This window comes from Snodgrassella sp. W8124, from assembly GCF_016100875.1.
GTDB lineage: Bacteria > Pseudomonadota > Gammaproteobacteria > Burkholderiales > Neisseriaceae > Snodgrassella > Snodgrassella alvi.
In genome coordinates, this window is sequence record NZ_JACFRP010000001.1 from 784,640 (window position 1) to 842,310 (window position 57,671).

Genomic DNA, 57,671 nt, shown 5'->3' on the forward strand with positions numbered 1-57,671 from the left:
AATCCTAAAACAGGTGAAAAGGTGTCAGTACCGGAAAAATATGTACCGCACTTTAAACCTGGTAAGGAATTACGTGAACGTGTTGACAAAGCTCTCGTATCTAAAGATAAATAATTCTGTTTTATTTTAGATAGACGTTAACGCCGCAGTTTCTGCGGCGTATTTTTATTTTATGGTGGTCGGATGTTAAGTAGGTGTGCTAAGGTTACGTCTTTTAACTTTTGCTAAATACAATTCTGACATCCAGAAGAAATCAATCATATGACCACATCAGTCTTTGTTGCTCCCGAATTTAATAATCAAAGCCCTCTTACTTGGTATCAGGCTGCAGAACAGCAACCCGGATTCATACATGATGCAGCTCAGTTACGTGCAATTAAACAACTGGACAGACTCTGGACAGAGTTGATGATGTTCAAACGTAAACGAAACCGCTTTCTCGGGCGCAGTCTGCGTTCGCCGCGCGCACCGAAAGGCTTGTATATGTATGGTGGAGTCGGGCGTGGCAAAAGTTTTTTAATGGATATTTTTTTTGGATGTTTACCATATCGGCGTAAACGCAGAGTCCATTTTCATGCTTTTATGGCAGAAGTGCAGGAACGATTAAAAGATCATCATAGTCAGACTAATCCATTAAGTGCAGTCGCACAGGATATTGCTCGTGAAGTAAGAGTGTTGTGTTTTGATGAATTTCATGTCAGTGATATCGCTGATGCCATGATTCTGGGAAGATTACTTGAGGGCTTATTTGAGCAGGGTGTGGTTATGGTGGCTACGTCCAATTATGCTCCGTCTGAGCTTTATCCGCAAGGTCAGAATCGTTCCAGTTTTTTGCCTACTATTGCACTAATTGAAAAAGAGCTGACTATTTTAAATGTAGATGGCGGTGAAGATTATCGAATGCGTACATTAAAGCCGGCAGATATATTCTATATACCAGCAGATGCAAGCAGTGAACAAAAATTAACAGAGTTATTTCACAAAATTAATGGTGAACAGGAAATTACTGGCGGAGAAATTGAAATACTTGGGCGTAAATTACCATACAAAGCAATTTCTGATACAACAATTTGGTTCGACTTCAATACATTATGCTGTGGTCCGCGCTCACAAAATGATTATCTGAAACTGGCAAAAAAATTTCGCGTATTAATTTTGTCAGACATACCCAAAATGGGATCTAGTCAGATGGCTGAAGCTCGACGGCTTACCTGGTTAATTGATGTTTTGTATGATTATCGTATCAAGCTATGTGCCAGTTGCGAGGTCGCTATAGATGATATCTATACAGACGGCGATTTCGCCAACGAGTTTACTCGTACAGCCAGCCGTCTTACAGAAATGCGTTCAGAAGAATATTTAACTTTGCCTCATTTAACACTTGATAGTGAAAATGCAAGTATAGGAAAAGATATTAAATAAGACTGAATTTTGTTAAAATGACAAGATATGTTTTTTGAAGCAATTTTGCGGCAAAAAATTAGTATATTCAATATTTATGGAAACAAATATGACTATCGAGCGCACATTATCTATTGTTAAACCTGATGCAGTTGCTAAAAACGTTATCGGACAGATTTACAGCCGTTTTGAAAATAACGGGCTGAAAATTATTGCTGCTAAAATGAAACATTTGTCTCAAGCTGAGGCTGAAGGTTTTTATGCTGTTCATAAGGAACGTCCGTTTTTTGCAGATCTGGTAAATTTTATGATTAGCGGACCAGTGATGATTCAGGTGCTGGAAGGTGAAAATGCAGTCGCCAAGAATCGAGAATTAATGGGTGCAACTAACCCTAAAGAAGCCGCTGCAGGCACAATTCGTGCTGATTTCGCTGATTCAATTGATGCCAATGCTGTTCATGGCTCAGATAGCCTTGAAAATGCAGCTATTGAAATTGCATATTTTTTTGCAGCCGATGAGCTATGCGCTCGTTAATACTGTAAATAAATTTGCTGAACTTAGTCCACCTGTACAGGTGGACTAATTTGTATAAATACAAGTAGGAGAAATAAAATGTCTGATTTTTTTAATTTATCTGTTTTGAAATCGCTTCCGGTTCAGAAATTTAATGAAACCAAACCATTTCCAAATCATTTGTTTAAAGAAATATTATTACCCGAAGCATTTAATGAATTGTATAACAATTTTCCCAGTCTGGATCTATTTGAAAAGCATGTGAACAGACCGCGCGGAAAAAGCGGGCAGCGGCCTCATAATCGATACTATCTGGCATTTGAAAAATCTATCTATCATAAAAATGATCAGGCCGGACTTGGTGTAACCAAAATTGAGCAGTTGCCGAATGTATGGCAGGAATTTGTACGTGAGGTACAAACATCGGAGCCTTATCTAGAATTTTTAAATCGTTATTTGAATCTTAATGAATATACTATTCGTTACGCATGGCATGTAGGTGAAACTGGTTCTGAAGTTTCACCTCACTGTGATAGTCTTGATAAAATCGGTACACACATTTTTTATTTCAATACTTCAGCCGACTGGGAAATTGAGTGGGGCGGTTCTATTTTAGCTCTTGGCGGTAAAAAAACAGATAAAACGAATCCTGATATCAGTGATTTTGAAACGGTGGAAGGTTTTGATATCCGCGATAACAGCAGTTTTTTATTTAAAAATACTTCCGACGGATGGCATGCTACTGAAGTTTTGACTTGTCCTCCAAACCACTATCGTCGTTTATTTAATGTCATTGTTCAGAAAAAGAAAACGGAAACACCACTGAAAAAAATATGGCATTATCTGTCTGGTAAAAATTAAAGAATTGTATAGATTGTTGAATAAAGTTGTATTATCAGCATAATAGAATGACTGAAAACCAGTTATTACTATTTATTGCTTACTTAATGTATTACCCTGATGAAAACCAATTTGCTAAATTTTGACTTACCCGGTTTAACTGCCCATTTTGCTCAGATGGGAGAGAAGCCTTTTCGTGCCAGACAAGTGATGCGCTGGATGCACTTAGGCGGGATAGCCGATTTTACAGATATGACTGATCTGGCTAAATCTTTGCGTCATAAATTACTGGATAATGCTGAAGTGAAAGTACCGGATTTACTGATTGAGCAAAAGTCAGCTGATGGTACATGCAAATGGTTGCTTGATGTTGGTACTGGTAATGGTGTGGAAACGGTTTTTATACCGGAAGATACCAGAGGTACGTTATGTATTTCTTCGCAAATAGGCTGTGCATTGGAATGCATGTTTTGCTCTACCGGCAGACAGGGTTTTAACCGCAATCTGACCACAGCAGAGATTATCGGGCAGTTATGGTGGGCTAACAAAGCCCTTGGTGTTACGCCTAAGGATGAAAGAGTAATTTCCAATGTGGTTATGATGGGAATGGGCGAGCCATTAGCCAATTTTGATAATGTGGTGACTGCATTAAGTATCATGCTGGATGACCATGGCTATGGTTTATCACGTCGTCGTGTAACTGTATCTACTTCGGGTATGGTACCCCAGATGGATCGCCTGAAAGAAGTTATGCCTGTAGCATTAGCTATTTCACTGCATGCTTCTAACGATCAGGTGCGTGATAAACTCATTCCATTGAATAAGAAATATCCGCTTAACCAGTTAATGGCTGCATGTCAGCGTTACTTGGTAAAAGCACCGCGTGATTTTATTACCTTTGAGTATATTATGCTGAAAGGCATTAATGATGCTCCCGAACATGCGCGTGAATTAATCGCTCTGGTTAAAGATGTGCCGTGTAAATTTAATCTGATACCGTTTAATCCGTTTGCCAATTCGGGGTTTGAACGTTCAACAAATGAACGTATCCGTGTATTTCGTGAAATTTTGCAGGAAGCAGATTTTGTAGTAACAGTCAGAAAAACCCGTGGTGATGATATTGATGCAGCATGTGGTCAGCTTGCGGGAAAAGTAAAAGATAAAACGCAGCGACAACAAAAGTGGCAACTTGTACAGGGATGATTCGATGAAAAAATTGGGGTTAACTCTATTATGTGCACTGGTATTATCAGCCTGTGCTACTCAGACTATGAACAAAAAACCGACAGCGGCACAGCGAGCCAGAGAGGTTGCACAGATTAAAACTCAGCTGGCGGTAGAGTATTTGAAAAATCAGAATTACCGTCAGGCTGTTGAAGCAATTGATGAAGCGATAAAAAATAATAGTAGTTCACTTGATGCATGGTTGATACGAGCTCAGATATGGCAGTATTTAAAAGAACCGGCAAAAGCAGAAGAGAGTTTTCAGCGTGCTTTGTCATTAGCATCAGATAGTGCAGAAGTAAATAATAACTATGGCTGGTTTGTGTGTGATGTTTTGAAAAAGCCGAATGCATCATTAGCTTATTTTGATAAAGCTTTGGCTGATCCGACTTATCCTACACCGGAAATTGCTCAGTTCAATAAAGGTATTTGCAGTAGCCGAATGGGGCAGTATCAGCTGGCTAACAGCTATTTTGAACGATCTTTGGCAGCTAATCCGAATTTTATTGCTGCAAAGAAAGAAATGGCTCGTAATAATTTGTTGGCAGGTAATGCTTCGGATGCCAATTATCTGTTTAAGCAGTATCAGAGTCAGATAAATAACTTATCTGCCGATGATTTATTATTGGGGTGGAGAATTGCAAGATCTTTGGGTAATATGCAGGCCGCTTACGAATATGAAGCACAACTGCGTAATAATTTCCCTTATTCTGCTGAGTTAGAGCAGGTTTCTACAGGAAAATTCTGATGAATGAGCAAACCAAAAATCCCGAGTCCGGCCCAAATGCAGCAGTTACTCTGGGAACATTACTTTCACAGGCACGAAAACAGAAAGGACTGTCTGTAGGTGAAGTTGCCGAACGTCTAAAACTGCCGGCGCGGCAAATTGAGGCAATGGAAAGCGGTAGCTATAAAGGTTTGCCAGAAGCTGTATTCATCAAAGGCTTTTTAAGCTCATATGCCCGTTTGCTCGAAGTAGATGAAAAAGAACTGAAGCAATATTTTCAGCAGATTTTTCCTGCTGCCAGTCATTTGTCAACTTCAGACAATAATAAAGTCGTTTCTGCGGATCTTGATTTTAAAGGTAAGCCGCAGCGTCGTCATTTTCCACGCTGGCTGATTGTTGTATTGGTAGTAATTTTAATTAGTGCAGTGGTATATGCATGGCAGACTAAATCTACATCTGAAAATGCCAGACAAACTGCTACGGCGGGTCAGGAAGTATCTGTGCAAACAGCTTCTATTAGTGATATCGCTGCCAGTAATATTCGTGTTGTACCAATGACGGACAATGAACACACCGGTTCCCAGACTGTTACCGAAGTTACTGCCGCCAGTCAGTCTGCTAGTACAAGCACTACTACAGATACACAAGTTTCTCAGCCTGCTGTATCAACTTCAGATACATTGGTAATAAAACTTGAAAACAGAGGCTGGTTACAGGTAAGTGATAAAAATGGCAAGCTGCTTATCAGTCAGGTGGTAGATCCCGGTAGTACACATCAGTTTAGCGGAGCTGCTCCATATAAAGTAATACTTGGTTATACCCCTGGTGCCAGTATCCGGTTTGCCGGCAAAGATATCGCTATTGAACAAAACAAGAAAAGAACCGCAGCAATGACGGTAGGTGGAAATTGAAATGACCTTGGCTGGAGTACGAAGGAAAACCCATCAAGTAAAAATTGATCATGTAGTTATCGGATCTGAAGCACCCGTCAGAGTACAGTCTATGACTAACACTGATACTGCTGATGCTGAACAAACAGCCATTCAGGTAAAAGCACTGGCAGATGCCGGTTCTGAACTGGTTCGAATTACAGTTAACTCACCTCAGGCGGCGGTCAGAGTATCTGAAATTCGCCAGCGTCTGAATGACATGGGCTGTAATGTCCCCTTAGTTGGCGATTTTCATTTTAATGGCGATCGCCTGCTTAAAGATTATCCGGATTGTGCGACAGCACTTTCAAAATACCGGATTAACCCGGGTAATGTGGGTAAAGGTGTGAAGGGCGATGAAAAATTTGCTTTCATGATTCATACAGCAGCAGAGCACGATAAAGCTGTTCGCATCGGAGTAAACTGGGGTTCGCTGGATCAGGCTCTTGCAAAGCGCATGATGGACAATAATCTGGCTTTAGCAACTCCTCAGCCTGCAGAAACAGTTATGAAAGAAGCATTGATTGTTTCTGCACTGGAATCTGCGCAAAAGGCAGAAAGTCTTGGTTTACCGGCTGACCGGATTATATTGTCTTGTAAAGTATCTAATGTACAGGATTTAATAGAGGTTTATCATAATCTTGCTTCCCGTTGTATGTATCCGCTGCATCTTGGTTTAACCGAAGCAGGAATGGGGAGTAAAGGTATCGTAGCGTCTACTGCGGCTTTGGCTATTTTATTGCAACAGGGTATAGGTGATACCATTAGAGTATCGCTTACTCCTGAGCCGGGAAGTGCACGGACGCAGGAAGTAGTGGTTGCTCAGGAAATCCTGCAAACCATGGGATTGCGTTCTTTTACGCCGCTGGTAACAGCATGTCCCGGATGCGGACGTACAACCAGTACCGTGTTTCAGGAACTGGCGCGGGATATTCAGCAGTATTTGCGTGAAAAAATGCCAGTATGGCGGCTGCAATACCCGGGCGTTGAAAATCTCAATGTAGCGGTTATGGGGTGTGTTGTTAACGGGCCTGGTGAAAGTAAACTCGCCGACATTGGCATATCTTTGCCTGGTACGGGTGAAACACCTGTTGCTCCTGTATATGTGGATGGCGAGCGCAAAACTACCTTAAAAGGCGAGCATATGGCTGAAGAGTTTCTGGCCTTGGTGGAAGAATATATTCAGACCAATTATGGTGAGCAGGGTAAAAAGCGGGAAACAGCGAAAGTGATTCCGATTACGGCTTTATAAGATAAATATACTGTTATAGCTGTCAGCAGCTAATATAGTTTAACAGGGATAAACAAATTAATTAATATGGGTCAGAAAATCCAGGCCGTTAAGGGCATGAATGATTTACTGCCAGTAGAGCAGAAAGATTTTAAACTGACATCTGCACTCTGGCAGGCGTTTGAAGACGTAGTGGTCGCATGGACACGCAGTTTTGGTTACAACCAGATTCGGACACCGGTTGTTGAGCAAACTGGTTTGTTTGTACGTTCAATCGGAGAAGAAACCGACGTTGTGGGCAAAGAAATGTATACATTTGCCGATTCCAACGACAAGCTGAGCCTGAGCCTGCGGCCGGAAGGTACAGCCTCCTGTCTGCGTGCAGTTGTGGAGCACAACTTACTTTATAATAGTCCGCAAAAATTATGGTATATGGGGCCGATGTTCAGACGGGAGCGCCCACAAAAAGGGCGGTATCGTCAGTTCCATCAGGTTGGTGTTGAGGCATTAGGATTTAACGGCCCTGATGCAGATACCGAGCTGATTGCCATGACTGCTAATCTCTGGGAACGGCTTGGTATTCGGGAATACCTCACACTTGAATTAAATACTCTGGGTAATCAGCAGGAACGTACTGCTCACCGTACTGCACTAATTGCTTATTTACAACAGCATGAAGCCATTCTGGATGAGGATAGCCGGCGTCGTATGCATACTAATCCGTTACGTGTGCTGGATACTAAAAATCCCGATTTACAGGCAATGGCAAATGCTGCGCCACGTCTTATAGATTATCTGGGTGCAGAATCACTTGCACACTATAATACTTTAAAGAATATGCTGGACGGGCTGGGTATCACATATGTAGAAAACCCGCGTCTGGTTCGTGGTCTGGACTACTATAATCTGACCGTATTTGAATGGACGACAACTAAACTTGGCGCACAGGCAACTGTATGCGGTGGTGGTCGTTACAACGGGCTGATTGAGGAGCTTGGCGGTAAACCAGCGCCGGCTATTGGCTTTGCATTGGGTATTGAACGTCTATTACTGCTTGTACAGGAATTTGGCAAACTGCATTTTAACAATGCGCCTGATGTATATATCATGCATCAGGGAGAAGGAAGCAGTCTGATTGCCATGCAGCATGCCGCATTATTACGTGCAGCAGGTTTGAATGTTTATTTACACTGTGGTGATCAGAGTCTGAAAGCCCAGTTGAAAAAAGCTGATGCCAGTGGTGCTGCAATAGCAGTAATCGTTGCTCAGGAAGAGCAATTAAACAATACACTAACGCTTAAGAATTTGAGTACTCATGAACAACAGACTGTTGCTGCCAAAGCAGCTTTACAGTTAATCCAACAATGGAAGAAAGCATAATGGTTGTACATATTCAGGATGAACAGGAAGTTGCAAATTTCAAATATTTCTGGCAACGCTGGGGACGCTGGATTTTTGCTATACTGGTTATATTGTCATTGGCATATCTGGGTTATGTGTTGTATCAAAGTCATTTACGCAGTAATAATGAAAAAGCAGCAGAAGTATTTGATACATTTATTTCTCAGGCTAGTGCCAATAATTTGACTGAGAGTAAAAAGGCACTTGTACAATTACAGGAAAAATATCCTGATACCATGAATGCAACTCAGGCTACACTGATGATGGCCGGTTCAGCATTTGATGATGGTAAATATGATGAAGCCATCCGCCATTTGCAATGGGTTAAAGCCAGACAGCATGATGACTTATTGCAAACAATCGTTGCGCAGCGGCTGGCTACCGTATATTTACAGCAAGGTAAATACAATGAAGCATTACAGGCGCTGGATGTAAAAGTAACCAATGAATTAAAGCCGGTTCTGCTTGAAACCAAAGGTGATGTTTTACAGGCGCAAAAGAAAAATACCGAAGCCGTTGCTGCCTACCAGCAAGCTTTGAATTTATTATCAAAAGATTCAGTACAACGTGAAGTCATCCAAATGAAAATAAGCAGTTTGAGTTAATCAATGCTTAATAAAACCTGAAATTCCTGCCAGTTTTTCCGGCCGGAATTTCAGGTTTATCAGTTGTACTGAAAAGCTTGCCGCTGGCAGGCTATTGCTGTTTTAAAGCAATAGAAATTATCTGAAAGAATGAATATGAAACCAACGATTGTTCTGGTTGGTCGCCCGAATGTAGGCAAATCAACATTATTTAACCGCCTGACTCGTACACGTGATGCACTGGTTGCCGATTTACCCGGCCTAACCCGCGACCGGCATTACGGGCATGGCAGAGTGGGAAGTAAACCTTATCTGGTTGTTGATACCGGTGGTTTTGAGCCGGTAGTAGATAGCGGTATCTTATATGAAATGGCTCGCCATACTCTGCAAGCCGTAGATGAGGCGGATGCAGTTATCTTTCTGGTAGACGGACGTACTGGTCTGACACCACAGGATCAGATTATCGCCAACCATTTGCGCCAGAGTTCCCGGCCTGTATATCTGGCAGTGAATAAAGGTGAGGGCGCTAACAGACCGATTCTGGCAGCAGAGTTTTATGAATTAAGTCTGGGAGAGCCTGTCGTTATCTCAGGAGCGCATGGCGACGGCGTGTACGGACTGATAGAAACTGTACTGGAAGACTTTCCCGAAGAAGAGGAACCGGTAAACAGTCATCATCCGGTTTTTGCAGTTATTGGTCGGCCGAATGTCGGCAAATCAACTTTGGTTAACGCAATCTTGGGTGAGGAGCGGGTTATTGCTTTTGACATGGCCGGTACCACACGTGACTCAATTCACATAGATTTCGAGCGTAACGACAAACCTTTTACCATTATCGATACTGCCGGAGTACGTCGTCGTGGCAAAGTAGATGACGCTATTGAGAAGTTTTCCGTTATTAAAGCAATGCAGGCTATCGAAGCGGCTAACGTAGCTGTACTGGTACTCGATGCACAACAGGATATAGCCGATCAGGATGCAACTATTGCCGGCTTTGCATTAGAAGCTGGGCGTGCTTTAGTTGTTGCAGTAAATAAATGGGACGGAATAACCGAAGAGCGCAAGCAACAGGTTAAACGTGATATAGCACGTAAACTGTATTTTCTTGATTTTGCCAAATTTCATTATATTTCGGCATTGAAAGAAAAAGGAATTGACGGGCTCTTCAGTTCAATTCAGGCAGCCTATGATGCTGCAATGATTAAACTGCCTACCCCGAAAATTACCCGCGTATTACAAAGTGCGCTGGAACGACAGCAACCTCCGCGCGCCGGCTTAATTCGCCCTAAAATGCGTTATGCCCATCAGGGCGGCATGAATCCGCCAGTTATAGTCATACATGGTAATGCCTTACAGCATATCAGTGATGCTTATACCCGATATCTGACACAAACATTTCGCAAAGCATTTCATTTACAGGGTACACCTTTACGTATTCAATATAATGTAAGCGAGAATCCATATCAGGAAAATGACAGCAAACCAGCGCAGCCATTGCGTCGTGTCAAACTAAGTAACCGGATTGCCAAGCGTGAACAGATAAAACAATCGAAAAAGCAGGTAAAGCGTAAAAATAAAGTCAGTTCAAAGAAAACAAATGCCCATTAATGTGATAGCATTGACACTGCTTTCTAAATCGCTGTACGCAGGTGCAGCTAAGCGATAACATAATCAAAAAAACAGGAGTAGCCAAATGAGCGCCAAAGGACAAATGTTACAAGATCCTTTCTTGAATGCACTGCGAAAAGAGTATGTGCCAGTTTCAATTTATCTGGTAAACGGTATTAAACTACAGGGTCAGGTGGAATCATTTGACCAGTATGTTGTACTTTTACGTAATACTTCAGTAACACAAATGGTATACAAACATGCGATTTCCACAATTGTGCCTGCTCGTGCAGTAAGCTTGCAGCATGAACCGAAACCTGCATCAGCAGAATAATACAGTCATACTGCATTAGCAAAAAACCGTGGATTTCCACGGTTTTTTGCTAATGAGTCATCGATTTGGAAAACAGATTAATCACAATAACACCCATCAGTATCAGACCGATGCCAATAATTGCCGGCATATCCAGCTTTTGTCCGAATTTGATCCAGGCTATGATTGACACACAAACAATGCCCACACCGGACCACACTGCATAAGCAATGCCTACAGGCATAGTTTTCAGAGTTTGTGCAAGCGAATAAAACGAAATAATATAGCCCAGAACAGAGCAAATACTGGGCATCAGCCGGGTAAAACCATTACTCAGCTTAAGCATACTGGTTGCAAATATTTCAGCTAGTATAGCGATGGAAAGAAAAATCCATTGATTCATGTTTATCCTTCTCGTTACTGCATTAGTTTCCTTGTGCAGCTATATTACGTATGGTTGGTATAAACTGAGTACAAATTTATCGAGTTTTACATAATGTTCAACCCAAAATTTCAATATCAGCTTGAATGAAAATGAAGCCATTCCTGAAAATTTAACCTGAACACTTTCCCATATAAAAACGGATTCAAGTCTGAATCCGCTTTTAGAGAGTAATACTGATGAAGTGACTCAGAATACAACCAATGATTAGCAAAAATACTTAGGCCTTTTCTTCAGTACCATAAAATTTCGTACCAATTTTAATGCTTTCTCTGCCATGCTCACGCCGCCAGGCATTGCTGTCACGTAAAGAATAAGCACAGCCACAGTATTCCTGCTGATAAAACTGCTCACGCTTACTAATCTCAATCATACGCTGGCTGCCGCCGCCTTTACGCCAGTTATAATCCCAGTAAACAAGATTAGGATATTTTTCTGCTGCACGTTTGCCGCAATCGTTTATTTGCTGCATATTTTTCCAGCGGGAAATTCCTAAAGAACTGGTAATAACCGAAAAACCATTTTCATACGCGTACAATGCTGTGCGTTCAAAGCGCATATCAAAACACATAGTGCAGCGAATACCGCGTTCCGGTTCAAACTCCATCCCTTTCGCGCGTTCAAACCAGTTGTCCATATCATAATCAGCATCAATAAAAGGAATATTGAATTTTTCCGCAAATGCCTTGTTTTCATCCTTGCGGATTTCATATTCTTTTTTCGGGTGAATATTAGGATTATAGAAATAAATCGTATAATCAATACCAGAGGCCAGCATTGCTTCCATAACCTCACCAGAGCAAGGCGCACAGCAAGAATGAAGCAATACTTTATTTTCCCCGTTGGGAGGAGTTAATTTCGGGCGTTGTATATCGGTAGTCAGTTTTTGTGGGTTCATTGATGTGATTTCCTGTTATTCTAGTTAAATATCTTTATCAGTAGATTTTAACAAAGCTGCCAGCGCAACGACATAGCCCGAAAGAAAAAAAGCGTTCAGATATCTGAACGCTTGTATGAAAAAGCCATTTTAAAGAGCGGCTAATGCCTGCTCATAATCCGGCTCTGTCGTAATTTCAGCCACTAACTGACTGTATAAAACCTGATTATTTTCATCCAGCACAATAACTGCACGGGCACATAAGCCGGCTAAAGCACCGCTGTTCAGTTTAACCCCGTAGTTTTCCTTAAATTCAGGATGACGGAATGTTGACAGAGTTTTTACCTGATCCAACCCCTCTGCACCACAAAAGCGAGCCTGTGCAAATGGCAAATCGGCAGAAATACACAACACAACAGTATTAGAAAGATTGGCCGCAGCTGCATTAAAATGGCGTACAGATGCAGCACAAACACCCGTATCTACACTAGGGAAAATATTCAGTACTTTACGTTTACCGGCAAAATCGGTAAGCGATAATTCATTTAAACCGGCATCAGTCAGCGTAAAAGCTGGTGCTGTACTGCCTGTTTTTGGAAACTGACCACTGACTTCAACAGCGGTACCTTGCAGAGTTACTGTACTCATGACTGCATCCTTCTGATGTTTAATTTGATTAACAATGTGCAGACTTATTGTGGGGGATTGGCAGGGAACTGTCAAAGATTATCTATGCTGATTATATGCAGTAAATAGCAGACAAATATAGCGCCTGCATAAACGCAGAAAACCAACATTTTCCCGACAATTTAAAGAAAAAGTAAATCTTAGAAAATACTACTGAGAAAATTTACATCATCATCAATCAGCCAGTCTGCATTGCAGTCTCTGATTTCAGAGCAATCGGACTGAATACAAACGGGCTTGCGCAATAAAACTTACTCAACACCAGACTGGCGTACATAATGCTGTAAATCATAAGCAATATTATTTTTACTGCTTACATGACTGCTGCTTTCAGTTTGCTGCCAGATATCCGTGTCAATTGCCGGAAAAAAAGTATCTCCGGCAACATCAACATGAATTCTGGTTAACCGCAAATCGGTAGCCAGAGGCATCGCCTGAGTATAAATTTGTGCTCCGCCCATAATAATAATTTCAGGGCAACCGGCTAATTGCCTGAGCGCATCTTCAACACTATGACACAAAATTGCTCCGCTGAATGTCTGCGCATCCTGCCGGCTGATAACATAATTGGCGCGGCCTGGAAGCGGTTTTCTGGGCAGCGACTCCCAGGTTTTACGTCCCATAACAACCGGCTTGCCCATAGTGTAACTTTTAAAAAATTCAAAGTCTTCGGGTACATGCCAGGGAATACGGTTATTTTCGCCAATACAGTTATTATCTGAAAGAGCGGCAATCAGTGTAATTTTATTCTGAGTATTCATACAGCTACAGGTGCTTTAATGTGGGCATCCGGATGATAATCAGTAAGCGTAAAATCTTCAAACTGAAAAGAAAACAGATCTTTTACATCAGGATTCAGATGCATTTGCGGCAATTTTTTCGGTGTGCGGCTTAACTGCAGTTTAGCCTGTTCAAAATGATTACTATATAAATGAGCATCACCCAGCGTATGAATAAATTCCCCCGGCTCTAAATCACATACCTGAGCAATCATCATCGTAAGCAGAGCATAGCTGGCAATATTAAAAGGCACACCCAGAAAAATATCAGCACTGCGCTGATAAAGCTGACAGGAAAGCCTGCCTTCAACCACATAAAACTGAAACAGAGCATGGCAGGGCGGTAAAGCCATCTCATCTACCAGTGCCGGATTCCATGCAGAAACAATCAGGCGGCGGCTGTCGGGATTGTGTTTAATCTGTTGCAGCAGATTACTGATCTGGTCGATATGGCGGCCATCCGGTGCCGGCCAGCTGCGCCACTGATAGCCGTATACCGGCCCCAGATTACCATCAGCATCTGCCCATTCATCCCAGATAGAAACATTATGATCATGCAAATAGCCGATATTAGTATCGCCGCGCAGAAACCAGAGTAACTCATAAATAATTGAGCGTAAATGCAGCTTTTTAGTAGTCAGCACAGGAAAGCCATCAGCCAGATTAAAACGCATCTGATAGCCAAAAACCGAGCGCGTACCCGTACCGGTACGGTCTGCTTTATCTGTGCCACGGTCTAAAACATGTTGCATTAAGTCAAGATACTGTTGCATGCGGATTTATCCAAATAAAAACGACCTAATTGTAACTTAAATCAACTCAGACTGGCTTGCTGCACCGTCTTTTACCGCCTGCCATGCTTCCGCAATCAGGCTGACATCGTTATTTTTTAATAACGAAGCATCAGACAGCATTCTCCGCCATTGGCGCGCACCGGGTAAACCATGCATCAGCCCCAGATAGTGCCGAGCCATATGGCGCAATGAAATATTCGGATTAGCCAGTTGCCGGCGAGCGTAGTCAAACAACTGATTAACCAGATATTCATATTCAACAGCCGGCTGGCGACTGGCGTAAAATTCAGCATCCCAGCAGCGCATCAGCATCGGATTATGATAAGCCTCACGTCCGACCATTACCCCGTCAACATACTGTAAATGCCGGTGAATTTGTGCATTATCAGTAACCCCGCCATTAAGAATAATTTCCAGATCTGGAAATTCCTGTTTCAGACGATAAACATAATCATAACGTAAAGGCGGGATATCACGGTTATCTTTCGGCGATAACCCTTCCAGCCATGCATTGCGTGCATGAACAACAAAAATACGGCAGGCAGTTTTTTCACGTAGCGTACCGACAAAATCAGCCAGAGGCTGATAAGCTGTTTCCTTATCCAGACCGATGCGATGCTTAATCGTAACCGGAATATTAACCGCTTCCTGCATAGCATTTAAGCATCGTGCTACCAGTTCAACTTCACGCATCAGGCAGGCACCAAAAGCACCTTGCTGTACCCGCGGGCTGGGGCAGCCGCAGTTCAGATTAATTTCATCATAGTCATAACCGGCAGCAATTTTAGCAGCCTGTGCCAGAACTGCCGGCTCACTGCCACCCAGCTGCAAAGCAACTGGTTGCTCCTGCGGATGATAGGCCAGTAATCTGTCACTGTTGCCATGGATAATTGCATTAGCATTAATCATTTCCGTATACAGCCACGCATTTCTGCTAATCAGTCTGGCCATATAGCGGTAATGCCTGTCTGTCCAGTCCAGCATTGGCGCTACGGATAAAGTTCTTTTCGGTTTGGCATTTTGCCGGAGCTGGTGTGCATCACTCCCGGCTGAATATTCTGCGGTAATTAACTGTTTATGTTCCTGCATAATCCGGCACTCTTTTAACACTGCCAAAGAAATACCGAACGGATATTTCCGGCCGGTATTTAGTCGGTTAAATTTCTGATACAGGCAGATTATACATGGGATAACCAAACTGCCAGTTTAACAATAGCAGTAAAGCTAAAATTTTAATTAATCCTGCTGTTTTAGCCTGAATCAGCGCAACGGCATTTCAGATTTAATCAGCTTAATTTCTCTTTCACGCCGTTTCTTTTTAAAATGATTTTGCAGCCATATTTTATGCTGCATCTTACATTGCGGCCCCAGATAAATATTATCAATATATTCTTCTACATGCGTATATTCGACATACAAACTGTTAGCAGACTGGTAATCTTGCGGTTCAACAATATTATCATCTGCGATATGGGTAATATAAATCATCCGGCACTCATCTTCATCTTCAAAAGCAGCATGTTTTATCAGGCAGGAAATAGGTAAAACCGCCAGACTGAGTAGTTCGTCCAGATTGGAGATTTTTTTTAACTCAAGATTATTCGAAAGTTCTTCAATTAACTCTTTTATTTTTTCTAAATTGTCACGAATACAACTGATTTTTTCAGTTTCATGTAATGATTTAATATATTTATCCCATTCGCTATCAATAATTTCTGGTGTTTTTTCATTTTTGTTTTCCAGATAAAAAGATTGCTTATTGCGTTTGGCTAATGCCATATATCCTGTTTTCGGATCAAAATACAAGCAACGGTATAAAGGCAAAGGATGAAGATTATTATTACTTTCAAATTTAATTTGTTTATTTTCGAACGGGTTAATTGATTTAATGCTATGTGATGAGATTATTTCGTTATTGATACTACGTTCAGTATCCAGACCAAAAAAATCTTTATTAAAAGCAATACTGACACCGGAACCAACTATGTTATCTTCGTTACCGTATAAACGAAATTGATTCAGACAATTATGATTAAACGAAAAACTGGCTAAAAAGCTTTTGATTTCATTATCAGGATGATTGCTGATATTCAGCCAGCTGGTTAATACCTGATTTTCACTGGGATCATTCATAAAATCTACGATATTAAGCCGGAATTTACTGGGATTTTCCCCTTTAAGCAGATTAAATAATACAGCTGGTTTGGTATAATGAGCGACACGACGTTCTTGCTCATTATTTTCAAATTGATTATAAACTAATAAATTATTTTTAATATCATTAGTTAAAAAACATATATCTTTAATTTTATCGAATAATGTTTCATTAAGCTTTTCAAACTCTTCTTCATTAGATATAAGACTTGAATTATTTTTCATTAATTCAAAAATAAACTGTGTACAAATATAATAACTTGAACTACTACTTGAGTAAGTAGCAACTTTAAAAGCATTGTAAAAACAAGTTTTCGCTTTTGTGTAATTTTTTAGATTTTTGCTATAGATTCGACCTAAATGAAATTGAGCTCGAAAATAACTTTCAGAATCGTCTTTTCTTGTGATTTTTAAATAAAAGAGTTCAGCTTTATTATATTGTTTCCAGTGATGATAATGTAAGCCCATATTAAATTGGGCTTGAGCATAAAGTTTAGAGTTGTTTTTTCTAGTAATATTTAAATAATAAAATTCAGATTTATCAAATTCGAAATCTTCACTATATAAATATCCCAAATTAAATTGAGCTTGGGCATAAAGTTCATAATAGTCTTTTTTATTGATATTTAAAAGAGAGGTTTTGGCTTTATCATAATCTTGTTTTATTTCACTATAAATATATGCTAATTTATACTGAGCTTGAGCATAAAGTTTAGGGTTATCTTTTCTAGTAATATGCAAAAGAAAAGTTTTGGCTTTATCATAATCTTGTTTTATTTCACTATAAATATATGCTAATTTATACTGAGCTTGAGCATAAAGTTCAGGGTTATCTTTTCTAGTGATATGCAAAAGAAAAGTTTTGGCTTTATCATAATCTTGTTTTATTTCAGTATAAATGTATGCTAATTTATACTGAGCTTGAGCATAAAGTTCAGGATCGTCTTTTCTGGCAATATTCAAATAAAAAGCTTTAGCATTATCATAATCATGTTTTATTCGATATATATTTCCTAACATAATTTGAGCATCTGCGTATTTCCTTTCTCCATCCTCACGTGTAATTTTACTTAATTCGTCAATTTGATTATTAATATTATTATCTTTCATTTTATATCCTTACTAAATAACTAATTAAATTTTTTAAATCTCCCAAATACAAGAAATATCAATAGAGACACTATCACTTTATGTTAGAAATTATTAATTAAAATTTTCTATACAATATAAATAGATGATATTTCAGATTATGCTGATTGTAATTATTTTAAGTTAATTAATTGCATGATTTACCTTTTTTTTTATGTATTTTGTAATTAGCTGCAAATATTAGCATTTTCCATTGCTTACCGCTAATTGTCTCTCTAAGATAAACTATTGAAGGATAAGAATTTACTTGTGTTTAATTGAATACTGTTGCATGCAGTAGACATACAGAATGGAGATGGTTATGAGCGATAATGGATTTGTAGATAAAGCCAAAGGCGAAGTAAAACAGAATGTGGGTAAAGTAGTGGGTGATACTAAAACCCAGTCTGAAGGAATGGTTGATAAGGCCGTTGGCGGCGTGAAAGAAGCTGTGCATGATGTGGCTAATGCCATAGATGGTGCAGTAGATTCAATCAAGAAAAAATTTCAGGATTAATTCTGAAAAATGTGCACAAGGCCGCTTATTTCAGCGGCCTTTGATTTGAGTTTATATTTCTTTTAAATCAGACAAATTGGCTACAGCTTAAATTCTTCTGAATTGGTGGTATTAGATATAAAAATGTATAAGTGAAATATATTGGTTTTACTGCACCGGTTTATGCATCGTTTTGCTGATTAGTAACTGCAACAAACTGAATAAAGTGATCAAAGAGGCAATTAAATAAAGCATTTTTATATTGCCGAAATCAATAATTCCCGCTCCAATAATGGCCCCAATGCCTACGGCTCCATTAAAAATAGCAGCATAAATAGCAGAGGCGGGTAAAGCGTTATCGTTTCCTGCCAACCGGATTACCCATGCCTGAATACCAACAAATAATATGGCTACACCCAAACCCCACGCAAACACCAATACCATCAGCATGATTGGATTATGTGACAAGACTGCGCTCAGCAGAATCAGACTGCCACAAATCAGCACTAAGCCTGCACCAAGTATATTTTTCAGATACCTGTCTATAAACAGACCACATAACAGATTACCAGCTACACCGGCTATACCGAATACAAACAGACAAACAGCAATCCAGTTGGCAGAAATAGTCATTTCTTCGGCCATAAATACCTCAATATAGGTAAAAGCGGCAAAATGGGCGATGATGGCAGCAGTAGCAATCAGATAAACTTGGCGTAACTGCTTAATCTGAAGAACTGCTGAAAATTGTTTTCTCCCCATTCGGGAAGTACCGGATACAGCCGGCAGGGTAAATGCTAAAATAATTGCGGTAATTATGGCTAATACGCCCAGTAATAAAAATGATAAACGCCAGCCAATAGTGCTGCTAATCCAGTTAATAAAGGGAACACCAAGTATACTGGCTATTGAAACACCGCTGAATATAATTGCTGTGGCTCTGCCGGTATATTTGTCTGATACCAGTTGCGCCCCCATAGTGCCCACCATCGCCCAGAATGCACCATGTGCAACTGCACCGGCCAGACGAGCGATTAAAAGTACAGAAAAATGCTCACTAATAGCCGCAATACCATTCGATGCAGCCATCAGCAACATTAATACAATCACTACTGGTTTACGAGGCAGATGGCTGAATGTGGTAACTGAAACAAGAGCAGAAACAGCCCCCAGCCATGCATACAGAGTAACAACCAAACCAGTAGTACCGCTGTTTTGTCCCATAGACAAGGCTATAGCGGATAACATACCAATCGGTGCCAGCTCGGTAGCCACCACAATAAATGACGCTATTGCAAGCATGCAAACAGCCATCCAGTTACGCCTTTGTGTCTTATTTTCTGAATTATTCACTAAATTATTTCCTCTTTTGCAATCAATTTTTCAAACAGATAGAGTTTGACCTGATATACGAACCTAAAAGGTCGGCATTTGTTCACAGCCGGATGAAAACAGAAGGTATTGAGTTGTTATAAATCTGCTTTTAAACATAGTTTTCAGCTTGGTGAAATCAGCGTTAATTCAGTATACTTTGCGAAAATAGACAGATATATAGCTAAATCTGGTAACTGGTTTTCCAGAATCGGAAATTAAATATGAACAAAAAACTATACTGGGATGATACTAAAGTATTTCTGGCAATCATACGTGAAGGCACATTGAGTGGTGCTGCAAAGATATTAAAACTTGGCATTGCTACAACTTACCGCCGTCTGGAACGTATGGAAGAGGTACTGGGATATCGGTTATTTATCCGCGATCAGCAAGGGTATAAGCTAACAGATGAAGGCAGAATACTGGTTTCGCAGGCAGAAATACTGGAACAGGCCGGACACGCGTTTGATGCCATGGCTACCGGTGTCAATGCCGGTGTCAGCGGGCATGTGCGTTTGGCTACGGCTCAGGGGCTGGCTGATCATCTTATTATTCCGGCTTTACCCAAGCTATACTCAGCACACCCTGATTTAACCCTGGAACTGGTTACCGGAGTATCAACAATCAATCTGCAAAGAAGTGACGCTGATATGGCCTTGCGTCTGGTTCGCCCGGAGCAGGGTAAAGTAACCATCCGCCGTTTAGGCGAGCTTGGTTTTGGTTTGTATGCCTCTGAAAGCTATTTACAGCGCAAACCGCTAAACAAAGAAGAAACAATGTTAAAAAACGCTGATTTTATCGGCTGGCCGGAAACACACCAGAACTTGCCGGCTGCAAAGTGGATAGAAAAAAACAGCCGTGGCAAATGTTGTCTGAGAGCCGGCAGCATGTCTGCACACATCAGTGCAGTTGAAGCAGGTATCGGAATGGGTATCTTACCGAATTTTATTGCTTTAACCAAAGATCTGATTTGTGTTCGCAACAATGTTGACTGTAATCAACCCATTTGGCTAGTCATCCACTCCGACCTTACTAACTCCGGAAGGATAAGAGTAGTAGCTGATTTTCTGAGTAATTTAGTGCAAGAAAATAAAACTCGGCTAGGTTGAGCAGCTTATCCAGACGATAGATTTATTTCTTCACAACTCATTAAATTAATCAATTAATATTCAAGAATACAAACAATATATCATTGGTTTAGCAAATGCTGTTTACTTATAATAATTAGTAAACTATGTTATATTTTAGGTTAATGCTCTTAACTATAAACGATGTATGGATATTAAACTTGGCAAAAACGATAAGCATTATATAGAAGGTTCAGATGATGTATTCAGCATCATGCAACGCGTACTTCTTCGTGAAAATAAGATAGACAAAGAAAAAGAGCATTTCTGGATTATCGGCATGAACGAAGCAGGATATATCCTCTATATCGAATTAATTGCTTTAGGTTCAGTAAAGGCCGTTAATATAGAGCCTATGAATGTATATCGTGTTGCGGTTATGAAAAATGCGACACGTGTTATTGCTATTCACAACCATCCCTCAGGGCGTCTTGTCCCTTCCAAAGCAGACTTAGATATCACTGACCGTCTTATCCAGGTAGGCCGTATACTTAATATTGCACTAGTTGACCATCTTATAATCAGTACAGAAGGCTATGAAAGTTTCAGAAGCATGGGCATTATGGATGATTTAGAGAAAAGTCTTACCTATGTCCCGACTTATCAGGTGGTTGAGCAGATTAGGAAAGAAGAGAAGAAGATTGCTAGAGAAAAACTAGCTTTGGAGAGAGATAAAACAAAATCTGCCCAAGAAAAAGCTAAATTAGCTAAGGAAGCTGAGAAACTGGCTCAAATACAAGCAAAGGCCCTTGCCAATGCACTGCTTGATAAGGGTGTCGATTTAAAAACAATTGCTAAGATTATGGAAATTACACCTAAAGCAGTTGAAAAAATGATTAACAATACACAATAACTATGTGTATTGTCTCATACTTGATCTAACATCTTTGTTATTCAAGATGTAATCAGATCAGAAAGTCGGCTCTACGCCATAAATGGGCATTGCTAACGCTATAGGTATAATTATCCATGGTAGTAGTCACTCTTGACCTGCCCAAGTATCGATACAACGCGGCCAGTCAATTAAGTAAAACTCAATAATGCTCCTCTATATACCCGTAAGCCTTTTGGAATAGTTCCTTATCTTTACCCAATCCAAATTGGGCCAGAGTCAGCAATAACGCCTTTTGGATTTCACGCGGGCCGCTATTGGAGTTCTGCCAGCCATCAAAGCGGGTGGCTTTGACGATTTTGTCGATTTGTTCAACCACATCTCCGATTAACTTAGGCGTAGACTCTGGACGGGTTTCCAGAAAAAGCTTGGTTAGAGCTTGCTTGTTATCTGCTTCTGTCACTGGGTGTTCACCAGTTTCGCGCTCTGCTTGCACTGTGTCCTTCGCAGCATCCAACAAGCCCTTTAACCACTCAATGGCTTTAATAACACCGGCCTCATAGTCCTGGCGAAGTTTTTCCAGTCGCTCGCCTAACTCCACAAATTTAGGCTCATGACTGCCCCGCAAGCGGCCCATAAGATCAATTTCCAATCTTTTAGCACGTTGCTCTTGCTCTTTTTCTGTCAGGGTAAAAATGGCGTGTTCATCCATGATCAACTCGTCGATATCATCGCGAATTCGATTAATATCAGTATGCTCATGGATCATCTTGATAGTTTCGGGGCCTAAAGCAGCCCAAACAAGCGCCCCCGTCTGGCCTACTGGACGCACTGACTCGTAAATTTGCGCTAACCACTTATAGTTTTGACGATACGGGCTTAAAAAAGGATCGGGGCTAATAGCCGACCATAACTTAGATAACACCCCAAAACAAGCGGCGAATTCATCGCGTTTTTTGTTAGTCGGTAAGCACTCTTGCGCGGCCATAATGCCTTCGAAACCCTCTAAGGTGCGGTCCACATTGGGGAAGAAGGACAAACATTTATCCAGTTGTGCCGGTAATAATTTTTTAAAGGCCTCGATACCCTCTACGACTCCATCAATTTCTTCCGGCTTATAAGCCAATGCGGTACGCAGATTTTCAAATACGCCGAGGTAGTCGATAATTAACCCCATATCTTTGCGAGTATCATCGGTTTCGTACAATCGGTTAGTCCGACACATGGCCTGTAAAAGAGTGTGATCGCGTAAAGGTTTATCCAAATACATGCAATAACAGATAGGGGCATCGAAACCAGTTAACAATTTGGCAGTAACGATGATGAGCTGTAAAGGATGTTTTGGATCTTTGTAGCATTCGATCAGTTCTTTTTGTACTTGGCTTTCCGCATCAATATTCTGCCAGCGCTCGAAATCCTCTTGTTTGATGGGTAGCTTTAACTCATCGTGCCACTTACGCCAATCGTTGTTGACCTTGTCTTTTTTATCGCCCGCTTTGGCTTTTATAGGGGATTGATCAACGTTCATAACCACTTCAACTGCATTAAAGCCAAGCTTTTCACCGAGCAAGTAGTACATTTGCACACAAGCTTCGCGATCATATACCACTACCATACCTTTCATTTTTTTTGGCTTTACGTGGCTGGTAAAGTGTTTGATAATATCGCTGCTAATGGCCGCCATGCGCTTGGGGGCTTTCAACATTAAAGCCAACTTACCAGCACGTTTAGATAATGCCGCTTTTTCTTCATCGTCTAAGTCGTTTTCTTTAACCAGTTGCTCGAACTCGTCATTGATAGCATCACGATCCACCCGCAGTTCAGCAAGGCGCGGTTCAAACTTAACCGGATTGGTGGAGCCATCACGAATTGATTGCTTATAACTGTAACGGTTCATATAGCGACCGGGATCTTCGTCGGCGCCGAACAATTTGAAAGTATTGCGATCGATGCCTGATATGGGTGTGCCGGTTAAACCATAGAAGTGGGCATTAGGTAATGCCCAACGCATTTTCTCGCCTAAACCACCTTCCTGGGTGCGGTGTGCTTCGTCTACAAGTACAATAATGTTATCTCGGCTGTTCAAGCCATTAGGGTTGCTATCGTCAATCTCGACATCTTTAAACTTAAAGATAGTAGTAATTAAAATGCCTCGGCTATCTTGTTCGATATACTCACCTAGCTTTTTGCAGCTTTGCACTTTGACTAGGTTTTTAACATCGGCACCACCAAAAGTTTCGCTGATCTGGCTGTCTAAGTCTCGCCGGTCAACCACAACCAATACGGTTGGATTTTTTAACGCATTGTCAGCACGCAACATTTTAGCTGCATAGAGCATCAGCAATGACTTACCGGATCCCTGAAAATGCCAAATTAGGCCTTTTTTCGGGTAGCCTTTGCGAACTCGCTCAACAATCTGTTTCGCTGCTTCAAATTGCGGATAACGTGGCAGAAGCTTAATACATTTAGGTGGAGTATCTTTACCGGTTTTGACAGTTGAAAATAGCGCGAAGGATTCCAGTAATTGTAATAAAGTCTGCGGATTTAACAGACCCTCGCAGCTGTTAAGTACCGATGCCAATCCCGGCAGAATCTCATCACGAAGCTCAGTATTGTGCCAAGGCCCCCAATCTTTAACGCGGGCATTAATTGCACCATATGCAAAGGTTTTTCCTTCACTAGCAAAACACAGCAAATTAGGAACAAAAAATAATTCTACATTTTTCCAGTAATGCTTTTTGCCACCTATAAAATCGGCGGCACCATCTTGCCAGGTCACACTTGGCCGCGTCGCAGTTTTGACTTCGCCCACTACTAGCGGTATGCCGTTCACATACAGCACAATATCAAAATAGACTTCGGTGGCCGCGATATAATGCACCTGTTGCGACACTACAAAGTGATTGTTCTCTATGTTATCAAAATCAATCAGATTAATGGTGATATGGTCGCCGTTCTCGCCAAAAGGCAAAGTTTTCTCAGCCAATAGCCATTCATGGAAGTTTTCGTTGGCCTTTACTAAACCAGTATGGCGGGCTTCTAACACCACACCGCGCAATTTATAAATTACTTCATCAGCATAATCCGGCTGCTTGGCGATATCGGGATTTAACGAACACAACGCGTCTTTTAGCCACTCATCAACAAAGATATCCTGAGCTTGCTTAGTCAGATTCTCGCCATGGCAGTAAATCCACTTTACGCCGCTTAATCCTTTTAAGCGGTTGATAACTCCATTTTCTGTGACGGTTTGTTCGTTAAACATATCCACTCCTAAAACTAACGATATAAATAACTATTCTTTATATTAAGTAGACTTAATTTCTTTTGTTTTAATAAGTTAATAAAATCATCACATGCATCTAACTGACTAATAATATCTTCTTGTTTAGTAACATCATGAACTCTAAACTTTATTGATTTTATTATCTTTGCACTAAAATTTGGTTGACCTCCTTGAACTAAGTTCATTGCTTCTTTCATTACATACTCTACCAAGTGAAAGAAATAAGAGGGAGAAATACCTATATTTGGTTCCATCGCTAAAATCGCCTGATTTATAGCAGCGCCATCAATTTTATTTATTGCCACTTTGCCAGCAGTAGCACCATACATAGCAACCAAAATCATGTCTTTTTTTATTAACTTCGCAGATGACTTGCTTAAACCTAGCTTTGAGATAAATTCATCTGTTGATTTAATTACTCTATTGTTTATAAGAGTTGACGTAATCCAAGGAATATCACCACCATAATAATCTTTTACCTTTGTAGATGGTGTTCCACCTGAATAGGATGTGCAAGTCTCGCCAATAGTGACAAAATTTTCATTCATATCACTCATTTTATATTTATCTAATGAGAATGCTTCATATGCTAGTGAGGACTTAAGTATTTCAGATGTGGTCAGTAAATCTTCAACTTTTGAAATCGAATCTTCTAATATAGTTAAATTTTTAGTTAACTCTTCCTGTAAATCCCGGCTAGGAAATATAAAGATTTGATTTTCTAGTGTTTTCCATTTAATTGTGGGAGATAACGATCCTTCAGAAATAGCAACTGCACGATTCATAAATACATCAGATTGCATAAAAAATGGTAAAAACTCAGGAATTACGTTTTCAGGGTTAGCTTCCAAAACCATAGCATGAGCTGAACAAATACAATCCCAGTCTGCCACCGCCACCTTACGCTGATATGCACGCCTCTTACCAAAAATAATCTGGCCCTTCTTCACCAATAGCTTTTGTCCTTCAACGTCACTCGGTACACCATGACGTTTAATCTTTAGGCTGTCTGGCTCTAAGTGTTCCAACCCAACATAGATTTCAAGATCGATTTCGCTTGGCTCGACTCGTTTAGAGATATGTTTAGCAATATCGCCAAACTTCATCATCTGCCAGCCTTCTGGTAATTGTTGTTTCGTCATTTACTGTTCCACCTTGCCTTCAACGTTATAACCAAGTTCAGCAAGGCTCTCAAATAATTTGTTAGCCTGTTTTTTTAGTTGTACGCGACTGACTTTCCATGCCTCAATGGCATGTTCAATATCGTGTGCTTTGCCATTACCCTGTGCTTGCACATATAGCGGAATCGACAGGTTATAAAGATTCTCCTTGATTACTTCGATATCCACCAAGGCAGTGATATCACTCTGCTTGTCAGGCGTAAAATAAGCATCACACAACGCCATTAAATCATCATCGGATAAGCGGCTATGGGCGCGTTCACGGGTGACATGCTTAACACCGTTGATAAACAATATCTTGTTTTTGCGATCGACAGACTTATTACAGTTAAGTACAACGACACAAGATTCCATCGGCGAGTTATAAAACAGGTTTGGCCCCAAACCAATCACTGCTTCAATGATATCTGATTCAATTATCTGTTTACGAATGGCTTGCTCAGAATCGCGAAACAAAACACCGTGCGGCCATAGCATAGCGGCACGACCTATATTAGGCTTCATGCTTTTGATGATATGGGTGTAAAACGCATAATCGGCACAGCCTTGTGGTGGCAAGCCATAGAGATTACGGCCATAGGGATCGTCAGCAAACTTGTCACGGTTCCATTTTTTAATGGAATATGGAGGATTGGCAAAAATCACATCAAACTGTTTGAGCCGATCGTTTTCAATAAACTTGGGATCGGCTAAAGTATCGCCGCGCAGCACATCAAACTCTTCAATATCGTGCAGAAACATATTCATACGAGCGATGGCCGAGGTGAGCAGATTGACTTCCTGCCCGTAAAGATGTACCGAACGCCACTCTTTGCCCTGAGAACGTAAATCCATCACCGCGTTAAGAAGCATACCACCGGTACCACAGGTAGGATCGTAAGCTGTTTCTCCGGGCTTTAAGCCCATGATGCGTGTCATCAAATGGACTACAGTACGGTTGGTATAGAATTCTGCTGCGGTATGGCCGGAATCGTCAGCAAATTTCTTAATCAGGTATTCGTAAGCTTCACCAAGGTCATCCTGAGCGACAGATTTAATACCTAGTGGAATTTTACTAAAATGCTCAATCAGATCGCCCAGCAGATGATCGGGCAGGCGTTCTTTGTTGGTCCACTGGGCATCACCGAACACGCCATGCAAGCGCGGATTATTGGCTTCGATTAAGCGAAGCGCGTTCTGAATAGCTTCACCAATGTTTTTGCTGGTGTTGCGTATCTTCTCCCAGCTCGCTTCTACAGGAATATCAAAGCGGTGAAACATGGGCATGGCAGCGTATTCAACGTCTACCTCATGAACCTCCATCGCTTCGTTATATTCTTCCAAATATACGTCCGATAGACGTTTATAAAACATTAGCGGGAAGACATATTGCTTATAGTCTGAGGCATCGATTTGGCCCCGCAAGAACTCAGCCGCTCCCCAAAGCAAATCTTCCAGTTTTTTCTTATGCATTATACTCATATCTCAAACCCTTCTTTGATTAACAGGGCTTCTAGCTCCTCTTCCGCTTTTTCCAGGGCAGCCAGTTTTTGTTGGAAATCTTTGAGTGCCTCTTCTACTGTAATGGTTTCTTCTTCGAGTGGCTTTTGCACATAACGAGCGATATTAAGATTGAAGTCATTTTCTTCTATCTCGTTTAAGGGTACCCAACGTGCAATGCCTTCGATTTCTTGTGCTGCCGGCCCTTGTTGCTTCTGGCTCTGGTAGATGTGGTAGATCTCATCGGCCTGAGCGTTGGACAAGGTATTCTGAGCCCGGCCTTTGGTATAGATTTCTTCAGCATTAATGATGAGTACATGATTTTTGTGTGACGCCGGCCGTGATTTACGTAACACCAGAATACACGCAGGAATCCCCGTGCCATAGAAAAGGTTTGGAGCAACGCCAATAATGGCTTCAATGCAGTTTTCTTGCAGTAATTTAGTACGAATTGCGCCTTCAGCACCTCCACGAAACAGTACGCCATGGGGCAAGACTACTGCCATACGGCCTGTATCGTTGAGTGAGGCAAACATATGCTGCACCCAAGCAAAGTCACCATTAGTTTTAGGAGCCAGACCATACTGCTTACGCCCATAGGGATCATTTGACCACAAGTCATAACCCCATTCTTTTAAACTAAACGGTGGGTTAGCGATAACACAATCAAAAGTTTCTAAACGATCATTTTGCAAAAACTTAGGCTCACGCAGAGTGTCTCCCCGCACAATATCGAAATCTTCCTGCCCGTGTAGAAAAAGGTTCATACGCGCAATAGCCTCGGTGGTTAGGTTTTTTTCCTGACCTTTGATTTTTAGCAGGCGTGGGTCGCCACCGTTTTCTTTTACATGGTGAATGGTTTCGAGCAGCATACCGCCGGTACCGCAAGCAGGATCGTAAACGCTCTCACCAGCTTTAGGATCGAGAATGTTAACCATCAAGCGAACAATAGTACGTGGAGTATAGAACTCACCGGCTTTCTTGTTAGCTTTATCAGCAAAGCGTTTGATCAGATACTCGTATGCGCGTCCCATATCATCGTCACGGACACTAAAAACGCCAAGGTTCACCTTATTGAAGTGATTAAGTAACGTAGCCAGCAACTCATCAGAAAGACGTTCTTTATTGGTCCAACTGGCATCGCCAAAAATGCCATGCAATTTGGGATTTGCTAGTTCTATGCCGCGAAATGAGTCTTTTAAGGCTTGGCCTACATCTTTAGGCTTGGCAAAAACGTCACGCCAATGACAGTTTTCAGGTATTTGAATACGGTGGAACATCTTGCCTTTGGCAAGTTCTTCATCCCCAACGCTCTCCATCGCATCGACAAACTCTTCGTCATACACGTCGCAAATACGTTTGAAAAACAAAATTGGGAAAATATAAGTTTTATAATCTGATGCATCGATAGGCCCAGTGATGATGTGGGCTGCATGCCAGAGATGGGCCTCGAGATCTTTTAGGTTAATCAGTGTCATTAATTTTTCTCTGTACGATTCTGCGATGTTGGAACCTTTTGTAGCAAATCGTTTATGCCACAGTCAAAAAACAAGCAAAGCCTGTCCAATGTATTCAGGTCAACCTTCTGGACAATCTCCCTGTAAAGTAAAGTTATGGTGTTGCAACTAAAGCCGTTTCCCTAACCGCATCGGCTATCCACATTTTGTGTTCGCCCATGAGTCGAGCAAGATGGCAACGGATCATAACAGTCCTTATCGTTGTATCTAATGATGCGAATTTTACATTAGAACTTTGTATCAAACGAACATTTTTAAATTGAAAGATTATTTATACGTATAAAATAGTGCTACAACCTGCAGCGCTATTTTTAAGTTATATCTGATAGATCGCTATTTATTTTTCTCCTTCTTAGCCAAATGCCTATCAATCCAAGCATCAATATCACTCTCTAACCATGCAACAGCTCGTTGACCTATCTTGAACTGCTTATAGATATAACTACTGATAAAAGAAGAATCGGTAAGAAGAAGGTATTATCCAAATTTTTCACTTCAACAAAGGCACAGAAATAACAATATTGGCATTTTCTGAACATATTAAGTTTTTTACCGTTTAATTTACGATAAAAAATAGTAGTGGATATTACCAAGCTTTAATAAATAGAAAAACCAGCTAATCTAATCGATATAACTGGTTTTAAGAAAGAATATTAGGAGTTAATAAAAACTAAATTTCTATTCCCACTCAATAGTGGCTGGCGGTTTACCGCTGACATCATAAACGACACGGTTAATGCCGCGTACTTCATTGATGATGCGATTGGAAACATGGCCGAGCAGGTCGTAGGGGAGGTGGGCCCAGTGTGCTGTCATGAAATCGCTGGTAATTACTGCTCGCAGGGCTACTACGTATTCATAGGTGCGGCCGTCTCCCATTACACCTACGGATTTTACTGGCAGGAATACAGCAAAAGCCTGGCTGGTTTTATCATACCAGGATACACCGTCTTCGTCGCAGGTATTACGCAACTCTTCAATGAATATATGGTCAGCACGGCGCAGTAAATCGGCGTATTCGCGTTTTACCTCACCCAGAATTCGCACACCCAGACCCGGACCGGGGAAGGGGTGACGGTAAACCATATCACGTGGTAATCCCAGCGCAACACCCAGTTCGCGTACTTCATCTTTGAACAAATCGCGCAGTGGTTCCAGCAATTGCAGATTAAGTGTTTCAGGCAGGCCGCCTACATTATGGTGGCTTTTAATAGCATGTGCTTTTTTGGTTTTAGCACCGGCGCTTTCGATTACATCAGGGTAGATGGTACCTTGTGCCAGCCATTTTGCATTTTGGCGTTTGCCGGCTTCTTGCTGAAAGACTTCGACAAATTCGGCTCCGATGATTTTACGTTTACGTTCAGGATCGGTTTCACCGGCAAGTTTGGCGAGAAAATCGGCAGAGGCATCAACGTGAATTACATTGACGCCAAGGTTTTTGCCGAACATATCCATGACCATTTGCGCTTCCTGATAGCGTAACAGCCCATGATCTACAAAAACGCAGGTGAGCTGGTCGCCAATGGCGCGATGAATCAGTGCTGCAGCTACTGATGAGTCTACTCCACCGGAAAGGCCTAGAATAACTTCATCGGAACCAACCTGTTCGCGAATTTTGATAATGGCTTCTTCGATATAGTTAGGCATAGTCCAGCTGGGTTTGGCCTGACAGATATCAAGTACAAAGCGGTTGATTAGTTCACGCCCCTGTTTGGTATGGGTAACTTCAGGATGAAACTGAACTCCGTAAAAGTGCTTGTGCGAGTTTTCAATGATGGCATACGGACAGCTTGGTGTATGACCGATACTTTTAAATCCTTCTGGCAGTTTGCTTACTTTATCGCCATGGCTCATCCACACATCCAGTGTGTTAGGCTGGTTATCAAAAATGCCATTGGTAAACTGGCTGTCTTCTGTATGTACCTGAGCATAACCGAATTCGCGCTGATCGCCACCGCTGACTTCGCCGCCCATGGTATGTGCCAGCCATTGCATGCCATAACAAATGCCAAGAATGGGTATACCGAGATTGAGTATTTCCGGGTTAGCCTGATAGTCTGATTCATAAACTGAATTGGGACCACCGGACAGGATAATGCCTTTAGGGGCGAATGCCCTGATATCTTCAACAGGCATGTCAAATGAATGTAATTCACAATAAACATGAGCTTCACGTACGCGCCGGGCGATAAGCTGGGTTACTTGTGAACCAAAATCGAGAATTAATATTTTATCCTGATTCATGCTAGGCTCTTGACAGGTTTTATGTATGAAGCCAGTTATTTTAACACTTTTCCTGTTTTATTTCTGCAAGTGCTTTGTTCTGGAAAAAACAGTTTCTGAAAAACAGACATCAGGTTTGGATAAAGATATTTAATAAATTGATATATGATTGTATTCTAGGTTATCTGCTCAGAATATTAATGGTTATATTGCTGTACTCACACATTTTAATGATTCTCTTTTTTCTTTTGCAAAAAATTTCAGAATATTGATAAAGTTGTTTTGATAATCGTAATCAGCGATATTTTCTACAATTCCGTCACTAAATTGTATATAAAAGTGTATATCTTCTTTTATGTTTGAGTTTTTATTAAATGTCATAACAAATTCAAAGGCTTTTATATTGTCAGGATAATTTTCGCTGGAGATTAATGGATTAGCTTTGATTATATGCTGAACAAATGCAATAGATTCCAGATAAGATATATCTATTTTTTCATTTTCTACATAGATTGTATCTGGTGTGAAAAGAACCTTTTTAATTAATTCATTAGTTTTTTTGAATTTTATAACTGCAGGGATTACTATACATAGAAGTATTGTTGACCAAAACCAAAAGTATAGCCCAAAGACGAAAGGAATCAAATAAGCACAAAAATAAATAAAGTAAACGAAATAATTAATATGTGCAAAAAGTTTATTAGAGGTAAATTTTTTAGATTCACTTCTCCATTCTTGCATGACTTTTAAATTTTGTGCTTGGTCATTCATAAAATCTCTTTCAGGGATTCTGCATGATTTAAAATTTACAGGATAGATTTTTATAAAGTTTGATGCAATAGGTAAAGTGGTTTGATTTTTAAGTAAAATATGTTGGTAGATATTATTTTTCTTATTCAGATTCTACCAGCATGAATAATTTGTTATTCAGAAATACTAGATCGCTTTACCGGAATCTTTTAGTAACTCTCTTCTTTCTTTTGCTAAAGTTTCCAGTATAGTGATAAAACGGTCTTCAAAGTTATAATACTGATATCTTCGTTGAAATGATTTACCAAATGCCATGTAAAAATATATATCTTCTTTAATTATTGGATTTTCAGTAAATTTTATGCAGAATTTACATGTAGACCATTTATATGGAGAGTAGACATGATTAATAAATGTAATTGATTTAAGATAACAGATGTCTATTTTTTTTTCTTCTATATAAATTGCTTTTAATGAGAAATTAATTTGTTTAATATTTTTTCTTTGAGTTTTATAGAGTTTCAAGAAAATAAAAGTCACTACTGCTGTAAATAAAGCTATTGATATGATAAAAAAATCTTGATCTTTAAATGATATATATGATAGGTATATAAAACAAACATAAGCACTTAAAGCTGTAAAAAACAAATAAATATATGCATAATCATTTGAGCAACAATGCCATTCTTGCATGATTTGTAAATATCTGGATCGGTCATTCATAAAATTTAAGTACTCAGTTTTCTTAAATTAGGTATGGAATGTTAGTAGTGCTTGCTTTTATTGATAGAGCTATATAATTTTAACACAATTTAACTTTTGTATCTGGTTAAATTATTAAATTCAATGTGATTTAAAGTGTATAGGAGCGGTTTTTATGTGGTTTGATGCAATAAGTAAATTAATATGACTTGATTTTTAAGTTAAAAATATGTTGGTGGATATTATTTTTCTTATTCAGGTTCTACCAGCATGAATAACTTATTTTTCAGTAAAATTAGATTGCTTTACAGGAATCTTTCAGTAGCTCTCTTCTTTCTTTTGCTAAATCTTCCAGAATAGTGATGAAACAGTCTTCAAAATTATAATCCTGATACTTCCATCGAAATGGCTTACCGAATTCCATGTAAAAATATATATCTTCTTTAATTACCCGGTTTTCAGTAAATCTTATGCAGAATTTAAATGTAGACCCTCTATTATAAGTAGGGTATTTAAGTTTAATAAATGTAATTGATTTAAGATAAGATATATCTATTTTTTTGTTTTCTATATATATTGCTTTTGGTGTGAAATAAACCTGTTTAATTTTTTTTCTTTTAGCTTTAAAAAGTTTCCAGAAAAAAAAAGTACTTATTGCTGCAAGTAAAGCTATTAATGTGTTTAAAATTTGATCTTCAAATAATATATTTAACTGTTGATCTTTTAATATTATATTTAATAGGTACATAAGGCAAATATAAGCACCCGTAGCTCCAAAATACAAATGAATAAATGCATGATATCTTGAACAACAATGCCATTCTTTCATGATTTTTAAATATTGGGATCGGTCATTCATAAAATTTGAATATACAGTTTTTTAAATTAGGTATGGAATGTTAGTAAGGGTGTTTGCATATATTGATGTATGCAATACTATTTTAACATAATTTAACTTTTTTTGTCTGGTGAAATTATAAAATTCAATGTGATTTAAAGTGCACAAGAGCGGTTTTTATGTGATTAAATGCAATGAGTAAAGTGAATATGTGATTTGATTTTTAAATAAAAATATGTTGGTAGATATTATTTTCCTTATTCAGATTCTACCAGCATGAATAACTTGTCATTCAGAAATATTAGATTGCTTTACCAGAATTTTTAGTAGCTCTCTTCGTTCTTTTGCTATAGTTTCCAGAATAGTAATAAAGCGGTTTTGATAGTCATAATCTTCATTCCATTCAAATAGCCTATTACCAAATGCCATGTAAAAATATACATCATCTTTAATTACTGGGTTTTTGGTAAATTTTATGCAGAACGTAAATAGAGCTTTATTTAAACTAGGGTATGGTTGTTCAATCAATGTAACAGATTCAAGATAAGATATATCAATTTTTTTATCTTCTATATAAATGTCTTTTGATGTGAAGTAAACCTGTTTAATATTATTTCTTTTAGTTTTAAAGAGTTTCCATAAAAAAAGTGTACTAATTGCTGCAAGTAAAACTGTTATTATGCTAAAGTTCGGATATTTAAATAATATATTCATTAGGTACAAAAAACAAATATAAGCACCTACAGATCCAAAATATAAATAAATAAATGCATAGGCTCTTGAACAACAATACCATTCATGCATGATTTTAAAATCTTGTGGTCGGCCATTCATAAAATTTGAATAAACAGTTTTTTTAAATTAAGTATGGAGTCTGATGGTAAATAAAATATTTATTTAATAATTCATGTTTACCGGCATTTTCGCGGACTTTTTCCTTTTAGTTCTTCATTTGTCCTGGTGTCGTAAATCCGGACTGTGGCTTTAGGAAATGCCTTACATAGTACAATTTTTGAGCGATAAATTCCTGTTCCTTGAGCCAGCATTTGTACTTTAGGTGCCAGGTCGTTACCATTTTCATCCAATGCAACGAGACGGTAATCTCCTTTTAATGTCATACAGCCGTTTAGCAATAAAATTATTGATAGCAGACCGATTTTCTTCATCATTACACACCCTGTATTGTTAATAATGCTTGCCTGTATTGATACAGTAATACAAGTTTAACATAATTTAACTTTTTTATGTCTAGTTAAATTTAACTATTTATTATAATGAGAATGGCTATTGAAGGATGATTTATAAAATACTGATTTAATAACAAAATATGATTAATTTGATTTGGCTTATATGAAATGTAATTTTTCTGGAGTTTATTAACTGCTTTATTTTACCAGATGATAAGAAATGCTTTAATTAGTTTAGTTTTATTTTTTATTTATACGGGAAATTAATGAATTTAATTTCCCGGTTTATTATTAATATTTGCCAGGATTTAGCGTGTCTGTTTAAGCAGGCGTTGTTTCTCACGATTCCAGTCTTTTTCTTTGCTGCTTTGGCGCTTATCATGCTGCTTTTTACCTTTGGCCAATCCCATATCGATTTTTACATAACCATGGCTGTAATGCATGTTAACAGGCACAAGGGTATAACCACTGCGTTCTACTTTGCCTATCAGTTTGTTGATTTCTGATTGTTTCAGTAATAGTTTTCGCTGTCGTACGGGATCGGGTTTTACATGATTGGATGCGGTGGGTAAAGCAGTAATGTGACTGCCAACCAGATAAAAAGCACCTTTTTTCCATTGGATATAGCTTTCTTTGATTTGAACTCGTCCGGCACGAATAGCCTTTACTTCCCAGCCTTCAAGAACAATTCCGGCTTCTATCTGTTCTTCGATAAAGTAATCGTGAAATGCTTTTTTATTGTTGATAATGCTCATTTTAGATATCTGCTACATAGTATTTTTATGTGTATTTTAGCAGAAAGATTTATTATGGAAACAGATTAAGCTAACACTAATGTGAATTAATCGCTAAGATAAAAAACCGATTGGTTAAATCGGTTTTTTATCTGTTTTAATTTTCAATTTCCTGTTTATGTGTTTCTGGTAGCAGTAGTACTGCAATCATACTAAGTATACAGGCGGCAATCAGAAACCAGCCTATATATACTGTACCCTGTAAACCATATTTTTCAACCATCCATGCGGCAGCAAACGGGGTCAGTGATCCGCCCAGAATACCGCCAAAGCTGAAGGAGATAGCTGCACCGGTATATCTTACGTTGGTAGGGAATATTTCAGGTAAGAAAGCCGCTAAAGGTGTCCACAAGATACCCATTATAAACAGTGCAGAGGATAAGAAAATGGCCGCAGTAACACCACTGGCAGAATTGATTAAGTCACCAAAAAAGAAACCGATTATGATTGTGGCTATACCACCAATCAGAAATACCGGGCGACGGCCGATTCTGTCTGAAAGCCATGCAGATATCGGGGAACCGACAGCCATAAATACAATGGCACCCATGAGAATGGATAAATACTCAATTTTATTAAATAATGCTGTACTTTGCCACTCATGCTTTGTAGTAGCATATTGCAAAGAAAATACGGTTGTTAAAAAGAACAGGGTAAAGCACGACGTAGCGGCCAGAGAGCCTAAAAAAAGCTGATTGTAATGTTTGCGTATAGTGTCAGTCAGAGGGATTTTTACAGCACTCTGTCTGGCAACCATGGTACGAAAAGCATTACTTTCAATAATGGACATGCGAACATACATACCCAGACCAACCAGAACAATGCTCAGTAAAAATGGGATACGCCAGCCCCACGACATCATTTGTGCATTATCAAGATTTTTGGATAAAACAATGAAAATCAGGCTGGCAGTAATGAATCCGATAGGAGGCCCGATTTGCGGAAACATCGCAAAAAGAGCACGTTTACCTCTGGGCGCATTTTCGGTAGCCAGTAAAGCGGCTCCGCCCCATTCACCACCTAAGCCAAGACCCTGACAAAAGCGCAGGACGCATAAACAAACTGGTGCAATAATACCTGCCTGCTGATATGTCGGCAGAACACCGATCAGGGTTGTACTGATACCCATTATCAATAATGATGCTATCAGGGTGGTTTTACGGCCAACTTTATCGCCAAAATGTCCGAATAATCCGGCACCAATAGGGCGGGCAACAAAGGCTATTCCAAAAGTAAGAAATGAGGACATGATAGCAATTGCCCGATCTTCGGTTGGAAAAAACAGGTCGCTTAATACGAGTGCAGCAGCAAGTCCGTATATGTAGAAGTCGTAAAACTCTACGGCTGTACCTACGAGGCTGGCAATCGCTACTTTGGTAGGGGAGTTCTGAGTAATTTTGTTTGCAGATTCAGACTGCGGAGCGGGTGGAGTAGTCATATTCTTTCTTGAATTCGGGGTTTAAAAAAAGCTTGTATATGAAAATGCATACACAAGCTTTTTGCTTTGTTACAAACAGACTTAAGCAGCTATATTAGTTTTTATCCTGATCAACCAGTTTGTTTTTGGCAATCCATGGCATCATGCTGCGTAATTGGTTACCAATGATTTCGATTGGATGATCAGCATTCTGGCGACGGCGAGCAGTCATAGACGGATAGTTGGTTGCACCTTCTACGATAAATGATTTGGCATAGTCACCATTCTGAATGCGTTTTAATGCTTCGCGCATAGCCTGACGTGAATGTTCATTTACGACTTGCGGGCCGGTGAAGTATTCGCCGTATTCGGCATTATTGGAAATGGAGTAGTTCATGTTTGCAATTCCGCCTTCGTAGATTAAATCTACGATCAGTTTCATTTCATGCAAACATTCAAAATAAGCCATTTCCGGAGCATAGCCTGCTTCTACCAGTGTTTCAAAACCGGTTTTGATTAATTCAACCAGCCCGCCGCACAATACGGCCTGTTCGCCGAAAAGGTCGGTTTCAGTTTCTTCTTTGAAGGTTGTCTGAATCACGCCGCCTTTGGTACCGCCATTGGCGGCAGCATAGGATAAAGCGATGTCGCGGGCACGACCGGTTGCATCCTGATGTACTGCAATCAGGCTGGGCACACCACCGCCTTTCAGGAATTCACTGCGTACTGTGTGACCAGGGCCTTTGGGTGCAATCATCACTACGTCAAGATTTTTGGCCGGAATAATCTGGTTGTAATGAATATTAAAACCATGAGCAAAAGCTACTGTGGCATTGTCTTTCAGATTAGGCGCGATTTCATTCTGATAAACTGCCGGCTGAAATTCGTCAGGTGTCAGAATCATCACTACGTCGGCTGCTTTTGTGGCTTCTGCAACTTCCCGTACGTCATGACCGGCATTTACTGCTTTATGCCAGGAATTACCGCTTTTGCGCAGCCCGACGATTACGTTTACACCTGAATCTTTCAGGTTGGCAGCGTGAGCATGACCTTGTGAGCCATAACCGATGATGGCTACGGTTTTGCCTTTGATTAATGAGAGATCTGCGTCTTTATCGTAATAAACTTGCATTGCTATTCCTTCAATTTAATGTGTTGATTTTAAAATCAGGGTTTTAATATGTTTTTAGGTCGGATAATGTTTTAAAAATGTCCGGCTTAAATACGTAACATGCGTTCGCCGCGACCTATGCCTGCTGCACCGGTACGTACGGTTTCCAGAATAAGGGTTTTGCCCACGGTATCCAGAAAGGCATCTAGTTTGCTGCTGGTGCCGGTGATTTCCACTGTATAGGTTTTGTCGGTTACATCAATGATGTGTCCGCGGAAGATATCGGTCAGACGCAGTATTTCATCGCGATCCTTGCCGGTAGCGCGCAGCTTAACCAGCATTAATTCACGTTCAACGTAGTTGCTGTCGTTCAGATCGATAACTTTGATAACTTCTATCAGTTTATTAAGCTGCTTGGTTATCTGTTCCATTACTTTGTTATCGCCGCTGGTGACAATTGTCATTCGTGACAGGGTTTTGTCTTCTGTTGGAGATACGGACAGGGAATCGATATTGTAAGCACGGGCTGAAAACAGACCAACAATACGGCTCATGGCTCCGGCCTGATTTTCCATCAGAATAGATAAAATGTGTCTCATGATGTGCTCCGGCTATTCTTCTCTCATATGTGGCGGTAAAACCATTTCATCCAGACCTTTACCATTGCCTACCATGGGATAGACATTCTGAGTACGGTCGGTAATGAAATCCATGAATACCAGTCTGTCTTTGAGTGCAATGGCTTCTTTCAGTGCACCTTCGATGTCGGCTGCTTTTTTCACTCTGATGCCAACATGCCCATAAGCTTCAGCCAGTTTGACAAAGTCAGGCAATGATTCCATATAGGTTTCAGAATAGCGGTTGTCATAATAGAGTTCCTGCCACTGACGAACCATGCCAAGGAAGCCGTTATTAAGATTGATCACTTTAATCGGCAGGCGATACTGATAACAGGTGGAAAGTTCCTGAATATTCATTTGTATAGAGCCTTCACCGGTAATACAGAATACGTCCTCTTCCGGTTTAGCCAGTTTGGCACCCATGGCATAAGGTAATCCGACACCCATTGTGCCCAGCCCGCCGGAGTTTAGCCACTGGCGCGGGCGTATGAATGGATAGTACTGTGCTGTAAACATCTGGTGCTGACCAACATCCGATGTGATGAGGGCATTGTTGTCGGTCAGTTTTGCCAGTGTCTGGATTACTTGCTGAGGTTTGATGATTTCATCTGAACTTTCAAACCAGATGCTGTCACGGCTGCGCCAGTTTTCGATGTTTTTCCACCATCTGTCCAGTGCATTACTGTTAAAGCCCAGATTCTGCTTCTGCCACAGGGCTAGTAAATCAGCCAGAACGTTTTTAACATCACCAACAATGGGTACGTCTACTTTTACGCGTTTGGCAATGCTGGATGGGTCGATATCAATATGGATGATTTTTTTGCCATCGTCAGTGAATTTATCGGGTACGGAAATCACACGATCATCAAAACGGGCACCGACAGCAAGTACTACATCGGCATTTTGTAAAGCAATATTAGCTTCGTAGCTGCCATGCATACCTACCATGCCAAGAAATTGACGGTTGGTAGCAGGAAATGCGCCTAATCCCATCAGAGTAGAGACACAGGGTGTACCGGTAGACTGAATAAAATCGGTAAGGATGTTGCTGGCATTACCGAGGATTACGCCTCCGCCGTACAGTACAATTGGTCGTTTAGCTGCAGCCATTACTTGTGCAGCTTTTTTTATCTGACCTGTATGTCCCTGCGTAACGGGCTGGTAGGAGCGGATATTGATGTCTTCCTGCGGATAGCTGAATTTCGCCATTGCCTGGGTCACATCTTTAGGCACATCAATCACTACCACACCGGGTCGGCCGGTACGCGCAATCTGAAAGGCTTTTTTAACTGTTTCTGCCAGCTCACTTACGTGGGTAACCAGAAAATTATGTTTTACACACGGGCGGCTAATGCCGACGGTATCGACTTCCTGAAAGGCATCAGTACCGATAGCAGGTGAGCCAACCTGACCGGATATGACCACGAGCGGGACAGAATCGGAATTGGCGGTGGCTATGCCGGTTATGGCATTGGTAGCACCCGGACCTGATGTTACCAGAGCGACTCCGATTTTTTCTCCGTTGCTGGCGCGTGAGTATGCATCAGCAGCATGAACTGCAGCCTGCTCATGACGGACAAGTATGTGGCGGAATTTTTTTAATTGAAAGATGGCGTCGTAGATTTCGAGAACTGCTCCGCCGGGATATCCGAAAACATATTCTACATTCTCGGCTTTAAGACTCTGCACGAGTATTTGTGCACCTGAAAGTTGCATATCAACCTCTTATGTTCTAGTAGTCCGACTGATACATTGCCAATGCATCTTCATCCGGTAAGATTAATAAGTGTAAACGGCGGTTTAGGGTACGCGAATATACTTATTGTGATGATCTGTTGGCTCTGCATCCGGTAGTCGGAATAGCAGGTTTGGGTTAGCTAAATGAGTGTTTACGATAAAACAGGTATAGATGTTAAGCAAGCGCTAATTTTGAAAAGAATGTTAGTTATATGATTATATTAATTTATTTTATGCTAAAAATTTTATATTTTTCGCAATATTATACTTGTTTTAGACAAATTTAACATTAAAAATGATTAAATTTGTCTAAATTTATAAATAATATATGTTTTTATAAATTTATTGATTTTGGACTTATTGTCCAGTTAATGTATGACAATATGAGCACCTGCAGCTTGTGCCAGTTGCATAAGTGTTGCACTGTCCATATAGGCATGAGCGAGGCGGGAAATATTAGCTACAATGGGCAAATGAGTAATCTGTCTGGCTTTAACAATGGCTTCTACATCAAGCCGGTATGGAGCATTGCGCTCCAGACTTAATGTACCTGCTTCACCCAGCATCAGGTGATGATTGCCTTTTAAGGCAATATGCTCAGCCGCAATCAGCCATTCATCTACCTGATGATGTTTGTCTTTGCAGAGTACAACCGGAATATTCAGACAGCCTACTTCGTTAAGGAGGGTGCGATTAGACATTAACTCTCCGCCCAGATAGATAATATCTGCTTCTGCCTGTAAAGCTGGTTCTAGCTGGCGCACATCCCTGATACGCAGCCAGACGGGTTTACTGGCTGCATGTGCCTGCTTAATTTGCTGTTGCATGCTGATATTGGTTTGCGGCACTGTCGAATAGGGTGAAAATGCCTGATAAAAAGGATCGATAAAGACATTAGCTCTTTCCGGAAGCCGGGTGCCGCTCATGCTGTCGACTATATGAAAATGGTAGCCGCCAAAGTTCTGTCCTCGTACGGTGATAACTGTATCCTCGGGCTGACTTTCACGGCTGATAATGCGCCAGTCTTGTAGTATGCGCATGGCTTTTTCAACGCCGGCAAGTGCTTCTAGTTCGCGTGGTTCGAAGACTCTTTCATCACCAACAGCTCCGATGATGGTGCGTTCTGCGCCACGGGATAAATGTTCGTGCAATCCGCGTCCACGGATAAAACTGATGACATTGCTGATCTGTGTTTCGGTTGCCTGACGCTGCATTACGATAATCATATCCGAATTCCTTGAAAACAGTATTCTGATTGTCAGAAAAAAACAGAATGCTGACAAGTGGCAATTAGTTGTTTAGCACTCAGAATTTGCTTGGCGTAATTTTCGCAAATATGTAACAGTAATAGTAAACTATTGTTATTGATGAAATGAATGGATATTTTATGTGTTAAATTGTGTGAGCAGGATATGGCGAGTTTCGTGATGCGGAACCAATAAAACAGTTTGTTCAGGGAAAAATAAATGAAAACAAAAAAACTGTTGTTTGTGTTGGTGGTACTGGTATTAGCCGGACTGGCGGTGTGGATTAATATGCGCAGCCATACTGATTTACCTGATGGTTTTGCCGGCGGTAATGGCCGTATGGAACTCAAGCGGCTGGATGTGGCTACTTTATATGCTGGTCGTGTCATTGAGATGAAAGTGGATGAAGGTGATGTAGTTGCTAAAGATCAGGTTCTGGCTGAGCTTTCATCTGATCAGACCAGTAGCAGGCTGGATGCTGCCCGTGCAGATAAACAGCGTGCACAGGAAAATGTCTCTAAAGCAGAAGCAGAAATTGCCGCTCAGCAGCAGATACATAAGGTTGCTCAGATGGATTTGGATAATGCGCGTCAGCTTAAATCAGATGAGCTGGTATCCTCACCTGAATTACGCCGGAGACTGGCTGAACGTGATGCTGCAATAGCCAGAGTTAAATCTGCTCAGGCAGCCCGCGCTGAGGCTCTGGCAGCAGTACAACAGGCTCAGGCTCAGATTAATGCTACTTCTTCTGCTAATAACGATATGCTGATACGTGCGCCTAAAGCCGGGCGTGTAGAGTATCGTATTGCCGAGGCCGGTAATGTACTGGGTGAAGGTAATAAAGTTGTGTCATTACTTGATCCGTCTGATGTAACGCTGTCGGTGTATTTACCCACAGATACTATCGGTAAATTAAAGCTTGGGGATGAAGCAAGGATTATTCTGGACGGAATGAATGCAGTCTGGCCGGCTAAGGTGGATTTTATTGATTCCAATGCTCAGTTTACGCCTAAATTTGTAGAAACTCAGAATGAACGGCAAAAGCTGATGTATAAGGTTAAGCTAAAAATTCCGCCTGAGATTGCATTGAAATACAGTGGACTGCTTAAGGGCGGGCTGACAGGTAACGGATATATCCGTTTTGATAACAATAAAACATGGCCGCAGCAATGGCAGGTAAATTTACCCAGTATAAAACAATCTGCCAAAGGTGCCTGATATGGATAGTACGGCCAAAGCGCAGGCTGTAACAGGAGAGGAATGGGCTGTAGATTTACGCCATGTTTTTCATCAGTACCGTCAGACGAAGGCACTGCAGGATGTATCATTGCAAATCAGGCGCTGTGCAACGGTAGGTCTGATTGGTCCGGACGGGGTGGGTAAGTCTACTTTGCTGTCTCTGATAGCCGGTGTAAAAATTATTCAGCAGGGCGAGGTACTGGTATTTGGCGACAGTATGGCGGACAAGCATAGCCGGCAGTCGCTAAGCCACCGGATTGCGTTTATGCCGCAAGGGCTTGGTCAGAATCTTTATCCAACATTGTCGGTTAATGAAAACGTAGATTTTCATGCTCGTTTATTCGGTTTGCGCGGACGAATGCGTCACGAACGCATTGCGCGTTTGTTGCAGGCGACAGGATTATCACCTTTTGCTGACCGGCCGGCCGGTAAGCTTTCCGGAGGCATGAAACAGAAATTAAGTTTATGCTGTGCGCTGGTGCACAATCCGGAATTACTGATTCTGGATGAACCAACTACTGGGGTGGATCCGTTATCCCGTCGGCAGTTCTGGCAGTTGATTGATGAATTGCGGGCAGAAAATCCGGATATGACGGTGATTGTGGCCACGGCGTATTTTGATGAAGCGAAACGCTTTGAATATCTGCTGGCAATGGATAATGGTCATCTGATTGTCAATGCACCCACTCAGCAGGTTTTGGATGACACCCATACGGATACGCTGGAACAGGCTTATGTCAAACTTTTGCCCGAAAATAAACAGAATAAATCGGGCAGTCTGCAACTAACGCCGTTTGTTCCGGATAAAGACTCTCCTCCGGCGATTGAGGCAAAAGATTTAACCAAACGGTTTGGTGATTTTATTGCTGTCAATAATGTTAGTTTCAGGATTGAGCGAGGCGAAATTTTTGGTTTTCTTGGTTCAAATGGCTGTGGTAAATCAACAACCATGAAAATGCTGACGGGGCTGTTGGATGCCAGCTCCGGTTCTGCTGAGCTGTTAGGTCATACGGTTAATGCCAATGATATGACGACACGGATGAAAATCGGTTATATGTCGCAGTCGTTTTCTTTATATGAAGAGTTAACGGTACGACAGAATCTGGTACTTTCAGCCCGATTATACCGTATGGATGCTGCCCAGATTGATTCTGCTGTTCAGCAGTCTTTGCAGGAATTTGATCTGCTTGAATTTGCAGATATTCAGCCCAGTGAAATGCCGCTGGGTATCAGGCAGCGTTTGCAGCTGGCAGCAGCCTGTCTGCATCATCCTCAGGTATTGATTCTGGATGAGCCGACATCCGGGGTTGATCCGGTGGCCAGAGATATGTTCTGGCATCATCTGCTAAATTTGTCACGAAATCATCGCACTACTATTTTTGTCTCTACGCATTTCATGAATGAAGCGGAGCGCTGTGACCGGATATCATTCATGCATCAGGGGCGGGTTCTGGCTATCGGGACACCAGAAGAACTGTGTGAAAGTAAGGATACAGATGATCTTGAAACCGCATTTATTGATTATTTGCAGGAGGCTGTAGATAAAAATCAGCCTAAATCTCAGGTATCTGCTTCTGATACAAAAGAAACCCAAAACACCGCGCATGAAAGCGGATTTGGTCAATCTTCGGGTAAAACAACGGATGTTGATAGCCTGGCTTACTGGCTACAGACTATATGGACATTTGCTGTACGCGAAGGCAAGGAATTACTGCGGGATAAGATTCGTTTATTCTTTGCTCTGTTCGGACCGGTGGTGTTAATGATGATGGCAGCATGGTCAGTATCTTTTGATGTTGAGCATGTTAAATTTGCGGTAATAGATAGGGATCAGACGGTAGAAAGCCGCGCTTTGATTGAGCAATTTCAGGGTTCGCGTTATTTTACTTTCACCAGCAATCTTCACAGTGCTGCTGAGATTGATAATACGCTTAAGGTTTCTAATGCCAGAATGGTGATTGATATCCCGCCGCATTTTGGTCGTGATCTGTTGCGTGGCAATAAGCCGGAAGTGGGCTTTTATATTGATGGTACGATGCCGTTTATGGCAGAAAATATTAAAAGTTTTATTTTATCGACACTAAATAACTATACAGCGATGAAATGGACTGAAACAGGTTTGCCAATCTCTCTTAAGCCGGCTGCGCAGATCGCGCCGCGCTATGTTTATAATCAGGATTTTAAAAGTATTTTTGCAATTACCCCCGGTATGATTATGATGGCTATGATGCTGATACCGGTAATGATGACGGCTCTCGGGGTAGTCAGAGAACGGGAAATCGGTTCAATTACTAATTTGTATACTTCCCCCGCATCGGTTAGACAGTTTCTGATTGGTAAACAGCTTCCTTATGTGTTTGTTTCTTTTCTCAGCTATCTGATTCTCGTATGGCTGGCCGTAGTGGCATTGGGTGTGCCTGTGCGTGGCAGTTTTCTGGCGATGAGTCTGGGTGCGCTGGCATTGATATTTGCAGCGACAGCTTTCGGTTTATTGATTTCCAGCTTTGTAAAGTCGCAGGTGGCTGCCATTTTCGGTTCGGCAATCTTATCATTAATTCCAGCGCTGAATTTTTCCGGTCTGCTGTATCCGCTGTCTACACTCAGCGGGGTTAATTATTGGTTTGGCTGGAGCTTCCCGACTGCATGGTATCAGTTAATCAGTTTAGGCGGTTTTACTAAAGGCTTAGGCTTTCTGGACTTTATTAATTATTACTTGATATTAATGGTATTTTGTCTGGTATACGTTTTTCTGGCCGGCTGCTTACTGAAGAAGCAGGAGGTATAGATGCTGCAATGGTTTAAAAATGTATGGGTGCTGAGTGTAAAGGAGCTGAAAAGCCTGCTGAGTGATGTGGTTTTAATTGCATTAATGGTAGTCGTGCTGTCTTTAGCCATTTACTCAGTTGCAACCAGTATTACTACCGAAGTGCGCCATGCTTCAGTTGCCATTATGGATGCTGATCACAGTGTTTTGTCTTACCAAATTCGTGATTCTTTGCTGGAACCTTATTTTAAACAGCCGGTAGAAGTAAAGCGTGAAGAAATTGATGCGGCTATGGATAAAGGTGATTATGTCTTTGTACTGGATATTCCGGCCAATTTTGAACGCGATGTGGTCGCAGGACGGTCTCCTACCATTCAGGTGCTGGCTGATGCAACGTCAGTAACTCAGGCTGGTATAGGTTTTAATTATTTAAGCCAGATTATTGATGCACAGACACGTTCTTTTTTACATCAGCAGTCTGCAGTGAAGTTATCTCCGGTTACGCCGGTGTTAAATATTCAGTTTAATCCTAATGGTGAATCCTCATGGTTTATCGCTACGATGAATGTAGTATCCAATCTGACTTTACTGGCGATTATTCTGGTCGGTGCCGCGGTAATCCGTGAGAAAGAGCACGGTACGATAGAACAGTTGCTGGTTATGCCGGTACGACCCAGTGAAATTGTGATGGCCAAGATTTTTGCTAATGGTGCGGTTATCTCAGTAGCTTCTCTGCTGTCTTTATGGCTGGTTATTCAGGGCTGGCTGCATATACCGATAAACGGCTCAATATTTTTATTTAGTATGGGCATGTTTATTTATTTGTTTTCTGTGGCGTCTCTGGGTATCTGGTTTGCAACGCTGGCTCCTACCATGCCGCAGTTTGGTTTGTTATGTTTGCCGATTTATGTGGTAATGCGTTTACTTTCGGGCTCTGAATCGCCATTGGAAAGTATGCCGGCAGTTTTTCAGTATATAACTTGGTTTTCACCGGAAACTCAATTTACTCAGTTTAGTCAGGATGTGCTCTTTCGGAATGCCGGTCTGGATATTGTCTGGCCGAAAATTTTGATGATGAGCATAATGGGTGTGTTGTTTCTGGCTCTGGCGCTATCGCGATTTCGTGGCATGCTGGCACAGCATTCTTGATGCTTACACCGGATTTTAGGGAAGTATGGTGATGAATAAAACATGGTTGTCTGTATTACTGGCTTTAGGATTGGTGGCAGGTTGCGGCAGAACTGATATTCAGGTGAAATCTACTGTCGGTATGCCACAGCAGTTTGATCAGAATGCGGCAGCACGCGGCTCAGCTGATATCAGCCGCTGGTGGCAAAGCTGGCCGGATCCGGTATTGAATGAGTTAATTGAAACCGGATTAAAAAATAACCGGAATCTGGCCAAAATGAAAGCAAATATGCTTGCAGCACGAGCCAGTGCTGCTATGGCTGAGTCTGATTTAGGACCGCAGGCAGGTGTGGAAAGTAGCGGAGGATTACATCGTTACAATGGTGATAATTCACTTAAAGATTTAAACTTACCGGCAATTGGTAATGCAAAGGATTACTTGCAGGCAACTGGTTCGCCGCTGGGTAATAATCGCCGGCATGTTCATGGTAATACGGTTCAGGCAGGTTTTACAGCCAGCTGGGAGCCGGATGTATTCGGACAAAAACGCAGTGATGCTGATGAAATGCATTATCTGAGCCTGAGCGAAACAGAACGCTGGCATGGTGCGCAGATGATGCTTGGCAGTGAAATTGCCGATAATTATCTGAAAATGCGTGCAATGCAGCAACGGGTAAAAGTAGGTGAGCACAGTGTTGCTACTCTTAAGCAATTGCAGCGATATACGGAAGGGCGTTTTCGTGCAGGTCAGGCATCGGCTTATGATGTTAGAGAAGTTGCGGCAAAACTTTCAGCTATGCAGGCAAAAATTGCTACATATCAGGCACAAGCTGATGTTTATCAGCGCAATATAGCAGTATTGACCGGTCAGTCTTCGCAAGGATTTGTGGTTGCGCCTGCGTCTTTGGATATTTTTCAGCATTTACCTTCTGCTCCGGCGGGACAGGTTCCACTGGATCTCATTACCCGGAGACCGGATATCCGCACTCAGGAAAATCTGGTGAAAGCGATGAGTGCCGGTTTAGCCAGTGCTAAAGCTGACCGTCTGCCACGATTTTCGCTTAATTTTTTATGGCAGACCGGACAAATACATTTAGACAGCAGTACTTCATATTTAAAAAATACGGCTGGTTTGCTAAATGCAAGTATGACTATTCCTGTGTTTACTGCAGGCAGAATCAAACATAATATTGAGCGGGCTGATGCTCAGTTACAGGCAGCTATTGCCGGATATGACCAGATGATTTTACAGGCTCTGGCTGAAGTAGATAGTGCATATCAGATGCAGTTTAGTCTGAATAAACAAAACCGGTTAATGCATCAGGCTCATATGCAGGCTGCCAGTCAGGCCGGTGCGGCTGAAAAACTGTTTCGCTATGGCGATATGACTCTAGACCGCAGTTTACGGGCACGCCTGAATGCCGAGGATCTGGATGATCAGCAAATTCAGGGCAAACTGGAAGAGGCACGTAATCTGGTTAATCTGTATAAGGCATTAGGCGGTGGCTGGCAAATTACTGATGAAAACTGATTTAAGATAATTAAGCTGAAAATTATGTTATCGTTTAATTTTCTGTTTGTATGAATAAGTGGCAGTAATGGTACACTGATAGATTACATGATAATAGCAATTATTAATTAATCAAAATATATCAGGTATCCTGATATTTTCCGCTCCGGGAGCTGTAATGCCGCTAAGTATTACGAGATCTGTTAGATGGTACCTGCTGATACTGATTGCCGTATTGAGCCTGAGTGCCTGTTCTACACTGCAATATCAGCCTATAGACACAATTGATCATATTGATGAACAGGAGGGTTATCGTATACAACATGCATTGTTAAACAATGATGCGAAGAAAATAGACGATGTAATCGGTATTGTGATGCTTTCCGGTGGCGGAACCCGTGCAGCTGCGTTTGGTTATGGGGTTCTGGAATCTCTGAAAAAGCAGCAAGTAAAAATAGACGGTAAACAGGTGAGTCTCCTTGATACGGTTGATGTGGTTTATGGTATATCCGGAGGCTCAGTTTTAGCTACTTATTTTGGATTACACGGAGCCGATACAATACCGAAATTTGAGCAAAATTTTCTCAATTTAAATTTGCAGAAAATGTTAGTTGGTCAGGTTTTTTCGATGGCTAACTGGTCGCGGCTGGCTTCACCGGAATTTGGCCGCGGTGATTTGTTACAGGAACAGCTGGATTTACATTTATATCATGGCGCTACTTATGCGGATTTAAATAATAAACGTAAGGGGCCGTTTGTGGTAATTAGTGCTACTGATATGAGTTTGGGCAGCCGGCTGGATTTTACGCAGGAGTATTTTGATTTACTCTGCATTGATTTAACTAAATTACCCATTTCCCGTGCCGTAGCGGCATCCAGTGCTGTGCCACTGGTTTTTGCACCGGTAACTCTGAATAACAATGGCGGTAATTGCCATTATCAGTTACCAGATAATCTGGTTGATAGTAATAATGCTGATGCTACCGGCACGACAGCTTTCCGTGCTCAGACACGTACAGCTTATCGTAATAATCTCAAGCAATATCAGGATAGTCAGAAAAGACCTTATATTCATTTACTGGATGGTGGATTAACGGATAATCTCGGATTACGCAGTTTGCTGGACACAACTGAGTTATATAGTAATGAAACTTTGTATGACCAGCTGGAATCAGCGAATATTCATAAAATTATCATTATTAATGTCAACGCCCAGACACAGCGCAAAAATGAAATTGACAGTAGCGCCAGTGTTCCCGGAACTACTGAAGTCGTGAGAGCTTTAACCAGTATTCCGATTGAGAAGTATTCAGAAGATACTCAGCATCAATTTCAGAAATATGTAGACTGGTGGAATGAAAATCGTAGTGAGGGTACACCGCGGGTATATTATATAAGTGTGAATTTACTGGATTTACCTTCTTCCCCTTTAAGGGATAAAGTAATTCATATACCAACAACGTTTTATCTGGCACGCAGTGAAGTGAATAATTTGCGTAAAGCTGCGAAAGAGCTATTAGCCCAGTCTGCCGAATATCATCGGCTGATTAAAGATATTGGTGTAGATTCATCCGATACTGATACAAAGGCATTTAGTTTATATGATGAAGAATCTGATGATGGTGATGATTCAGCAGATGCTACAGATCAACCGAATGCAGAAGATAATCCTCAAAATAATTTGAGTAATGTGGTTAATTTTATCAATACTGAATCATTACCTTTATTACGCTGAAAAATTTTATTGTATAGTGAAGCAGATACTTTTATCTGTTTGATTGTTTGAAAAGAGCCTGAAAGAAAATTATTCAGGCTTTTTTATATTCATTTCTGGAAATACTCAGGCTCTTATCAGATATAGCGTGTATATGTCAGGCTAAAATTCTTGTCTGAATTGATTTATTTTAAGTATTAAAGAGTTATTGGTATAAATGTCAATGAAGTAAACCCTTATCAATAAAACCATCTGCCAAAATTCAAATTTGAGAAATCAAAAAATAATTATGTAAACTTTATGTAGTTAAATGGTTTTAATTAGTTATAATTTGGAATGGATATTTTAATTAGCAATTTGTGTTAATTTTAATATCATTTTTTTTAGAAAAAATAGATGATTTGTTGTGAAATGGCAACAGAAATCTGACTGTTTAGCGTAGTTGTTAAACAGGATTCTTATTATCATTTCAATATGTTATAGATTATCAATCGTATTGAAAAATAGTTTATATAGTTTAATAATTAAATATGCATTTTGACTAAATATATTCAATTAGAAATAAATTATTTTATTGGCTAGTAAGATATAAGAATAACAGATTATTTAATAAATTTTATTCAATATAGATATTATAGTTCTAAATTATATTAATATATTAATAAAAAATTCTGAACAAAATCTTAACTTTTCTCTTTAAAATCAGTTGAAAAAAGCAAAAAACAGTATTGGTGCATGAATGTGAAATTATTCTTACATAGTAATTAAACGCGATTAATTGGATTAATTAAATGCCAATGTTGTTAACAAAATACCAAAATTATCATTAATTTTCGTACATATGAATATTTAGACAAAAATTAAAAGCGCACGAGCGCACACTAGCCTACGTTCTTTCAGGAGAAGGTAGACATATGTTGAATTGGGTATTGACTAATATTCAGGAATCACCGGTTATTCTGATGTTTCTGTCGTTAAGTCTGGGTTATTTGCTGGGCAATATACGCTTCGGTAAGTTCCAGCTCGGCGGGGTTGCCGGTTCCCTGCTGGTGGCAGTGGTTTTGAGCCTGCTCAATGTTCACATTGATTCTGGTCTTAAGGCATTGCTGTTTACTTTATTTATTTACGCTGTGGGTTATGAAAGCGGTCCTCAGTTTTTCCGTTCACTGGGTGTAAAAACTCTGCGTGAAATTTTTCTGGCATTGTTTATCGCCATTACCGGCTTTATTACGGTAATGATTATGGCACGCCTGTTCCATCTAGATAAAGGTCTGGCCGCTGGTCTGGCTGCCGGTGGTTTAACCCAGTCAGCAATTCTGGGTACGGCTGCTGATGCTCTGACACATATGGGTCTGCCTGCCGATCAGTTACAACAGTTACAGGCTAATGTAGCTATTGGTTATGCGGTGACATATATCTTTGGTTCTTTGGGCGCAATTATAATTTGTATGAATGTGTTACCGAAAATCATGGGTCGGGATATTCGCGATGATGCGGTAGCTGCTGAAGCTGAACAACTGAAAGGTGCTATGGCACTGGAAGGTAATCAGGGGATGGCAATTACGCAGATGGTGGGACGTATCTATGTGGTTGAACATGATATTCAGAAATCTATCAAAGATATTGAATTAGAAAATCTGGGTATAACTATCGAACGCATTAAACGTCACGGTAATCTGATTGACTGCACTCCGTCTACGATTCTGAAACGGGAAGACATCATCCTGATTGTTGGTCGTCGTGAAGCTGTGACTTCTGTCAGCACTTTATTCGGCCGTGAACTGGATGCCGAGCCGGGTCTGGAAGTCATTGTTGATACTAAAAATGTGGTTTTTCGCAACCCTGAGTATGCGAATAAAACCATGGCTGAAATTCGTTCCAAAGTTCATATGAGCGATAAAGACTTTGAAATTCAGCATGGTATCTACCTGATTGAACTGCATCGCAATGGTGAAAAAATAGATCTGACACCTGATACAGAGTTCAAACTGGGCGATGTAATGACCATTTACGGTTCTACCAGTGATATTAACCGTGTTGTACATATTATCGGTGCACCTATTACGGTTAATAGTAAAACCGACTGGGCTTATCACGGTCTGGGCGTAGTACTTGGTCTGATTATCGGCTGGGTGGTAATTCGTATCGGCAATATTCCGATTACGCTTGGTGCCGGTGGTGGTGCATTGTTATCCGGTCTTTTCTTTGGCTGGCTGCGTGCCCGTAAACAGACATTCGGCAATATGCCTGCTGCGGCTTCTCAGTTTATGAAGGATTTCGGTTTGGCCGGCTTCGTATCTGTTGTGGGTCTGCAATCAGGTTTACAGGCAATTACCACTATTAGAGAACATGGTCTGACTCTGTTCCTGATTGGTGTGGTGGTTACTCTGGTTCCGATGATTCTGGCTATTTTCTTTGGTCGCTATGTGCTCCGTTATGACAATGCAGCTGTATTTGCAGGTGCCTTGGCCGGTTCACGCAGTGCCAATCCTGCATTTGGTGAAGTTCTGGATAAAGCTGGCAATGCGATTCCGACTACTCCATTTGCCATTACATATGCATTAGCCAATGTGTTCCTGACATTGTTAGGTCCGTTGATTGTGGCTCTTGTTTGATATGTGCTTTAACTTCTTGAGGAAACTATTATGACTTCAAAACATGATTTTGAAAAATATGCTAATTTAAGCCCGTTTGAGTTGAAAAATCACTTGATTGATCTGGCACAGAGCCGCAACGATCGGATGATGCTGAATGCCGGTCGTGGTAACCCTAATTTTCTGGCTACTTTACCACGCAATGCCTTTTTTGAATTAGGTTTGTTTGCTGCGGAAGAGTCTGAAATTTCTTTCTCTTTCCTGGATCAGAATATCGGTGGTATGCCGTTTAAAGATGATCTGATGGCACGTTTTGATGATTTTATCCGTCGTAACCGCCACAAACCAGGCGTTGATTTTCTGAGTAAAGCCATGTCTTATGTACGTGACCAGCTTGGTTACAATCAGCATCAGTTCCTGCTGGAAATGACCGAAGGTATTCTGGGTTGCAATTATCCTGTACCTGACCGTATGCTGCGCTTGTCTGAAGAAATCGTTAAAACCTATATTCTGGAAGAAATGGGTGCTAAAACGATGTCTAATGACGATATCGATCTGTTTGCAACTGAAGGTGGTACTGCTGCTATGGCATACATTTTCAGTTCTCTGAAACAGAATGGTCTGATTCGTCATGGCGATAAAATTGCTCTGGGCGCACCAATTTTCACACCATATCTGGAAATTCCTGAACTGAACGATTATGAATTGGAAGAAGTTCTGATCAATGCTGATCCGAAACTGGACTGGCAGTATCCTGAAAGCGAATTGCGCAAACTGGAAGATCCCTCAATCAAGGCATTCTATCTGGTTAACCCATCCAATCCGCCTTCAGTGAAAATGGACGACCGCAGTCTGCAGATTATTGCTGACATCGTGAAAAAACGTCCTGATCTGATTATTCTGACTGATGACGTATATGGTACATTTGCTGAGAACTTTGAATCTCTGTTTACTCTGTGCCCGTACAACACTATTTTAGTGTACTCTTTCTCTAAATACTTCGGTGCTACCGGCTGGCGCTTGGGTGTCATTGCCATGGCCAAAGAAAATGTACTGGACAAGAAAATTGCTGAGCTGCCTGAAGAAGAACGTCAGGTATTGCACAAACGTTATCTGTCTATTACTCCGGAACCGGAAAAACTGAAACTGATCGACCGTATGGTTGCTGACAGCCGTGCTGTTGCTCTGAACCACACAGCCGGTTTGTCTACACCACAGCAGGTGCAGATGGTACTGTTCTCTCTGGCCGAAATGATGGATACCAAGAAACAGTATAAAGATGCTCTGATGGCTCTGATTCGCAACCGCAGTGCTGCCATGTACAAACAGCTGGGTATTAAACATGAGTTTAATGAAAACAGTGTGGATTACTACACTCTGGTTGATATGGAAGATACTGCACGTCAGCTGTATGGTGATGAGTTTGCTGAATGGGTTGTTAAAACCAAAAATCCGAATGAACTGCTGTTCAGAATTGCGGATGAATCCGGCGTAGTATTGTTACCGGGTAAAGGTTTTGCCGTACGTCACCCATCCGGTCGTGTTTCATTAGCCAATCTGAATGAATATCAGTACAAAGCTATTGGTGCATCTCTGCATAAACTGGCTTGTGAATATCATGAAGAATTTAAAGCCAGCAAGTAATTAATTTTACCCTAGCTTAAATCAGCGCCGCACTGTTTGTGCGGCGCTATTATATTTGCTTTGACTATATCGTAAATCAAAAATCTGATAAATGGAGATCCTTTTATAATTGGATATCTACCGGAAAAAATCGTATAGTTTAACCGGTTCATTCTGATTTTATTGTATATGAGGAGAATAAAATTGCGGGTACATTTTATTATTCATCAGGATTATGAAGAAGCTGCAGCTTGTGAAGAATGGGCAATCAGCAGAGATTATCAGATTTCGCATTCACGAGTTTATCTTGGCGACAAATTACCCGAATCTGCAGCTGGTTTCGATATACTGATTATTATGGGGGGGCCGCAATCACCAGTTACGACAACTGAGGAATGCCCTTATTTTGATACTAAAGCAGAACAAAGCCTGATTCTCAGTGCTATTAATAATGGTAAGGCTGTGCTTGGTATTTGTTTAGGTGCCCAATTAATCGGGCAGGCTTTGAACGGAATGTATGAACACAGTCCTAATAAAGAAATTGGTTATTTTCCAATCTATTTAACTGAAGCAGGTATGGCGGATGAACTTATCTCTCATTTTGATAAAGAAATGCTAGTGGCACATTGGCATGGTGATATGCCGGGTCTGACCGAACAGGCACAAGTGCTTGCCTATAGTAAAGGTTGTCCGCGTCAGATTATCCGTTATGCACCGTTGGTATACGGTTTTCAGTGTCATCTGGAGCTGAATGCAAAAGCTATTGATAAATTAATTGCAGCTTCTGCATCTGAATTAGAGAAAGCAGCTGATTATCCTTTTATTCAGTCAGCAGAGGAAATCAGATCTTTTGATTATTCTGTTATGAACCAGCAGCTTTTTATTTTTATGGATAAACTGATGCGGCTATATCAAAATAATATTGAATAGCTTAGCAGGAAGGTATGATTTAACGGTGAAAGAATCGGGAAACAGCTGTTTCAGCCTGAGCTTTAAGTGCCGGTGTGATGGCTTTTTGCAGCTGTCTGCATACCATAGTAATAACCGCAATATCATCAGTAAATCCTATTGGTCCGAGTAAATCGGGAATCAGATCTATAGGACTGAGAAAATAGAGCAGGGCACCCAATATCAGCATTTTACTGCGTAGCGGTGTTTCTGCTGATTTAAAAAGCAGATATAAGGTGTATAGCTGCACCATTACGGGTTTACCCAGAATTAAGGTATTTTTACTAAGCTTTGTGAAAAAGCTTTTTTCATTGAACTGATTATGTCCGATATTGACATTTTTATGTAACCAACTCATCGCTATATGCTTTCATTTGTTGATTATATCTGTATGGTTTATTTTAAAGCAGCGGGTGAAAGAACGACTTTTAGTCGTGCCTGATGGCGCTGTTGATAAAAACGGACATCAAACCACCAAAAAGCTGATTTTTTCACTGACCAGAATTGCTGCGGTAACCAGATGCCGTTGAGCAAATAAGCGCAGAACTGACCTATCCAGGGTTGATGACCTACCCATATCTGTGTAGAAGAAGCAGCGTTCTGTTGTTGCAGAAAAGTAGCGAGATTAAGCGGATGGCTGTCAGGATTCAGTAATTTATTAATAGTCAAAGGCTGTTTAAGAAATTCTGCAGTTTGCTGTGCTCTTACTGCTTCTGAGCAGAAAACTTGAAAGTTATCCGGTAAATGCTGATGCAACCATTGAGCACTGGACTTTGCCTGCTGCTGACCTTTAATTGTTAATCTTCGTGCCATATCATTGCGGCTGTCTTCAGCCTCGGCATGACGCCATAAAATTAAATCCATATCTTACTCCTTTGGATTATGGTTTCAGAGTGCTGTTAGCTGTTATGCTTATGCTACAATTATTTGGTTTGCCGACTTCTTTCTGATAGTAGTAGCATCAGTAGTGTTCTGGCAATGTGGCAGAGGCTATCTTTGTATTTTTTAATCATGCATTAACATTGAAAGACAGGTGTGAATCGATTTTTTGTAGAAAGGAAACTGCAAGATAAAAAAAACGGGCAGTTGGCTGAGCGCTTTCAAGTCTATATACAGTTAATGCGTATAGACCGGCCGATTGGTACGTTATTGCTGTTATGGCCAACCTGGTGGTCTTTATGGATTGCTGCAGACGGGTATCCGGACTGGTTAATCGTGCTGCTGTTTACAATCGGCACTTTTTTAATGCGCAGTGCCGGTTGCGTGATTAATGATTATGCAGACCGCGATTTTGACGGTGCTGTTGATCGTACCTGTCAGCGACCTTTTGCTTTAAAAAAGGTAAGTAAAAAAGAAGCGCTCATACTGACATTACTACTGTGTATTTTGTCTGCATTCTGTTTGCTGCCTATGAATCGGCTTACCTGGCTGATGAGTATTCCCGCACTATTTCTAGCCATGACATATCCGTTTACTAAACGTTTTTTTCCTTTACCGCAATTATATCTTGGTTTGGCATTTTCGTTTGGGATACCTATGGCGTTTGCAGCGATAACTAATCATGTGCCGATGATTGCGTGGATTTTACTGGCTGCCAATACATTGTGGACTTTAGCTTATGACACTATATATGCCATGGCAGATAAGGAAGATGATTTAAAAATCGGCATTCATACATCTGCAATTACTTTTGGTAATCACGATATTACTGCTGTTATGTTGTGTCATGCAGGGTTTGATCTGCTGATGATTCTGGCTGGCTGGCAGATTCACGCCACTATCTGGTACTGGCTGGCACTGGTAATTGTATCTGTTTTGCAGTATTGTCAATGGCTCAATATTCGTACAAGAGACCGCAAAATATGCTTTACCATGTTTGTTCGTAATAACCGGATTGGTCTTATCCTGTTTATTGGATTGCTTCTGCATTACTGGATAGGCAAATCATGAGCAATGAAAACATTATCGGGTAGAAATAAGAGATAATTTTTGTAATTTGATTGTATTGAAATAAATTGTATCTGATTCAGCAAAGTAAATTAGTCCCCTTTCCGGATTAGCCGGCTGTACAGTGCAGTTTGATAGGAATTGAATATGAGCATGAGTTTAATTGGGGATATTTTACCGGTTTCACATGTGGTTCTTGATTTAAATGTAAGTAGTAAGAAACGTCTGTTTGAAGAAGCCGGTCAATTATTATCCGAAGAGGCAGGTTTGTCGCAGGAAGATGTTTTTAATTGTTTGTTTGCACGCGAAAAGCTGGGTTCTACCGCATTAGGTAAGGGTGTGGCCATTCCGCACGGGCGTACCGGTGCAGTAAAAGATACGGTAGGTGCGTTTTTCCGTCTGCAGACACCCATCGCATTTGACGCTCCGGATGAACAACCCGTCAGTCTGGTATTTATACTATTGGTACCGGAAAATGCATCAAGCAAGCATTTGAATGTTTTATCGGAACTGGCCGGAAAATTTTCACAAAAATCTGTACGCAATGCATTATTGTCTGCTACCAGTGCCGAAAGTGTGCGTGAAATTCTGATAGCAGATCAGGTATAAGGAAACATTACTATGCCCAGTATTTCGGTACGGCGCTTATATCA

Annotated in this window: 54 protein-coding genes (2 of these 54 running past the window's edge); 26 read left to right on the forward strand and 28 right to left on the reverse strand. The window is 40.8% G+C overall.

Translation table 11 applies throughout. The features are described from left to right. From H3U73_RS03415 to hfq, 12 genes are all read left to right on the forward strand, one after another. Window positions 1-114: the end of an integration host factor subunit beta gene (locus tag H3U73_RS03415; protein WP_037395076.1), read on the forward strand. The gene continues 204 nt to the left of window position 1, outside the view; only the last 114 of its 318 coding nucleotides appear in the window; its start codon lies off the left edge, out of view; its stop codon occupies window positions 112-114. A 147-nt stretch (window positions 115-261) separates the two neighbouring features. Further along, on the forward strand, window positions 262-1,422 hold the full coding sequence (gene zapE / locus H3U73_RS03420) for a cell division protein ZapE (protein ID WP_198190051.1): 1,161 nt from the start codon (window positions 262-264) through the stop codon (window positions 1,420-1,422). An 88-nt stretch (window positions 1,423-1,510) separates the two neighbouring features. Then, entirely contained in the window at window positions 1,511-1,936 is a 426-nt protein-coding gene (gene ndk / locus H3U73_RS03425; RefSeq protein WP_084585077.1) for a nucleoside-diphosphate kinase, read from the forward strand. Between the two features lie 78 nt (window positions 1,937-2,014). Then, entirely contained in the window at window positions 2,015-2,776 is a 762-nt protein-coding gene (locus tag H3U73_RS03430) for a hypothetical protein (RefSeq protein ID WP_100125499.1), read from the forward strand. A 99-nt stretch (window positions 2,777-2,875) separates the two neighbouring features. Then, complete coding sequence (rlmN, locus tag H3U73_RS03435; RefSeq protein ID WP_174830185.1) at window positions 2,876-3,958, forward strand: 23S rRNA (adenine(2503)-C(2))-methyltransferase RlmN; 1,083 nt, start codon at window positions 2,876-2,878, stop codon at window positions 3,956-3,958. A gap of 4 nt (window positions 3,959-3,962) precedes the next feature. Next, a complete protein-coding gene (pilW, locus tag H3U73_RS03440) occupies window positions 3,963-4,727 on the forward strand; it encodes a type IV pilus biogenesis/stability protein PilW (protein ID WP_041879487.1) in 765 nt (254 codons plus the stop codon). Next, entirely contained in the window at window positions 4,727-5,617 is an 891-nt protein-coding gene (locus H3U73_RS03445) for a helix-turn-helix domain-containing protein (protein WP_198190052.1), read from the forward strand. The genes pilW and H3U73_RS03445 overlap by 1 nt, the downstream gene beginning before the upstream one ends. 1 nt (window position 5,618) lies before the next feature. Beyond that, window positions 5,619-6,887: a flavodoxin-dependent (E)-4-hydroxy-3-methylbut-2-enyl-diphosphate synthase gene (gene ispG / locus H3U73_RS03450; RefSeq protein ID WP_198190053.1), complete on the forward strand. Its 1,269-nt coding sequence runs from the start codon at window positions 5,619-5,621 to the stop codon at window positions 6,885-6,887. Window positions 6,888-6,953: 66 nt separating this feature from the next. Continuing rightward, the gene (gene hisS, locus H3U73_RS03455) at window positions 6,954-8,246 is read left to right on the forward strand and encodes a histidine--tRNA ligase (RefSeq protein ID WP_198190054.1); all 1,293 of its coding nucleotides are present in this window, start codon (window positions 6,954-6,956) and stop codon (window positions 8,244-8,246) included. Continuing rightward, window positions 8,246-8,872 carry a tetratricopeptide repeat protein gene (locus tag H3U73_RS03460; RefSeq protein WP_041879496.1) on the forward strand — a complete coding sequence of 209 codons (627 nt, stop codon included), beginning with the start codon at window positions 8,246-8,248 and terminating at the stop codon, window positions 8,870-8,872. Before hisS ends, H3U73_RS03460 begins: the two co-directional genes overlap by 1 nt. Window positions 8,873-9,007: 135 nt before the next feature. Further along, on the forward strand, window positions 9,008-10,459 hold the full coding sequence (gene der / locus H3U73_RS03465; RefSeq protein ID WP_084547720.1) for a ribosome biogenesis GTPase Der: 1,452 nt from the start codon (window positions 9,008-9,010) through the stop codon (window positions 10,457-10,459). Between the two features lie 85 nt (window positions 10,460-10,544). Then, window positions 10,545-10,793: an RNA chaperone Hfq gene (gene hfq / locus H3U73_RS03470; RefSeq protein WP_025330801.1), complete on the forward strand. Its 249-nt coding sequence runs from the start codon at window positions 10,545-10,547 to the stop codon at window positions 10,791-10,793. A 49-nt stretch (window positions 10,794-10,842) separates the two neighbouring features. Here the strand turns inward: hfq and H3U73_RS03475 are convergent, their stop codons facing one another. From H3U73_RS03475 to H3U73_RS03505, 7 genes are all read right to left on the reverse strand, one after another. Beyond that, window positions 10,843-11,175: an SMR family transporter gene (locus H3U73_RS03475; protein WP_198190055.1), complete on the reverse strand. Its 333-nt coding sequence runs from the start codon at window positions 11,173-11,175 to the stop codon at window positions 10,843-10,845. Between the two features lie 259 nt (window positions 11,176-11,434). After that, window positions 11,435-12,112 carry an epoxyqueuosine reductase QueH gene (locus tag H3U73_RS03480; RefSeq protein ID WP_025330799.1) on the reverse strand — a complete coding sequence of 226 codons (678 nt, stop codon included), beginning with the start codon at window positions 12,110-12,112 and terminating at the stop codon, window positions 11,435-11,437. Window positions 12,113-12,241: 129 nt separating this feature from the next. Beyond that, window positions 12,242-12,739, reverse strand: a complete 498-nt coding sequence (tpx, locus tag H3U73_RS03485) for a thiol peroxidase (RefSeq protein WP_037476231.1) — start codon at window positions 12,737-12,739, stop codon at window positions 12,242-12,244. A 290-nt stretch (window positions 12,740-13,029) separates the two neighbouring features. Next, entirely contained in the window at window positions 13,030-13,539 is a 510-nt protein-coding gene (locus tag H3U73_RS03490; protein WP_198190056.1) for a dihydrofolate reductase, read from the reverse strand. Next, window positions 13,536-14,330: a thymidylate synthase gene (locus H3U73_RS03495; RefSeq protein WP_198190057.1), complete on the reverse strand. Its 795-nt coding sequence runs from the start codon at window positions 14,328-14,330 to the stop codon at window positions 13,536-13,538. The genes H3U73_RS03490 and H3U73_RS03495 overlap by 4 nt, the downstream gene beginning before the upstream one ends. 36 nt (window positions 14,331-14,366) lie before the next feature. Further along, entirely contained in the window at window positions 14,367-15,440 is a 1,074-nt protein-coding gene (dusA, locus tag H3U73_RS03500) for a tRNA dihydrouridine(20/20a) synthase DusA (RefSeq protein ID WP_198190058.1), read from the reverse strand. A 171-nt stretch (window positions 15,441-15,611) separates the two neighbouring features. Continuing rightward, on the reverse strand, window positions 15,612-17,615 hold the full coding sequence (locus tag H3U73_RS03505; protein ID WP_198190059.1) for a lipopolysaccharide assembly protein LapB: 2,004 nt from the start codon (window positions 17,613-17,615) through the stop codon (window positions 15,612-15,614). A gap of 340 nt (window positions 17,616-17,955) precedes the next feature. Between H3U73_RS03505 and H3U73_RS03510 the strand changes: the two genes are divergently transcribed. Beyond that, window positions 17,956-18,150, forward strand: coding sequence for a CsbD family protein (locus H3U73_RS03510; RefSeq protein ID WP_025330793.1), 195 nt, complete (start codon window positions 17,956-17,958; stop codon window positions 18,148-18,150). 147 nt (window positions 18,151-18,297) lie between these two features. Here the strand turns inward: H3U73_RS03510 and H3U73_RS03515 are convergent, their stop codons facing one another. Next, complete coding sequence (locus tag H3U73_RS03515; protein ID WP_198190060.1) at window positions 18,298-19,482, reverse strand: MFS transporter; 1,185 nt, start codon at window positions 19,480-19,482, stop codon at window positions 18,298-18,300. A gap of 242 nt (window positions 19,483-19,724) precedes the next feature. On the opposite strand from H3U73_RS03515, the gene H3U73_RS03520 reads away from it, so the two are divergent. Both H3U73_RS03520 and H3U73_RS03525 read left to right on the forward strand, forming a co-directional pair. Beyond that, on the forward strand, window positions 19,725-20,612 hold the full coding sequence (locus H3U73_RS03520; RefSeq protein WP_198190061.1) for a LysR family transcriptional regulator: 888 nt from the start codon (window positions 19,725-19,727) through the stop codon (window positions 20,610-20,612). A gap of 166 nt (window positions 20,613-20,778) precedes the next feature. Next, on the forward strand, window positions 20,779-21,483 hold the full coding sequence (locus tag H3U73_RS03525) for a JAB domain-containing protein (protein WP_198190062.1): 705 nt from the start codon (window positions 20,779-20,781) through the stop codon (window positions 21,481-21,483). Window positions 21,484-21,664: 181 nt separating this feature from the next. On the opposite strand, the gene H3U73_RS03530 is transcribed toward H3U73_RS03525, so the two are convergent. From H3U73_RS03530 to H3U73_RS03615, 18 genes are all read right to left on the reverse strand, one after another. Then, window positions 21,665-24,727 carry a type I restriction endonuclease subunit R gene (locus tag H3U73_RS03530; RefSeq protein WP_198190063.1) on the reverse strand — a complete coding sequence of 1,021 codons (3,063 nt, stop codon included), beginning with the start codon at window positions 24,725-24,727 and terminating at the stop codon, window positions 21,665-21,667. 14 nt (window positions 24,728-24,741) lie between these two features. Then, entirely contained in the window at window positions 24,742-25,890 is a 1,149-nt protein-coding gene (locus H3U73_RS03535; protein ID WP_198190064.1) for a restriction endonuclease subunit S, read from the reverse strand. Further along, window positions 25,891-27,390 carry a class I SAM-dependent DNA methyltransferase gene (locus H3U73_RS03540; protein ID WP_232336196.1) on the reverse strand — a complete coding sequence of 500 codons (1,500 nt, stop codon included), beginning with the start codon at window positions 27,388-27,390 and terminating at the stop codon, window positions 25,891-25,893. Beyond that, the gene (locus H3U73_RS03545) at window positions 27,387-28,886 is read right to left on the reverse strand and encodes a class I SAM-dependent DNA methyltransferase (protein ID WP_198190065.1); all 1,500 of its coding nucleotides are present in this window, start codon (window positions 28,884-28,886) and stop codon (window positions 27,387-27,389) included. Before H3U73_RS03545 ends, H3U73_RS03540 begins: the two co-directional genes overlap by 4 nt. Continuing rightward, window positions 28,886-29,023 carry a helix-turn-helix transcriptional regulator gene (locus tag H3U73_RS10810; protein WP_198190336.1) on the reverse strand — a complete coding sequence of 46 codons (138 nt, stop codon included), beginning with the start codon at window positions 29,021-29,023 and terminating at the stop codon, window positions 28,886-28,888. Before H3U73_RS10810 ends, H3U73_RS03545 begins: the two co-directional genes overlap by 1 nt. A gap of 235 nt (window positions 29,024-29,258) precedes the next feature. Further along, window positions 29,259-29,375 carry an AlpA family transcriptional regulator gene (locus H3U73_RS10815; RefSeq protein WP_078474905.1) on the reverse strand — a complete coding sequence of 39 codons (117 nt, stop codon included), beginning with the start codon at window positions 29,373-29,375 and terminating at the stop codon, window positions 29,259-29,261. A 228-nt stretch (window positions 29,376-29,603) separates the two neighbouring features. Next, window positions 29,604-31,169, reverse strand: a complete 1,566-nt coding sequence (guaA, locus tag H3U73_RS03560; protein WP_198190066.1) for a glutamine-hydrolyzing GMP synthase — start codon at window positions 31,167-31,169, stop codon at window positions 29,604-29,606. Window positions 31,170-31,352: 183 nt separating this feature from the next. Continuing rightward, the gene (locus tag H3U73_RS03565; RefSeq protein ID WP_198190067.1) at window positions 31,353-31,919 is read right to left on the reverse strand and encodes a hypothetical protein; all 567 of its coding nucleotides are present in this window, start codon (window positions 31,917-31,919) and stop codon (window positions 31,353-31,355) included. 165 nt (window positions 31,920-32,084) lie between these two features. Further along, window positions 32,085-32,591 carry a hypothetical protein gene (locus H3U73_RS03570; protein ID WP_198190068.1) on the reverse strand — a complete coding sequence of 169 codons (507 nt, stop codon included), beginning with the start codon at window positions 32,589-32,591 and terminating at the stop codon, window positions 32,085-32,087. 304 nt (window positions 32,592-32,895) lie between these two features. Beyond that, window positions 32,896-33,429 carry a hypothetical protein gene (locus tag H3U73_RS03575; RefSeq protein ID WP_037395013.1) on the reverse strand — a complete coding sequence of 178 codons (534 nt, stop codon included), beginning with the start codon at window positions 33,427-33,429 and terminating at the stop codon, window positions 32,896-32,898. A 297-nt stretch (window positions 33,430-33,726) separates the two neighbouring features. Then, window positions 33,727-34,242 carry a hypothetical protein gene (locus H3U73_RS03580; protein WP_198190069.1) on the reverse strand — a complete coding sequence of 172 codons (516 nt, stop codon included), beginning with the start codon at window positions 34,240-34,242 and terminating at the stop codon, window positions 33,727-33,729. 107 nt (window positions 34,243-34,349) lie between these two features. After that, on the reverse strand, window positions 34,350-34,556 hold the full coding sequence (locus H3U73_RS03585) for a hypothetical protein (protein WP_198190070.1): 207 nt from the start codon (window positions 34,554-34,556) through the stop codon (window positions 34,350-34,352). Window positions 34,557-34,933: 377 nt separating this feature from the next. Further along, a complete protein-coding gene (smpB, locus tag H3U73_RS03590) occupies window positions 34,934-35,380 on the reverse strand; it encodes an SsrA-binding protein SmpB (protein WP_025330778.1) in 447 nt (148 codons plus the stop codon). A 136-nt stretch (window positions 35,381-35,516) separates the two neighbouring features. After that, window positions 35,517-36,857 (reverse strand): MFS transporter, encoded by a 1,341-nt coding sequence (locus tag H3U73_RS03595; protein ID WP_198190071.1) that lies wholly within the window; start codon window positions 36,855-36,857, stop codon window positions 35,517-35,519. 94 nt (window positions 36,858-36,951) lie between these two features. Continuing rightward, a complete protein-coding gene (gene ilvC / locus H3U73_RS03600; protein WP_025330776.1) occupies window positions 36,952-37,968 on the reverse strand; it encodes a ketol-acid reductoisomerase in 1,017 nt (338 codons plus the stop codon). An 86-nt stretch (window positions 37,969-38,054) separates the two neighbouring features. Then, complete coding sequence (ilvN, locus tag H3U73_RS03605) at window positions 38,055-38,546, reverse strand: acetolactate synthase small subunit (RefSeq protein ID WP_025331818.1); 492 nt, start codon at window positions 38,544-38,546, stop codon at window positions 38,055-38,057. Between the two features lie 12 nt (window positions 38,547-38,558). Further along, entirely contained in the window at window positions 38,559-40,283 is a 1,725-nt protein-coding gene (ilvB, locus tag H3U73_RS03610) for a biosynthetic-type acetolactate synthase large subunit (protein WP_198190072.1), read from the reverse strand. Window positions 40,284-40,672: 389 nt separating this feature from the next. Beyond that, a complete protein-coding gene (locus H3U73_RS03615; RefSeq protein ID WP_198190073.1) occupies window positions 40,673-41,530 on the reverse strand; it encodes a chorismate mutase in 858 nt (285 codons plus the stop codon). Window positions 41,531-41,770: 240 nt separating this feature from the next. Here H3U73_RS03615 and H3U73_RS03620 point away from each other — a divergent pair, with 240 nt between their 5' ends. From H3U73_RS03620 to H3U73_RS03655, 8 genes are all read left to right on the forward strand, one after another. Next, window positions 41,771-42,769, forward strand: a complete 999-nt coding sequence (locus H3U73_RS03620; protein ID WP_100115707.1) for an HlyD family secretion protein — start codon at window positions 41,771-41,773, stop codon at window positions 42,767-42,769. Between the two features lies 1 nt (window position 42,770). Next, window positions 42,771-45,575 carry a ribosome-associated ATPase/putative transporter RbbA gene (gene rbbA / locus H3U73_RS03625; RefSeq protein ID WP_198190074.1) on the forward strand — a complete coding sequence of 935 codons (2,805 nt, stop codon included), beginning with the start codon at window positions 42,771-42,773 and terminating at the stop codon, window positions 45,573-45,575. Continuing rightward, window positions 45,576-46,703 carry an ABC transporter permease gene (locus H3U73_RS03630; RefSeq protein ID WP_037394999.1) on the forward strand — a complete coding sequence of 376 codons (1,128 nt, stop codon included), beginning with the start codon at window positions 45,576-45,578 and terminating at the stop codon, window positions 46,701-46,703. It begins immediately after the preceding gene. Between the two features lie 31 nt (window positions 46,704-46,734). Continuing rightward, the gene (locus H3U73_RS03635; RefSeq protein ID WP_198190075.1) at window positions 46,735-48,213 is read left to right on the forward strand and encodes an efflux transporter outer membrane subunit; all 1,479 of its coding nucleotides are present in this window, start codon (window positions 46,735-46,737) and stop codon (window positions 48,211-48,213) included. Window positions 48,214-48,370: 157 nt separating this feature from the next. Continuing rightward, window positions 48,371-49,927 (forward strand): patatin-like phospholipase family protein, encoded by a 1,557-nt coding sequence (locus H3U73_RS03640; protein ID WP_110414243.1) that lies wholly within the window; start codon window positions 48,371-48,373, stop codon window positions 49,925-49,927. An 893-nt stretch (window positions 49,928-50,820) separates the two neighbouring features. After that, window positions 50,821-52,521, forward strand: a complete 1,701-nt coding sequence (gene aspT, locus H3U73_RS03645) for an aspartate-alanine antiporter (RefSeq protein ID WP_096765489.1) — start codon at window positions 50,821-50,823, stop codon at window positions 52,519-52,521. A gap of 30 nt (window positions 52,522-52,551) precedes the next feature. Then, window positions 52,552-54,144 carry a bifunctional aspartate transaminase/aspartate 4-decarboxylase gene (locus tag H3U73_RS03650; RefSeq protein WP_025330768.1) on the forward strand — a complete coding sequence of 531 codons (1,593 nt, stop codon included), beginning with the start codon at window positions 52,552-52,554 and terminating at the stop codon, window positions 54,142-54,144. 168 nt (window positions 54,145-54,312) lie between these two features. Next, window positions 54,313-55,053, forward strand: coding sequence for a glutamine amidotransferase (locus H3U73_RS03655; protein ID WP_198190076.1), 741 nt, complete (start codon window positions 54,313-54,315; stop codon window positions 55,051-55,053). Window positions 55,054-55,072: 19 nt separating this feature from the next. Here the strand turns inward: H3U73_RS03655 and H3U73_RS03660 are convergent, their stop codons facing one another. Both H3U73_RS03660 and H3U73_RS03665 read right to left on the reverse strand, forming a co-directional pair. Continuing rightward, window positions 55,073-55,429 (reverse strand): YkvA family protein, encoded by a 357-nt coding sequence (locus H3U73_RS03660; RefSeq protein ID WP_198190077.1) that lies wholly within the window; start codon window positions 55,427-55,429, stop codon window positions 55,073-55,075. A 38-nt stretch (window positions 55,430-55,467) separates the two neighbouring features. Then, the gene (locus H3U73_RS03665; protein WP_198190078.1) at window positions 55,468-55,935 is read right to left on the reverse strand and encodes a histidine phosphatase family protein; all 468 of its coding nucleotides are present in this window, start codon (window positions 55,933-55,935) and stop codon (window positions 55,468-55,470) included. A 255-nt stretch (window positions 55,936-56,190) separates the two neighbouring features. On the opposite strand from H3U73_RS03665, the gene ubiA reads away from it, so the two are divergent. The 3 genes from ubiA to hprK form a co-directional block, all read left to right on the forward strand. Beyond that, window positions 56,191-57,021, forward strand: coding sequence for a 4-hydroxybenzoate octaprenyltransferase (ubiA, locus tag H3U73_RS03670; RefSeq protein ID WP_198190338.1), 831 nt, complete (start codon window positions 56,191-56,193; stop codon window positions 57,019-57,021). Window positions 57,022-57,171: 150 nt separating this feature from the next. Next, the gene (gene ptsN / locus H3U73_RS03675; protein ID WP_198190339.1) at window positions 57,172-57,627 is read left to right on the forward strand and encodes a PTS IIA-like nitrogen regulatory protein PtsN; all 456 of its coding nucleotides are present in this window, start codon (window positions 57,172-57,174) and stop codon (window positions 57,625-57,627) included. 12 nt (window positions 57,628-57,639) lie between these two features. Continuing rightward, a protein-coding gene (hprK, locus tag H3U73_RS03680; RefSeq protein WP_025330762.1) for an HPr(Ser) kinase/phosphatase crosses the window boundary here: on the forward strand, window positions 57,640-57,671 show its 5' portion. Its footprint extends 931 nt past the window's final position; 32 of the gene's 963 nt are visible here — the first part of the coding sequence; it begins with the start codon at window positions 57,640-57,642; its stop codon lies off the right edge, out of view.

Excerpts from the sequence above, each read along its gene's own strand:
- zapE (WP_198190051.1), top strand. The coding sequence starts at position 262 with ATGACCACATCAGTCTTTGTTGCTCCCGAATTTAATAATCAAAGCCCT.
- ndk (WP_084585077.1), top strand. The coding sequence starts at position 1,511 with ATGACTATCGAGCGCACATTATCTATTGTTAAACCTGATGCAGTTGCT.
- H3U73_RS03430 (WP_100125499.1), top strand. The coding sequence starts at position 2,015 with ATGTCTGATTTTTTTAATTTATCTGTTTTGAAATCGCTTCCGGTTCAG.
- rlmN (WP_174830185.1), top strand. The coding sequence starts at position 2,876 with ATGAAAACCAATTTGCTAAATTTTGACTTACCCGGTTTAACTGCCCAT.
- pilW (WP_041879487.1), top strand. The coding sequence starts at position 3,963 with ATGAAAAAATTGGGGTTAACTCTATTATGTGCACTGGTATTATCAGCC.
- H3U73_RS03445 (WP_198190052.1), top strand. The coding sequence starts at position 4,727 with ATGAATGAGCAAACCAAAAATCCCGAGTCCGGCCCAAATGCAGCAGTT.
- ispG (WP_198190053.1), top strand. The coding sequence starts at position 5,619 with ATGACCTTGGCTGGAGTACGAAGGAAAACCCATCAAGTAAAAATTGAT.
- hisS (WP_198190054.1), top strand. The coding sequence starts at position 6,954 with ATGGGTCAGAAAATCCAGGCCGTTAAGGGCATGAATGATTTACTGCCA.
- H3U73_RS03460 (WP_041879496.1), top strand. The coding sequence starts at position 8,246 with ATGGTTGTACATATTCAGGATGAACAGGAAGTTGCAAATTTCAAATAT.
- der (WP_084547720.1), top strand. The coding sequence starts at position 9,008 with ATGAAACCAACGATTGTTCTGGTTGGTCGCCCGAATGTAGGCAAATCA.
- hfq (WP_025330801.1), top strand. The coding sequence starts at position 10,545 with ATGAGCGCCAAAGGACAAATGTTACAAGATCCTTTCTTGAATGCACTG.
- H3U73_RS03475 (WP_198190055.1), bottom strand. The coding sequence starts at position 11,175 with ATGAATCAATGGATTTTTCTTTCCATCGCTATACTAGCTGAAATATTT.
- H3U73_RS03480 (WP_025330799.1), bottom strand. The coding sequence starts at position 12,112 with ATGAACCCACAAAAACTGACTACCGATATACAACGCCCGAAATTAACT.
- tpx (WP_037476231.1), bottom strand. The coding sequence starts at position 12,739 with ATGAGTACAGTAACTCTGCAAGGTACCGCTGTTGAAGTCAGTGGTCAG.
- H3U73_RS03490 (WP_198190056.1), bottom strand. The coding sequence starts at position 13,539 with ATGAATACTCAGAATAAAATTACACTGATTGCCGCTCTTTCAGATAAT.
- H3U73_RS03495 (WP_198190057.1), bottom strand. The coding sequence starts at position 14,330 with ATGCAACAGTATCTTGACTTAATGCAACATGTTTTAGACCGTGGCACA.
- dusA (WP_198190058.1), bottom strand. The coding sequence starts at position 15,440 with ATGCAGGAACATAAACAGTTAATTACCGCAGAATATTCAGCCGGGAGT.
- H3U73_RS03505 (WP_198190059.1), bottom strand. The coding sequence starts at position 17,615 with ATGAAAGATAATAATATTAATAATCAAATTGACGAATTAAGTAAAATT.
- H3U73_RS03510 (WP_025330793.1), top strand. The coding sequence starts at position 17,956 with ATGAGCGATAATGGATTTGTAGATAAAGCCAAAGGCGAAGTAAAACAG.
- H3U73_RS03520 (WP_198190061.1), top strand. The coding sequence starts at position 19,725 with ATGAACAAAAAACTATACTGGGATGATACTAAAGTATTTCTGGCAATC.
- H3U73_RS03525 (WP_198190062.1), top strand. The coding sequence starts at position 20,779 with ATGGATATTAAACTTGGCAAAAACGATAAGCATTATATAGAAGGTTCA.
- H3U73_RS03530 (WP_198190063.1), bottom strand. The coding sequence starts at position 24,727 with ATGTTTAACGAACAAACCGTCACAGAAAATGGAGTTATCAACCGCTTA.
- H3U73_RS03535 (WP_198190064.1), bottom strand. The coding sequence starts at position 25,890 with ATGACGAAACAACAATTACCAGAAGGCTGGCAGATGATGAAGTTTGGC.
- H3U73_RS03540 (WP_232336196.1), bottom strand. The coding sequence starts at position 27,390 with ATGAGTATAATGCATAAGAAAAAACTGGAAGATTTGCTTTGGGGAGCG.
- H3U73_RS03545 (WP_198190065.1), bottom strand. The coding sequence starts at position 28,886 with ATGACACTGATTAACCTAAAAGATCTCGAGGCCCATCTCTGGCATGCA.
- guaA (WP_198190066.1), bottom strand. The coding sequence starts at position 31,169 with ATGAATCAGGATAAAATATTAATTCTCGATTTTGGTTCACAAGTAACC.
- H3U73_RS03565 (WP_198190067.1), bottom strand. The coding sequence starts at position 31,919 with ATGAATGACCAAGCACAAAATTTAAAAGTCATGCAAGAATGGAGAAGT.
- H3U73_RS03570 (WP_198190068.1), bottom strand. The coding sequence starts at position 32,591 with ATGCAAGAATGGCATTGTTGCTCAAATGATTATGCATATATTTATTTG.
- H3U73_RS03575 (WP_037395013.1), bottom strand. The coding sequence starts at position 33,429 with ATGAAAGAATGGCATTGTTGTTCAAGATATCATGCATTTATTCATTTG.
- H3U73_RS03580 (WP_198190069.1), bottom strand. The coding sequence starts at position 34,242 with ATGCATGAATGGTATTGTTGTTCAAGAGCCTATGCATTTATTTATTTA.
- H3U73_RS03585 (WP_198190070.1), bottom strand. The coding sequence starts at position 34,556 with ATGACATTAAAAGGAGATTACCGTCTCGTTGCATTGGATGAAAATGGT.
- smpB (WP_025330778.1), bottom strand. The coding sequence starts at position 35,380 with ATGAGCATTATCAACAATAAAAAAGCATTTCACGATTACTTTATCGAA.
- H3U73_RS03595 (WP_198190071.1), bottom strand. The coding sequence starts at position 36,857 with ATGACTACTCCACCCGCTCCGCAGTCTGAATCTGCAAACAAAATTACT.
- ilvC (WP_025330776.1), bottom strand. The coding sequence starts at position 37,968 with ATGCAAGTTTATTACGATAAAGACGCAGATCTCTCATTAATCAAAGGC.
- ilvN (WP_025331818.1), bottom strand. The coding sequence starts at position 38,546 with ATGAGACACATTTTATCTATTCTGATGGAAAATCAGGCCGGAGCCATG.
- ilvB (WP_198190072.1), bottom strand. The coding sequence starts at position 40,283 with ATGCAACTTTCAGGTGCACAAATACTCGTGCAGAGTCTTAAAGCCGAG.
- H3U73_RS03615 (WP_198190073.1), bottom strand. The coding sequence starts at position 41,530 with ATGATTATCGTAATGCAGCGTCAGGCAACCGAAACACAGATCAGCAAT.
- H3U73_RS03620 (WP_100115707.1), top strand. The coding sequence starts at position 41,771 with ATGAAAACAAAAAAACTGTTGTTTGTGTTGGTGGTACTGGTATTAGCC.
- rbbA (WP_198190074.1), top strand. The coding sequence starts at position 42,771 with ATGGATAGTACGGCCAAAGCGCAGGCTGTAACAGGAGAGGAATGGGCT.
- H3U73_RS03630 (WP_037394999.1), top strand. The coding sequence starts at position 45,576 with ATGCTGCAATGGTTTAAAAATGTATGGGTGCTGAGTGTAAAGGAGCTG.
- H3U73_RS03635 (WP_198190075.1), top strand. The coding sequence starts at position 46,735 with ATGAATAAAACATGGTTGTCTGTATTACTGGCTTTAGGATTGGTGGCA.
- H3U73_RS03640 (WP_110414243.1), top strand. The coding sequence starts at position 48,371 with ATGCCGCTAAGTATTACGAGATCTGTTAGATGGTACCTGCTGATACTG.
- aspT (WP_096765489.1), top strand. The coding sequence starts at position 50,821 with ATGTTGAATTGGGTATTGACTAATATTCAGGAATCACCGGTTATTCTG.
- H3U73_RS03650 (WP_025330768.1), top strand. The coding sequence starts at position 52,552 with ATGACTTCAAAACATGATTTTGAAAAATATGCTAATTTAAGCCCGTTT.
- H3U73_RS03655 (WP_198190076.1), top strand. The coding sequence starts at position 54,313 with ATGAGGAGAATAAAATTGCGGGTACATTTTATTATTCATCAGGATTAT.
- H3U73_RS03660 (WP_198190077.1), bottom strand. The coding sequence starts at position 55,429 with ATGAGTTGGTTACATAAAAATGTCAATATCGGACATAATCAGTTCAAT.
- H3U73_RS03665 (WP_198190078.1), bottom strand. The coding sequence starts at position 55,935 with ATGGATTTAATTTTATGGCGTCATGCCGAGGCTGAAGACAGCCGCAAT.
- ubiA (WP_198190338.1), top strand. The coding sequence starts at position 56,191 with ATGCGTATAGACCGGCCGATTGGTACGTTATTGCTGTTATGGCCAACC.
- ptsN (WP_198190339.1), top strand. The coding sequence starts at position 57,172 with ATGAGTTTAATTGGGGATATTTTACCGGTTTCACATGTGGTTCTTGAT.